Origin of the sequence: Paenibacillus sp. JQZ6Y-1 (assembly GCF_040719145.1) — a bacterium.
GTDB lineage: Bacteria > Bacillota > Bacilli > Paenibacillales > Paenibacillaceae > Saccharibacillus > Saccharibacillus kandeliae.
Genome location: NZ_JBFDUZ010000001.1, coordinates 807,400 through 865,070 on the forward strand (window position 1 = coordinate 807,400; position 57,671 = coordinate 865,070).

At 48.2% G+C, this 57,671-nt stretch carries 46 protein-coding genes (2 of these 46 only partly in view); 38 read left to right on the plus strand and 8 right to left on the minus strand.

All coding sequences use genetic code 11. The features are described from left to right. Both ABXR35_RS03575 and ABXR35_RS03580 read right to left on the minus strand, forming a co-directional pair. On the minus strand, positions 1-426 hold the beginning of the coding sequence (locus ABXR35_RS03575) for an HD-GYP domain-containing protein (protein WP_367055532.1). The gene continues 609 nt to the left of window position 1, outside the view; the window shows 426 of its 1,035 coding nt (coding positions 1-426); it begins with the start codon at positions 424-426; the stop codon falls past the left edge of the window. 83 nt (positions 427-509) lie between these two features. After that, entirely contained in the window at positions 510-1,256 is a 747-nt protein-coding gene (locus ABXR35_RS03580; protein ID WP_367055534.1) for a molybdenum cofactor biosynthesis protein, read from the minus strand. Positions 1,257-1,449: 193 nt separating this feature from the next. Between ABXR35_RS03580 and ABXR35_RS03585 the strand changes: the two genes are divergently transcribed. The 6 genes from ABXR35_RS03585 to ABXR35_RS03610 all read left to right on the plus strand — a co-directional run bounded on the left by ABXR35_RS03585 (position 1,450) and on the right by ABXR35_RS03610 (position 8,477). Continuing rightward, complete coding sequence (locus tag ABXR35_RS03585) at positions 1,450-2,898, plus strand: bifunctional metallophosphatase/5'-nucleotidase (protein ID WP_367055537.1); 1,449 nt, start codon at positions 1,450-1,452, stop codon at positions 2,896-2,898. 100 nt (positions 2,899-2,998) lie between these two features. After that, complete coding sequence (gene yfkAB, locus ABXR35_RS03590) at positions 2,999-4,132, plus strand: radical SAM/CxCxxxxC motif protein YfkAB (RefSeq protein WP_367055540.1); 1,134 nt, start codon at positions 2,999-3,001, stop codon at positions 4,130-4,132. Positions 4,133-4,226: 94 nt separating this feature from the next. After that, a complete protein-coding gene (locus tag ABXR35_RS03595; protein ID WP_367055544.1) occupies positions 4,227-5,594 on the plus strand; it encodes a hemolysin family protein in 1,368 nt (455 codons plus the stop codon). 131 nt (positions 5,595-5,725) lie between these two features. After that, positions 5,726-6,412 carry an HAD family hydrolase gene (locus tag ABXR35_RS03600; protein WP_367055547.1) on the plus strand — a complete coding sequence of 229 codons (687 nt, stop codon included), beginning with the start codon at positions 5,726-5,728 and terminating at the stop codon, positions 6,410-6,412. Between the two features lie 137 nt (positions 6,413-6,549). Then, positions 6,550-6,900: a YlbF/YmcA family competence regulator gene (locus tag ABXR35_RS03605; RefSeq protein WP_367055550.1), complete on the plus strand. Its 351-nt coding sequence runs from the start codon at positions 6,550-6,552 to the stop codon at positions 6,898-6,900. A 236-nt stretch (positions 6,901-7,136) separates the two neighbouring features. After that, on the plus strand, positions 7,137-8,477 hold the full coding sequence (locus ABXR35_RS03610; RefSeq protein WP_367055553.1) for a DRTGG domain-containing protein: 1,341 nt from the start codon (positions 7,137-7,139) through the stop codon (positions 8,475-8,477). 286 nt (positions 8,478-8,763) lie between these two features. On the opposite strand, the gene ABXR35_RS03615 is transcribed toward ABXR35_RS03610, so the two are convergent. Continuing rightward, on the minus strand, positions 8,764-10,716 hold the full coding sequence (locus ABXR35_RS03615; RefSeq protein WP_367055555.1) for a methyl-accepting chemotaxis protein: 1,953 nt from the start codon (positions 10,714-10,716) through the stop codon (positions 8,764-8,766). Between the two features lie 243 nt (positions 10,717-10,959). Here ABXR35_RS03615 and ABXR35_RS03620 point away from each other — a divergent pair, with 243 nt between their 5' ends. From ABXR35_RS03620 to ABXR35_RS03645, 6 genes are all read left to right on the plus strand, one after another. Continuing rightward, positions 10,960-14,613, plus strand: coding sequence for a DNA polymerase III subunit alpha (locus ABXR35_RS03620; protein ID WP_367055557.1), 3,654 nt, complete (start codon positions 10,960-10,962; stop codon positions 14,611-14,613). Positions 14,614-14,887: 274 nt separating this feature from the next. After that, positions 14,888-15,787 carry an acetyl-CoA carboxylase, carboxyltransferase subunit beta gene (gene accD, locus ABXR35_RS03625; RefSeq protein WP_367055560.1) on the plus strand — a complete coding sequence of 300 codons (900 nt, stop codon included), beginning with the start codon at positions 14,888-14,890 and terminating at the stop codon, positions 15,785-15,787. Further along, positions 15,788-16,897, plus strand: a complete 1,110-nt coding sequence (locus ABXR35_RS03630) for an acetyl-CoA carboxylase carboxyltransferase subunit alpha (protein WP_367055563.1) — start codon at positions 15,788-15,790, stop codon at positions 16,895-16,897. A 262-nt stretch (positions 16,898-17,159) separates the two neighbouring features. After that, a complete protein-coding gene (gene pyk, locus ABXR35_RS03635; protein ID WP_367055566.1) occupies positions 17,160-18,581 on the plus strand; it encodes a pyruvate kinase in 1,422 nt (473 codons plus the stop codon). Between the two features lie 101 nt (positions 18,582-18,682). Then, on the plus strand, positions 18,683-19,204 hold the full coding sequence (locus ABXR35_RS03640) for an acyl-CoA thioesterase (RefSeq protein WP_367055569.1): 522 nt from the start codon (positions 18,683-18,685) through the stop codon (positions 19,202-19,204). A 16-nt stretch (positions 19,205-19,220) separates the two neighbouring features. Further along, a complete protein-coding gene (locus ABXR35_RS03645; RefSeq protein WP_367055572.1) occupies positions 19,221-19,613 on the plus strand; it encodes an FxsA family protein in 393 nt (130 codons plus the stop codon). Between the two features lie 196 nt (positions 19,614-19,809). On the opposite strand, the gene ytvI is transcribed toward ABXR35_RS03645, so the two are convergent. Further along, positions 19,810-20,925, minus strand: coding sequence for a sporulation integral membrane protein YtvI (ytvI, locus tag ABXR35_RS03650; RefSeq protein WP_367055575.1), 1,116 nt, complete (start codon positions 20,923-20,925; stop codon positions 19,810-19,812). A 244-nt stretch (positions 20,926-21,169) separates the two neighbouring features. Here ytvI and ABXR35_RS03655 point away from each other — a divergent pair, with 244 nt between their 5' ends. From ABXR35_RS03655 to ABXR35_RS03680, 6 genes are all read left to right on the plus strand, one after another. Next, complete coding sequence (locus ABXR35_RS03655) at positions 21,170-22,219, plus strand: hypothetical protein (RefSeq protein WP_367055578.1); 1,050 nt, start codon at positions 21,170-21,172, stop codon at positions 22,217-22,219. Positions 22,220-22,717: 498 nt separating this feature from the next. Further along, positions 22,718-23,830, plus strand: a complete 1,113-nt coding sequence (locus tag ABXR35_RS03660) for a citrate/2-methylcitrate synthase (protein WP_367055581.1) — start codon at positions 22,718-22,720, stop codon at positions 23,828-23,830. A gap of 408 nt (positions 23,831-24,238) precedes the next feature. Next, positions 24,239-25,534, plus strand: a complete 1,296-nt coding sequence (gene icd, locus ABXR35_RS03665) for an NADP-dependent isocitrate dehydrogenase (RefSeq protein WP_367055584.1) — start codon at positions 24,239-24,241, stop codon at positions 25,532-25,534. A gap of 12 nt (positions 25,535-25,546) precedes the next feature. After that, positions 25,547-26,491, plus strand: a complete 945-nt coding sequence (mdh, locus tag ABXR35_RS03670) for a malate dehydrogenase (RefSeq protein WP_367055587.1) — start codon at positions 25,547-25,549, stop codon at positions 26,489-26,491. A 391-nt stretch (positions 26,492-26,882) separates the two neighbouring features. Continuing rightward, on the plus strand, positions 26,883-27,308 hold the full coding sequence (locus ABXR35_RS03675; RefSeq protein ID WP_367055590.1) for a hypothetical protein: 426 nt from the start codon (positions 26,883-26,885) through the stop codon (positions 27,306-27,308). A gap of 331 nt (positions 27,309-27,639) precedes the next feature. Then, complete coding sequence (locus ABXR35_RS03680; RefSeq protein ID WP_367055593.1) at positions 27,640-28,506, plus strand: SDR family oxidoreductase; 867 nt, start codon at positions 27,640-27,642, stop codon at positions 28,504-28,506. Positions 28,507-28,849: 343 nt separating this feature from the next. Here the strand turns inward: ABXR35_RS03680 and ABXR35_RS03685 are convergent, their stop codons facing one another. Continuing rightward, a complete protein-coding gene (locus tag ABXR35_RS03685; RefSeq protein WP_367055595.1) occupies positions 28,850-29,287 on the minus strand; it encodes a DUF488 family protein, N3 subclade in 438 nt (145 codons plus the stop codon). Positions 29,288-29,407: 120 nt separating this feature from the next. On the opposite strand from ABXR35_RS03685, the gene ABXR35_RS03690 reads away from it, so the two are divergent. The 3 genes from ABXR35_RS03690 to ABXR35_RS03700 are packed head-to-tail and all read left to right on the plus strand — an operon-like array spanning position 29,408 to position 32,507. Then, a complete protein-coding gene (locus ABXR35_RS03690) occupies positions 29,408-29,992 on the plus strand; it encodes a type IV pilus modification PilV family protein (protein ID WP_367055598.1) in 585 nt (194 codons plus the stop codon). Further along, on the plus strand, positions 29,976-30,632 hold the full coding sequence (locus tag ABXR35_RS03695) for a prepilin-type N-terminal cleavage/methylation domain-containing protein (protein ID WP_367055601.1): 657 nt from the start codon (positions 29,976-29,978) through the stop codon (positions 30,630-30,632). The genes ABXR35_RS03690 and ABXR35_RS03695 overlap by 17 nt, the downstream gene beginning before the upstream one ends. Before the next feature lie 48 nt (positions 30,633-30,680). Next, positions 30,681-32,507, plus strand: a complete 1,827-nt coding sequence (locus ABXR35_RS03700) for a pilus assembly PilX family protein (RefSeq protein WP_367055603.1) — start codon at positions 30,681-30,683, stop codon at positions 32,505-32,507. A gap of 230 nt (positions 32,508-32,737) precedes the next feature. On the opposite strand, the gene ABXR35_RS03705 is transcribed toward ABXR35_RS03700, so the two are convergent. Continuing rightward, on the minus strand, positions 32,738-37,381 hold the full coding sequence (locus ABXR35_RS03705; protein WP_367055605.1) for a DUF5057 domain-containing protein: 4,644 nt from the start codon (positions 37,379-37,381) through the stop codon (positions 32,738-32,740). A gap of 347 nt (positions 37,382-37,728) precedes the next feature. Here ABXR35_RS03705 and ABXR35_RS03710 point away from each other — a divergent pair, with 347 nt between their 5' ends. The 10 genes from ABXR35_RS03710 to ABXR35_RS03755 all read left to right on the plus strand — a co-directional run bounded on the left by ABXR35_RS03710 (position 37,729) and on the right by ABXR35_RS03755 (position 49,481). Further along, on the plus strand, positions 37,729-39,393 hold the full coding sequence (locus ABXR35_RS03710; RefSeq protein WP_367055608.1) for a GspE/PulE family protein: 1,665 nt from the start codon (positions 37,729-37,731) through the stop codon (positions 39,391-39,393). 80 nt (positions 39,394-39,473) lie between these two features. After that, a complete protein-coding gene (locus tag ABXR35_RS03715; protein WP_367055611.1) occupies positions 39,474-40,523 on the plus strand; it encodes a type IV pilus twitching motility protein PilT in 1,050 nt (349 codons plus the stop codon). Further along, positions 40,523-41,728 (plus strand): type II secretion system F family protein, encoded by a 1,206-nt coding sequence (locus ABXR35_RS03720; protein ID WP_367055614.1) that lies wholly within the window; start codon positions 40,523-40,525, stop codon positions 41,726-41,728. Before ABXR35_RS03715 ends, ABXR35_RS03720 begins: the two co-directional genes overlap by 1 nt. Before the next feature lie 58 nt (positions 41,729-41,786). Then, positions 41,787-42,254 (plus strand): type II secretion system protein, encoded by a 468-nt coding sequence (locus ABXR35_RS03725; RefSeq protein WP_367055617.1) that lies wholly within the window; start codon positions 41,787-41,789, stop codon positions 42,252-42,254. A 134-nt stretch (positions 42,255-42,388) separates the two neighbouring features. Beyond that, entirely contained in the window at positions 42,389-43,144 is a 756-nt protein-coding gene (locus ABXR35_RS03730) for a prepilin peptidase (RefSeq protein WP_367055620.1), read from the plus strand. A 16-nt stretch (positions 43,145-43,160) separates the two neighbouring features. After that, positions 43,161-44,843, plus strand: coding sequence for a pilus assembly protein PilM (gene pilM, locus ABXR35_RS03735; RefSeq protein ID WP_367055623.1), 1,683 nt, complete (start codon positions 43,161-43,163; stop codon positions 44,841-44,843). Next, the gene (locus ABXR35_RS03740) at positions 44,827-45,393 is read left to right on the plus strand and encodes a type 4a pilus biogenesis protein PilO (protein ID WP_367055626.1); all 567 of its coding nucleotides are present in this window, start codon (positions 44,827-44,829) and stop codon (positions 45,391-45,393) included. The genes pilM and ABXR35_RS03740 overlap by 17 nt, the downstream gene beginning before the upstream one ends. A 328-nt stretch (positions 45,394-45,721) precedes the next feature. Next, entirely contained in the window at positions 45,722-46,717 is a 996-nt protein-coding gene (locus ABXR35_RS03745; RefSeq protein ID WP_367055629.1) for a bile acid:sodium symporter family protein, read from the plus strand. Between the two features lie 9 nt (positions 46,718-46,726). Next, positions 46,727-48,544 carry a two-component system histidine kinase PnpS gene (gene pnpS, locus ABXR35_RS03750; protein WP_367055632.1) on the plus strand — a complete coding sequence of 606 codons (1,818 nt, stop codon included), beginning with the start codon at positions 46,727-46,729 and terminating at the stop codon, positions 48,542-48,544. Between the two features lie 205 nt (positions 48,545-48,749). Then, entirely contained in the window at positions 48,750-49,481 is a 732-nt protein-coding gene (locus ABXR35_RS03755) for a response regulator transcription factor (protein WP_367055635.1), read from the plus strand. A 109-nt stretch (positions 49,482-49,590) separates the two neighbouring features. Here ABXR35_RS03755 and ABXR35_RS03760 read toward each other — a convergent pair whose 3' ends face one another. Both ABXR35_RS03760 and ABXR35_RS03765 read right to left on the minus strand, forming a co-directional pair. Further along, complete coding sequence (locus tag ABXR35_RS03760) at positions 49,591-49,776, minus strand: hypothetical protein (protein ID WP_367055638.1); 186 nt, start codon at positions 49,774-49,776, stop codon at positions 49,591-49,593. A 69-nt stretch (positions 49,777-49,845) separates the two neighbouring features. Then, positions 49,846-50,055: a hypothetical protein gene (locus ABXR35_RS03765; RefSeq protein ID WP_367055641.1), complete on the minus strand. Its 210-nt coding sequence runs from the start codon at positions 50,053-50,055 to the stop codon at positions 49,846-49,848. Between the two features lie 50 nt (positions 50,056-50,105). Here ABXR35_RS03765 and ABXR35_RS03770 point away from each other — a divergent pair, with 50 nt between their 5' ends. The 7 genes from ABXR35_RS03770 to ABXR35_RS03800 form a co-directional block, all read left to right on the plus strand. Continuing rightward, the gene (locus tag ABXR35_RS03770) at positions 50,106-51,158 is read left to right on the plus strand and encodes a methyl-accepting chemotaxis protein (protein ID WP_367055644.1); all 1,053 of its coding nucleotides are present in this window, start codon (positions 50,106-50,108) and stop codon (positions 51,156-51,158) included. A 98-nt stretch (positions 51,159-51,256) separates the two neighbouring features. Next, positions 51,257-52,042, plus strand: coding sequence for a phosphate ABC transporter ATP-binding protein PstB (gene pstB / locus ABXR35_RS03775; RefSeq protein ID WP_367055647.1), 786 nt, complete (start codon positions 51,257-51,259; stop codon positions 52,040-52,042). A gap of 58 nt (positions 52,043-52,100) precedes the next feature. Further along, entirely contained in the window at positions 52,101-52,760 is a 660-nt protein-coding gene (gene phoU / locus ABXR35_RS03780; RefSeq protein ID WP_367055650.1) for a phosphate signaling complex protein PhoU, read from the plus strand. Between the two features lie 302 nt (positions 52,761-53,062). Next, entirely contained in the window at positions 53,063-55,753 is a 2,691-nt protein-coding gene (polA, locus tag ABXR35_RS03785) for a DNA polymerase I (protein ID WP_367055653.1), read from the plus strand. Positions 55,754-55,799: 46 nt separating this feature from the next. Continuing rightward, the gene (gene mutM / locus ABXR35_RS03790; RefSeq protein WP_367055656.1) at positions 55,800-56,645 is read left to right on the plus strand and encodes a DNA-formamidopyrimidine glycosylase; all 846 of its coding nucleotides are present in this window, start codon (positions 55,800-55,802) and stop codon (positions 56,643-56,645) included. A gap of 9 nt (positions 56,646-56,654) precedes the next feature. Next, a complete protein-coding gene (gene coaE, locus ABXR35_RS03795) occupies positions 56,655-57,248 on the plus strand; it encodes a dephospho-CoA kinase (RefSeq protein WP_367055659.1) in 594 nt (197 codons plus the stop codon). Beyond that, positions 57,248-57,671 carry the 5' portion of a lytic transglycosylase domain-containing protein gene (locus tag ABXR35_RS03800; protein ID WP_367061148.1) on the plus strand. The gene runs 152 nt beyond the window's last position, so only the first 424 of its 576 coding nucleotides appear in the window; its start codon is at positions 57,248-57,250; its stop codon lies beyond the right edge, outside the window. Before coaE ends, ABXR35_RS03800 begins: the two co-directional genes overlap by 1 nt.

Here is a 57,671-nt window from a genome sequence, read left to right on the forward strand (position 1 = left end):
ATAGTAGGAGAGCATGCCTACCTGCAACGAATGGGTATACGTGTAATTGTTCGTATCATTCAGCACAAACAGTACAGAGACAACATCCTTCTGTGTATGCAGTTCGTTCATCAACGGCTCTAGCATCTCGTCCACCTGACTGCCGTCAAACTCGCCACGCGATGCCGCACTCAGAAACAGATTCTCAAAGCCTGATAAGGCTGTATCAAAATGCACCTTCGCTGTTTCGAGCGTGTGTGCAGGTTCGGTTGGCAATGGATCAACCGTGTTCTCAATCTCCACGTAATCAACACCGTGCTGTAATAGCTTGCTGATATCATTGGAAAGAAGAGTATGGCCCTTTTGCATAATGTGAATGCCGAATGAGTTGAATGTATCACTTAATAGCATATCTCCCGGCTTTAAATCTGTCACATGCACTCTCAATGCGGGGCACCTCCATAAATGAATGTTAAATTTATCATATCAAGAAAGATTTTTGATAACAATGAAAAAATAGACAGAACGGCTCAGGACTTTGGCTCTACCGGATTCCAAGGCCCCGTTTGTGCACCTTTCCATTCCGAGCCATCCGCCCAGATTTCCTTTTTCCAGATAGGTACGGTTTCTTTCAGACGTTCAATAGCAAAGCGACTCGCCTCGTACGCATCATTACGGTGAGAAGAAGAAACTGCAATAATAACGCTTGTTTCAGCGATGCCGACTGTGCCGGTGCGATGACTGATCGCGCAGCGGGTGCCGGGCCAGCGACTGGCGATTTCGCTACCAATCTTTTGTAGTTGGGTTAATGCCATCGGTACATAAGCTTCATATTCCAAATGAATCGTCTGCATCTCGCCAGTCATCTCACGTGTGGTGCCGATAAAAGCGATCGTTGCACCATGATTGTTATCGCCGACTTTGGCGATGACGTCCTCCGCAGACAGCTTGTTTCCGGTAATGACATACAGGCCATCTGGAGTGTGCGCATCGTTATCAGAGCCTGATCCACCGGATACCGGTGGGATGAGTGCCAGTTCGTCATTTTCCTTAATAGTATTATCGACCGAAGCATACTCCTGATTAACAGCTGCAAAGGCATGGCGAATGGAATTTTCCGCATCGGGGTATAAGGAAGAGAGTGTTTCCTTTAGAAGAGCAACCGTAACAGGTAGTGCCGTGCCATCTGGCACGGTAGGCGGCTCTATATTTATTTGTACCTCGGACTGCCCGATTCGTTCGGCAAGCCCGGCGAATAATTTAATGGTATACTGCATAAAAGTAACGACCTCCAACATGTATTTATCACTTTTGATAGTACCATATTCTGATGTCATATTGGTGGGACAAGAAAAACACATACGGACATCGGCGAGGATGATATAATTAAGGTTTATATTTGCGATAATACCCGAATTTGCGCATGATGATACATCACATATAAGCCATTGGAGCGAAAGGGGTTCCTGTATGAACACATCACAACAACGAGATAACGATATCATTACCATTTTGCACACGAATGATCTGCACAGTCATTTTGAAAATATGGGTATCCTAGCTGCGATTGCAGATGATTACCGACAACGCTACGGCAATGAGCATGTGCTGCTGCTTGATATTGGCGATCATATGGATCGGATGGCTATCGAAACGGAAGGTTCCAGCGGTGGTGCCAATGTCGATATTCTCAATATGACCGGTTACGATGCGATTACAATCGGCAATAATGAAGGATTGACATATACGCCGGAGATTCTGAATCAAACGTATGCCGGTATAGTCAGCCCAGTTATATGCAGTAATGTGCAAGAGCATGAAACGGGTATTCCGCCTGTATGGATGGAGCCGTACCGGATTATGGAAAAGGGTGGCTGGACGATTGGACTGATTGGAGCCACTGCACCATATGGCGACTTTTACGACATTCTCGGCTGGGATGTAGGCGAGCCGCTGGCAAGCCTGCAACCACTCGTTCAGCAGCTGCGTGGACAGGTTGATCTGCTCGTCTTGATGTCGCATCTCGGATTGTCGACGGATCAGAAATTGGCAGAGCAATTGCCGGAGCTGGATGTTATTCTGGGAGGGCATAGTCATCATGTACTGGAACGTCCCTTGCAGATCGGTACAACGGTTGTTGGCGCTGCTGGCAAGTTTGGACATTATATGGGGTATATGAGCTGGCAAAAGGATACTGGCGGTGGTCGTCCGCGTCTGCTGCATAGCGGATTGGTACCGACTTCGCCAGAAATGAAGCGTAATGCCGAGATTGAAGCAGCGATTGTCCTGCATCGGGAGCGAGCGGAAGAACGTATGGGTCATGCCATTGCCATGCTGGAAGAGCCGCTAGAGATTGACTACGAACAGGAATCTCCGCTAGGGAATCTGCTGGCACAGGCGGTACGGCGATATACCGGAGCTGAGCTATCCATTGTGAACAGTGGACAATTGCTCGGTCCATTGCCTGCTGGCGAGATTAGTGAAGCGCTACTGCATCGTCTTTGTCCGTCTCCGATCAATCCGTGTCTAACGCTGATCAAGGGCAGTAGTATTCGGCAGGCGCTGGAACAATCATTGCTGGGTGAGTTTACACATAAGCCGATTATGGGCTTTGGCTTCCGTGGCAAAGTGCTAGGCAATCTGTGTGTAGATGGCATGACGATTACATGTGATCTGTCGCGTCCACCATATGAGCGTATAACGGATATTAAGGTAGGCGAGGACGTGCTGGATAACGAGCGCGAATACAGCGTAGGCTCGCTCGATATGTTTACATTCCGCATTGGGTATGAATCGCTTAGTGAGAGTGCGGGTGTCACCTATATGTTGTCCGAATTTATTCGCGATCTTCTGCGCAGTGAATTGCAAACGCCGGGCGCTGTGTCTAGCTGTGCCGGATCACGCTGGTTTATGTTATGATAAATAGGACCTTGTACCAACAATTGCATAGTGGATGTGCAGAACAACCGTTATGCAGAGTGGCATTCAGGGTTAATACATGAAATAAGGTGAAAAATAAATGACAGTTATACACAGAAGTGAGTGGCCGCTGAAGGAATTATCCCCGAGTTACGATCCGTGGGACCCGCTGCAATCACTTCGCCAGTACGGCAAACATACGCTGACAAGCGTGGAGATGACAGTGACCAATCTGTGCAATATGCGCTGTGAGCATTGTGCAGTTGGTGATTCGCTCGTATTGCGCGAACCGGACATGATCCCGCTGCCGCTGATGCTCAAACGTCTAGACGAGGTCGAGCATTTGCAGACAATCAGCATTACCGGCGGTGAGCCGTCGTTTCGTAAAAAAACAGTGGATGAGGTGATCGTTCCGCTACTGCGTTATGCGCGTGAGCGCGGAATCCGCTCCCAGATCAACTCCAACCTGACGCTGGACATTGGCCGATACGAGCAACTGCTTCCGTATCTGGACGTTATGCATATTTCGTTTAACTATACATCGCCCGATGATTTCCATGAGGTGGGCTTTGCGAATAGCGGTCATCCCGTTCCGCGTGAAGCTGCTGTCCGCATGTATGACAAGATGATCGACAATACGCGTCGTTTGAGCGATGCAGGCATGTTTATTTCTGCTGAATCGATGATCAATTACCGTACCCATCGCAAGCTGCCAGAAATTCATAATCTGATCCGTGAAATGGGCTGCAAACGCCATGAAGTGCATCCGATGTATGCGGCTGACTTTGCCGCTAAGCTGCCGGTGCTGTCGCTGGACGATTTCCGTGCTGCGATTCACGATCTGCTGGATCATCGGGATCAGGATATGTGGATGCTGTTCGGTACGCTGCCGTTTTTCAGCTGCAATCCGAACAAGGAAGATCGCGATATTGTGAGCCGACTTCGCAGTGAACGAAATGTAACGGTACGTAACGATCCAGATGGACGTAATCGAGTAAACGTAAACATGTTTACCGGAGATGTGTTTGTGACCGATTTTGCAGCGATTCCGGCATTCGGCAATATTGCCAACCGCAAACTGGACGATATTTTTGGCGAATGGAGCAACAATCATCCGCTCAATCAGCAGGTGAACTGCCATTGTGATCTAGCTGCGTGCTGTGGCCCGAATCTGCTGGTTGCAGACATGTACTATAAAGACATAGATTTCAAATCACGCAAAGCGATACTGTAAAAGTCGCCTTCATTGTGCGCAGGTACGCCGTGTATGGGTTCTGGCGGCAGTGTGCGGCTGATATACCATATATCCGAGAAAAGGGGCGTTCCGGTTGGAGCATGAGTTTGAGATCGGCAATTTAATACTCAATTTGGCTCTTGTATTTGTACTTGTATTTTTAAACGGATTTTTTGTGGCTGCGGAATTTTCTCTGGTTAAAGTGAGGCATTCGCGGCTGACAGAATTAAAAAGTGAAGGGAATCGTCTAGCTGGTTATGCACTCAAGGTGAACAGCAAGCTGGATGCGTATTTGTCAGCTACCCAGTTCGGGATTACGCTCGCTTCGCTTGGTCTTGGTTGGGTCGGTGAACCGGCGATATCTGAGCTGCTGGTCGAGCCTTTGATGTACAAGCTAGGCTTTACAGATGGTACGTTGATTACAACCATTTCGGTCGTGATTGGGTTTGCAGTCATTACATTTTTGCATATCGTGCTGGGGGAATTGGCTCCCAAATCGCTCGCGATTCAGCGGACAGATGGCGTGTCGCTGGCATTGTCTGCACCGCTGCTGTTCTTTTACCGTGTGTTCTTTCCGTTCATCTGGCTGCTGAATGCGGCGGCAAATGCAGTGCTGCGTCTGGTAGGCATCGAGCCTGCTAGTGAAGCAGAAGGTGCGCACTCAGAGGAAGAGATTCGCATTCTGATGAATCAAAGTGCGAAGAGCGGTGTGATGGACGAAGGCGAGATTGAGCTAGTGAACAATATTTTTGAATTTTCCGATCTGCTTGCCCGTGAGGTGATGCTGCCGCGTACCGATATGAATTGCCTGTATACGAATCTGTCCAAAGACGAGAATCTGGCGATTATTCAGGAGACGAAGCATTCGCGTTATCCAGTAGCGGTGGAGGACAAGGATCGAATTATCGGCTTTGTACATATTACCGATGTACTGTTGTCGCCGGTGAATCAGCCGTACGATCTGGCTGCACTGGCACGTCCTATTCTCAATGTGCCGGAGTCGATGGAGATCAGTCATGTGCTGCAATTGATGCAGAAAAATCATGCTCAGATGACGCTGGTTGTCGATGAATACGGCGGAACTGCTGGTTTGTTGACGGCTGAGGAGATTCTGGAGGAGATCGTCGGCGAGCTGTACGATGAGTTTGAGGATGAGCGACCAGATGTGGAACGAATTGGTGATGTCATTTCGGTAGACGGTCGTATGCTGATCGAGGATGTTAATGAACTTGCTGGTGTGGAAATTGATGATGATGAAGTTGATTCCATCGGCGGTTGGATGTTCAAGGAGCTAGAGGGCGTACCGGAAAATGGCAAAACTGTCGAGGTGGATGGTGTTGTATTCGAGGTTGCCGAATCTGAGCGTCTGCGTATTATGCGTGTGCATGTACATCCATTACCGGAACCCGAGGATGAGGAAGAAGAGAATGACAAACGTGACGAGCGTTCAAATGACGACTAACATGGTAGTAGGTCATGACGCAAATGGGTAATATACAGGCGGTATGGATATGCTCCATACCGCCTGTATCCTGTTTGTCTACATATTCATCTTGATTCTTACAAATTTACTGTCGAAAAGGAGTTTCATGTATGAGCGATTTCCCCGTATTACGCAAGCCGCAAGCGATGATGTTTGATATGGATGGCACGTTATTTGAAACGGAAACGGTACTTCTTCCTGCCTATTATGCTACTTTTGAACAATTGCGCAAGGAAGGGCTGTATGAAGGTGGGACACCGCCGGAAGAGATTATTCTTAGCTCGCTAGGCATGCTGCTAGAGGATATTTGGGCGCGTGTGATGCCGGGTGCAGGGGAGCGTACGATTGCGCGTGCCAATGAGCTGCTGGAGCAGTTGCAAATTGATCGTATGAAGGCGGGCGATTCCCGTTTATATCCACAGGTGGAAGAGACGCTACGGGAGCTGCATCGTCGTGGAGTAAAGCTATTTATCGCTAGTAATGGACTGGAAGGTTATGTGAAAGGCATTGTGGATGTACATGGTTTAGGCGATATTCTGGATGGCGTATATAGTGCAGGCGAGTATCAGACGGCAAGCAAGGTTGATCTGGTGAAGCTGCTGCTGGAACAGCATCAGATTGACCGTGCATGGATGGTGGGAGACCGCTCGTCCGATGTAGAGGCGGGAATTCAGAATCATCAGACAGTGATTGGATGCCGCTATGCGGATTTTGGTGATCATCATGAGCTGGATGGTTCGGACGTGATTATTACGTCGTTTGAACAACTGCTGGATGTGTTTAATAAAGCGGAGTAGAGGTACAGTTTTACTTTGACTTGCAAATCAGTTACCCTGTAAAGGATATGTTTTGGCCTGCCGCGGCTGGAGCTGTGGGCAGGCTGTTAGCATGTATAAAACAACGATGATCCATTCATCGGAAAGTGGGGCTTTTTATGACAAACATTTACGACAAGGCCAACGAACTGTCTCAATCGATTCGCGATAGCAAAGAAGTGGCTGATATTACCGCAGCGATGCAGCTGATCGAAAGTGATCCAGAAAGCAAACGCATGCTGGATGATTTCCGCGCACGTCAGATCGAAGTACAACAGCGCATGATGTCCGGCGATATGCCAAACCCGGAAGAAATGGAACAAATGGAAAAGCTGTTCGAGGTACTGAACTTGAACCTCAACATCCGTCGTCTGTTCGATGCTGAGCAGCGTCTGAGCACCATCATCGAGGATATTAACAAAATCATCACAGACAGTCTGAGCCACCTGTATGGCGGTTCCGCTCAATAATCTGTCACAATGCAACATTGCAATAAAAGTATAACAGTACGATTTCATACCATTGTGATGACGGCAGGAACAGTTAACGCTTCCAGTTGTTGCTAATCATTGATGATGTCTTCGAGTGATCCTTTCGCTCGGAGCAAGGAAGGAGCGCGGCTTGTCCCAAATTGGGAGGAGACGCGCTTCTTTTTTGTGCTATAATACAAACATAGTGATACAGATACGGGAAGGTGGTGCTACAGTTGCAGGAACATGATGATTCGATTACAAAGCATGAGCAGCTTTTGCAGCATATTGAAAAGCTCAAGGTCGGCTCCAAAATCTCAGTGCGTAAGTTGGCGCGGCAGATGGGTGTGAGTGAAGGAACTGCTTATCGCGCGGTTAAGGAAGCGGAGAATATGGGTATCGTTGTGACACGCGAGCGGATCGGAACGGTACGAATTGAGAAGCGTCCGCGCGGTGTATCGGATCAACTGACATTTGCCGACGTAGCGGACATTGTAGAGGGTAAGGTGCTAGGGGGCAGTAGCGGTCTGGATAAGACGCTTGTCAAATACGCGATTGGTGCGATGAAACTGGATGCGATGATGCGTTATGTGGAAGCTGGCAGCCTGCTAATTGTCGGTAACCGTGAGGACGCCCACCATCTGGCATTGGAGCATGGCGCTGCTGTATTGATTACCGGTGGTTTCAGTACTAGCCCAGAAGTTAAATCGCTTGCCGATACGCGCGGGCTACCGATTATTTTGTCACGCCATGATACCTTTACCGTTGCTTCGATGATCAACCGTGCCTTGTTCGACCGGATGATCAAAAAGAAAATTATGCTCGTTGAGGATATTATCGCTGGTCGACCGAAGCCGGGCGTGTTGAAGGCATCCAGCACAGCGGATGATTTTCATGAAACCGCGGAAAAGACCGGGTATCAGCGTCTTGCTGTCGTTGACGAATGGAATCGGATTATCGGCATCGTCGGACGCAAGGAAATTCAGCAGCTACCACCGGATCAACCGATTGAAAAGGTGCTAGTGCGTCGCCCGATTACGGCTACTTTGCAAACCTCACTCGCTTCTGCTGCGCAGACGATGATGTGGGAAAGCATCGATTTTCTGCCGATTGTGGATCGCAACCGTAAGCTGATCGGAACAGTAACGCGGCGCGAGGTGCTGCAAGCAATGCGTGATGCCCAGCATGAACCGAATGCGGGCAATATGGAAACATTCGATTACCTGATCTGGAACGGATTCGCTGAGGAGCGAGATGAAGAGGGCGGTGTGATGTTCCACGGTTTCATCACGCCGCAGATGGCGACTGAGCTAGGTAATATTTCGGAAGGCATCCTAATCTCAGTTATGATTCAGGCAGCGATCCGCACTGCACGATTGTTTACAGGGCATGATTATGTATTAGATAATATGTCGACGTACTTCCTGCGCCCCGTTCAGATCGAGGACGCCATTATGATTCGTCCCACTGTGCTGGAAGCAAGCCGCCGTACGTATAAAGTGGAGATCGAAATTCTCTACGAAAATGCACCGGTATCCAAATCAATGCTCACCCTACAATCCATTGATCATGGCTAACGCCATATTGTAAGGTGGAAGCGATAAAATAAAGTAAACACAGATTTGGAGCGATGGAGAAACGTCGAAGCTGGATCGCAACATGAAATGGAGACCGTCTGACGGACATATCTATGGTAACCAGACAACCAGACGTTCAATGACAAACGCTCTCCTATGTATGATGTCAAATGCTCCAACACGCATCCCATCCAACCCAAAGAGGCTGTCCCTATCAAGCGGGCAGCCTCTTTGTTATATATGACCCTACACGAATACGCAATAAAAACGGATGTGCGAGTACAGATTACACTTTAAATCGGTCGACCATGCCTTTCAATTCCTGCGCTACACTGGACAGAACGGCTGCGGACGAAGAAATCTCTTCCATTGTCGCCAGTTGTTCTTCTGTCGCAGCGGACACGGATTCGATCTCGCCCACTGCCTGACTGCTAATACCAGACATTTCATTGACCGATTCAATCACTCGACTTGTGCCATGAGACAGGGTGGAGGAAGCATCGGATACACTTTGAATACTGTCGACCACTTGATTCACATAACTGCGAATCTGACCGAACGAGTCGCCTGCGGTCTGCACAGCGCTGATGCTCTGTTTCACTTCATTAGCGCCAGCATTCGTTTTACCGACAACGGACTGGATTTCGGTCTGAATGCTTTGGATTAAGCCGCCGATTTGATTGGCAGAGGAGGACGCTTCATCTGCCAGATTGCGGATTTCTTTGGCAACGACGCTGAAGCCTTTGCCATGCTCACCCGCACGCGCGGCTTCGATGCCTGCATTGAGCGACAACAGATTGGTTTGCTTGGCAATTTGGGCAATGGCGGTTACAATCTCGCCGATCGTTTGAGAATGCTGGCTAAGATTGCCGACAGAGCCGGACAATTCATTGAAAATGGATTGCAGCTTGCCAATCTCATCATTGGCGGAGCGCAGCGCATCATCGCCTTCGGTTACCTTGTTAGCGGTTAGAGCAGCAGTGGCAGCAACCTGCTGGGCGCTACCAGCAATATGCTGGATACCGTCAGCCATTTGATAGACTGTGCCGGACGTGTGGTTTACTTGTTCTGCTTGTCGTTCTGAGCCGGAAGCCATATGCTGGATCGATTCGGCGATATGCTGGGACGCATGGGTTGTTTCAGTAGAACTGGCATTTAATTGCTCGGAAGAAGATGCCAGATGCAGCGACGTGTCTTTCACATGGGCAACGATCTCACGTAGGCTAGATGTCATCTCGGCAAGCGATTGCGAGAGTGCCGCCACTTCATGCTTGGCACGAATATTCCATGTTGTTGTCAGATCGCCCTTGGCAACCGAATCGGTCGCTTGAACAAGCTGCATGATCGGTCGTGTCAATCGTCCAGCGAAAATATAACCAGCGACAATAGCGGCAATCAGTGAGACGACGAGAATAATAATACTGCTGTATAGCAAAGTGAAATACTCCTGCATAATCAGGCTGTACGATTTTTCGCTAAATACCGTCCAGCCTGTAATCGAATCCTTCATATAGGAAACGACCTTTTTGGCGTCTCCGTTTCCATAGATGAGCGTGCCGTTCGTGCCTGTCGAGCCTTGTTGAAATGCAGCTGTAGTATGAATATCCATATCCAGCTGTGTGGCATCGGGGTGAGCAAGGATTACGCCAGCGCGGTCAGCAATATAAGCAGTCTGCCCATTTGTAGAAAATTCCTTCGCATAGGTACTCATTGCATCCAGCGGTAGTGAACACTGCACAAAGCCAGTCAATGTATTGTTGTCGCCGAACACGGGATAAACGATATTGATGATTTTTTTGCCAGAGGATTTACTGACCAAAACATCGGAGATGACTGGCTTTTGTGTAGCAATCAGCTGTTTATAATAATCGCGGTCACTCACATTATCCAGATCAGCATCGGTATTTTTGGCAATTTGCTGCCCATCTTGATCGCTGAATACAAGCGTTTGCAATTCGGGATGCAGACCAGCTACTTGAACGAGCAGATTTTTCGTTTCTGCCAGTTGATCAGGCGTGTACTGCTTGAATTCCGGGTTCGCTGCCAGCTGCTGTAGCATGGACAGCTCGCTATTTACGAGTGTTTGTGATTTTTGCAGCACCAGATCGACATTCTGCTCATTCATAGCATACGCGTCTTTCTGAATTTTCTGTGTGGTGCTGATCAGACTGAATGCCCCGAACACCAATAAAGGTAAAATTGTGATAATTGACACAACAAGTATTAGTTGTCTTTTCATGAACCGTCCCCGCTCTCTGCCTTATGAAGTGTAAACTTGCATACAATATTCTTTTTATCGGTGGGATATAGTAAAACATTAGAAGGTAATGTCATTATTTGTCGTTGGGAAGGATAAAGTTTTTGTGAGACATACAGTTCATTGGGTCATGTATGGTAAAATAATAAAGCTGAGTATGCCCGCAACATGGCGGGTAATGGCTGTATAGAATCTCAGGAATACCACAAGAAAGCAGGGAAGCGTATGACCCCATTCGTACATTTGCACGTGCATAGTGAATACAGTCTGCTCGACGGGGCTGCGCGTATCCAGGATCTGGTGAGCCGTGCAGCGGAGAATGGCATGACATCGCTGGCGCTGACCGATCATGGCGTGATGTATGGAGCCATCCCGTTTTACAAAGCTTGTTTACAGCACGGCATTAAGCCGATTATTGGCTGTGAAGTTTACTATACCGCCGGTTCGCGCCGTGAAAAGGCAGCGCGTAAGGATCAGCCGATTCATCATCTGCTGCTGCTGGCAAAGAATGAAATTGGCTATCGGAATCTAATGAAGCTGTGCTCCATTGGGCACCTCGAAGGCTTTCACTATAAGCCCCGCATTGACGGGGAAGTGCTGCGTGAATATCACGAAGGTATTATTTGCCTAAGCGCCTGTCTGGGCGGCGAGATTCCACAGCATCTGCTGAACAATGAACCGGAAAAGGCAAAACAAGCTGCCCAGCGGTATCTGGATATTTTCGGTGAGGATTTCTATATCGAATTGCAGGATCACGGTTTGGCGGAGCAAAAGAAGGTCAATCCACATTTAATCCAACTAGCACGAGAATTGAACATTCCGCTTGTTGCAACGAACGATGTGCATTATTTGACCGAAGATGATGCCAAAACGCAGGATGTACTAATTTGTATCGGTACAGGCAAAACAGTGGACGACGAAAGCCGTTTGCGCATTCCGACCAACCAGTTGTATCTGAAAACGGGTGAGCAGATGAGCACGCTGTTCCCACATGTACCGGAAGCGACAGCTAACACCGTCGTCATTGCCGACAAATGTCAGCTGACCATTCCGCTCGGTCAATCGCTGTTGCCGTCGTATCACCCATTGCCAGAAGGGATGGATGCTGCTCGTTATTTGGAGCAGCTATGCCGCGAAGGATTGGAACAGCGTTATCGTGATAGCGAGCTGTGGAATGCACCGGAACAACGTGCCGAGCTGGAGCAACGCCTACAATATGAGCTGTCCGTCATCTGGAATATGGGCTTTGCTGATTATTTTCTGATTGTATGGGACTTTATGAAGTTTGCCCATGAAACAGGGATTGTGACTGGACCGGGCAGGGGATCGTCCGCAGGCAGCCTTGTCGCGTATGTATTGCGGATCACCAATGTTGATCCGATTCGCTACAAACTGTTGTTTGAGCGCTTCCTTAATCCAGATCGCGTTTCTATGCCGGATATTGATATCGACTTTAGCGATCTACGACGGGATGAGATGATCGATTATGTGGTAGGCAAATATGGACGTGACCGAGTCGCTCAGATCATCACCTTCGGAACATTGGCTGCGCGCGCCGCCGTACGCGATGTTGGACGTGCGCTCAATGTGCCATACTCCGATACAGACCGTGCTGCCAAGCTAATTCCCGCACAGATTGGTGTAACGATTCAGCGTGCGCTGGATCAGGTATCTGAGCTGCGCGAACGTGCTGATAAATCGCCAGCAGTGAAGGAATTGATAGAGACCGCGCTCAAGGTGGAGGGCATGCCGCGTCACGCCTCCACCCATGCCGCAGGCGTCGTCATTTCCAGCGGTCCACTGACCGATGTGGTGCCATTGCAGGAAGGAAGCGAGCATGCGGTGCTGACTCAGTATGCGATGGAGAATTTGGAAGCCATTGGTATGCTGAAAATGGACTTTCTCGGACTACGCACCTTGTCCATCATCGAGCGCTGTCTGGATTGGATCAAGGAACAGACAGGGGAAGTGATCGACTTTGATCAGATTCCGATGGATGATCCCCTTACTTACAAAATGCTCAGTCAGGGCGACACGATGGGCGTCTTCCAGCTAGAGTCGCCGGGCATTCGCCGGGTGCTGCGCGATATGAAGCCGAGTGAGTTTGAAGATATTGTCTCGGTCAATGCACTGTATCGTCCGGGTCCTATGGACTTTATTCCGCGCTATATCGAGGGCAAGCATGGCAATATCACAGTAGAGTATCCGCATCCTGATTTACAGCCGATTTTGGAAGATACGTATGGAATTATCGTGTATCAGGAGCAGATTATGCAGATTGCTTCCTTGATGGCAGGATTCTCGTTAGGGGAAGCCGATCTGCTGCGCCGTGCCGTTTCCAAAAAGAAACGCGAGGTGCTGGATCAGGAGCGTGCTCACTTCGTGGAAGGCAGTCTCAAGCAAAATTACAGCGAGCAGGATGCCAATGTAGTGTACGATATGATCGTTCGCTTTGCCGATTACGGTTTCCCGCGTGCCCATGCGACCGCTTATGGCGTACTGGCGTTCCAAACTGCCTATCTCAAGGCTCATTATCCGGTACAATTTATCGCCTCCATGCTGACCGCCGTGATGGGCGTGCATCGTAGAGTCGCGGAATTTGTACTGGAATGTCAGCGTATGGGAGTCGAGGTGCTGCCACCTGACATCAATCAGAGCGGTGTAACCTTCACTCCGGTGCCAGATGAGTCCAAGTCGAGCGGTGGGCATATCCGTTTCGGTCTCGGTGCAGTGAAGAATGTCGGTACACAGGCGATTAGCAGCATGATCAAGGAACGCGAAGAACGTCCGTTTGACAGTCTGGTCGACTTTTGCCGACGGGTCGATCCGAAGGCGTGCAACAAGCGCGTCATCGAGTCGCTCATTCAGGCAGGAGCCTTTGACAATCTGCCGGGACACCGCGCTCAGCTGCTGCAAATGCTAGATGAAGTGATCAAGGAAGCAGCCAAATGGCGCAAGGAGCGCGAGGAGCTACAGATCGAGATGTTCGATTTCGATCTGGGTGAGAAGCCAAACTGGGAAGTATCGTACCCGGATGTGCCGCCATTTAGCGCAGCGGAACAGCTAGAGTTTGAGCGCGAGCTGCTCGGATTGTATCTGTCAGGTCATCCGCTCGACGATTATGAACAGCCGATTGAACAATCTGGTCTGTCCCGCTTGATGAATCTGCATGAAGCCGAGGACGAAAGTCTAGTCGCGGTTGCGGGCATGGTCGTTTCGCTCAAGGCGATTACAACCAAGCAGGGCAAAGCGATGGCATTTATGGAAATGGAAGACCAGATCGAAAAATGCGAGGTCGTCATGTTTCCCGAAACGTGGCGCAAATGCCGCGATCTCGTCGATAAAGGCGTGCTGCTAATTGTACGCGGTCGTCTGCAACAGGAAGACGAAGGCTTCAAGCTGCTGGCAGAGGAAGTCATGCCACTAACCCCAGATAATACAGTGGAAATGGCGGAAAAGGTCAAACAACGTATCCAATCCGCTCGCAGTAAAAAGACAGCGTCATCCAGCAGTACAACCGGCAATCGCTCGTCTACGGCTGCGGCACGTTCCATCGCCCGCACCTCTACAGCGGACGGCGGAACTGCATCCTCACGCAATACGGCATCGTCTACCGCTGAGCGTAGTGCAGCCGCAGTAGTGGACGCGTCGAAGCAGCATGTATATATCAAAATTACGAGCGAAGCGCAGCGTGCTGGCAAGCTAGAGCAGCTCAAGCAATTGTTCGCCGATCATCCGGGTCAGCTCGGTACGATCCTCTTTTATGAAGAATCGCAAAAGCTGTTTGATCTGAGCGGCAGCTACCGCATCAAGCCATCTCCCGATCTGTTTAAGAAAATGGAGCAGATGTTAGGCGACGGCACAGTGCGTGTAAAATAAAAAAGTAAGTTCTTTCGCAATCCCGTTTGAGTATAAAAACACCAGTAGAATCCCTGCTGTGTCGGCAACACTCCCAATCGATCCACCGCTCTCCTATGAACGGTGGATCGATTTCTCATCATGTCTCTTTGTTGCGGCAAAAAAGTGTGGTATGGTATCATTATCCCATTATGTGGGCTTCGGCCCGTCCGTTTGACTATGGTTCATGTCATTTACTAAAAACAAAGCACATTCATAAACTGGGGAATAAGTATACGTCTGAAGAGGTGTAGTTGTGTTTAGAGATTTATTCCAGAAGAAAAAAAAATATGCGACCATTCCTTCACAACGCTGGAGTAATGAGCCCGCATCAGATGAGCAGCCACAGGAACGCCCGAAACGTGAAATTCCCGAAGGCCTAATGAACAAGTGCAGCAAATGCGGCACCATTCATTACAGCAAGGAACTGGAAAAGAACCTGAAGGTATGCAGCAACTGCGGTTATCATATGCGTCTGAACGCGATTGAGCGTATCGTTATGACCGTAGACGAAGGTAAGTTTACCGAGTTCGACGCGGGTATGGAATCTGTCGATCCGCTGAACTTTCCCGGCTATGCAAAAAAGCTAGAGCAGCAGAAGATGAATTCCGGTCTGCGCGATGCAGTGATTACAGGTCAAGGTGAGATTGATGGTCATCCGGTCATTTTGGCTGTGATGAGTTTTGACTTTTTCAGTGGCAGTATGGGTTCGGTTGTCGGCGAGAAGATCACCCGTGCCATTGAGGCGGCGGATGAGCGCAATTTGCCATTGATCATGTTCTCGACCTCCGGTGGAGCGCGTATGCAGGAGAGCATTATCAGTCTCATGCAGATGGCGAAGACGAGCGCGGCATTGGCGCGTTTTCAGGAAAACGGTGGACTGTACATATCCGTCATCACCGATCCAACTATGGGCGGTGTGTCCGCCAGCTTTGCGATGCTTGGCGATGTGATTATTGCTGAGCCAGGTGCATTGTTCGGTTTTGCCGGTCGTATCGTTATCGAGCAGACGATCCGCCAGAAGCTGCCTGACAATTTCCAGACAGCCGAGTTCAATCTGGAGCACGGACAACTCGATATGGTCATCAACCGTAAAGATATGAAGTCCATGCTGGGCGATTTGCTGGACTATCATACATGGAAAGGGGGATTTTGAGTGGCAGGAGAGATGCCTTTTGAAATGCCTCTCGTTGAATTGCGCAAAAAGATCGACGAGCTGAAACAATTTGGTCAGGAAAAAGAAATCGATTTTACCGATGAAATCAACCGTCTGGAAGAGCGCTATCGCCAGATGGAGGGTGAAATCTATACAAATATTAGTCCCGCTCAGAAAATGCATCTAGCGCGCAATCAGCAGCGTCCAACGACGCTGGATCTGATCCCGCTGATCTTTACTGATTTTATCGAATTGCATGGTGACCGTATGTTTGGCGATGATCTAGCGATTGTCGGCGGACTGGCGCGTCTGGACGGCAAACCTGTGACCATTATCGGTCAGCAGCGCGGTAAGGACACCAAGGACAATATTGCCCGTTTCTTCGGCAGCCCGCATCCAGAAGGGTTCCGTAAATCGACCCGTCTGATGAAGCAAGCGGAGAAATTTGGACGTCCAATTATTACATTTATTGATACCAAAGGTGCGTATCCGGGTAATACAGCAGAGGAGCGCGGCCAGTCGGAAGCAATCGCCCGCAGTTTGTGGGAGATGGCGAAACTGCGTGTGCCTGTCATCTGCGTCGTTATCGGCGAAGGCGGCAGCGGCGGCGCACTGGCAATCGGCGTGGGTAACCGCGTCCTGATGCTGGAGCACGCTATTTACTCGGCAATCTCGCCAAACGGCGCTGCTTCGATTCTGTGGAAAGACGCTTCCAAAGCCGATCAGGCAGCAGAAGCGATGAAGATTACGGCAAACGATCTGCTGGAGATGGAGATCATCGAAGCGATTATACCGGAACCACAGGGCGGAGCACACAAGGACTATGAAGCAACTGGTACAGCGATTCGTAGTGAGCTGCTGAACCAGCTGCATCAGCTATCCGGCATGGATGCTGAATGCCTTGTCGAAGACCGTTACCAGAAATTCCGCAAGATCGGCGAATTTGTCGAGAACCAGGTAATGACTAGCTTTGGTACGACCAATCAACAAGAGCAGCAAAAGGAACAAGCCACCGATTCCGTATCGGCGGCGGGGGAAGACGATCAGAAGCTGTCCCCAGTGACCACTGCCTTTCATAACGACGATTCGACCGATGCACTGCCTCACTAAGCATCGGTTCATCGCCACGTAATCAAGCATGCCGTCCATGCCTCCCGGCAGGGAAGGTGATGGGCGGTTTTCTGTTGTGCAGCTGCACACGCTCCGCTCCAAAGGCAGATTCAGGGCACGGCGGGATAAATAATGTCCATCCCCTGTATACAAAACGGAGAATTTGTAGTACATTTAGTTGTTGGGGCCTGTTGTCTGTCCGATAACAGGTTATGTTGGAAAACAAACAATAGAGAGACCTTGAAAACGGAGGAAACACATTATGCGCAAAACTAAGATTGTATGTACGATTGGACCGGCAAGTGAGTCCCTAGAGAACACGAAAAAGCTGATCATGGCAGGCATGAACGTTGCCCGTCTGAACTTCTCCCACGGTGACTTTGAAGAGCACGGCAACCGTATCAAAAACATCAAACAAGCCAGCCAGGAACTGGGTAAAACCGTAGCTGTCCTGCTGGATACCAAAGGTCCGGAAATCCGCATCGGCAAACTGAAGGAAGAACCGATTGACCTGGTTCAGGATGAATACATCACGCTGACTACCGAAGAGATTCTGGGTGACCAGCATCGTCTGACTGTATCGTACAAAGACCTGCCGGGCGACGTTGAAGTCGGCTCTACGATCCTGATCGACGACGGTCTGATCGGTCTGAACGTTGTACAGGTACAAGGCACTGAGATCAAATGCCGTATCGTCAACGGTGGACAAATCAAAGGCCGTAAAGGCGTGAACGTACCAGGCGTGAACATTTCCCTGCCGGGCATCACGGAAAAAGATGCAAACGACATTATTTTCGGTATTGAGCAAGGTGTAGACTTTATCGCTGCTTCCTTCGTTCGTAAAGCAAGCGATGTACTGGAAATCCGTGAACTGCTGGAACAAAAAGGCGCAAAACATGTACAAATCATCTCCAAAATCGAAAACCAACAAGGTGTCGACAACCTGGACGAAATTCTGGAAGTGTCTGACGGCCTGATGGTTGCTCGTGGTGACCTCGGCGTAGAAATCCCAGCTGAGCAAGTACCTTTGGTACAAAAACAAATGATCGAAAAATGTAACCGTGCTGGTAAACCGGTTATCACGGCTACACAAATGCTGGATTCCATGCAACGCAACCCGCGCCCAACGCGTGCAGAAGCAAGTGACGTGGCGAACGCAATCTTCGACGGTACCGATGCAATCATGCTGTCCGGCGAAACGGCTGCTGGTAAATACCCAGTAGAATCCGTACTGACAATGGCTCGCATCGCTGAAAAAGCAGAATCCGCGCTGAACTATCGCGAGATTTTCCTGAAACAAAGCCATGCACAACAAACAACAGTAACAGAAGCAATCAGCCAATCCGTAGCTAGCTGCGCAATGGATCTGAATGCAACTGCGATCATCTCTTCTACAGAGTCCGGTCATACCGCTCGCGTTGTTGCGAAATACCGTCCACAATCCCCAATCATCGCTGTAACAACAAACGACCAAACGATGCGTCGTCTGTCTCTGGCATGGGGCGTACACCCGGTTAAAGGTACACAGGCTCATTCTACAGATGAACTGTTCCAAGTAGCACTGCAAGGTGGTAAAGATTCCGGTTTCCTCAAAGAAGGCGACCTGGTCGTGATCACAGCAGGTATTCCACTGGGTAAATCCGGTTCTACGAACCTGATCAAAGTCGCACAAATCGAAGCGTAACATCTTCATTGTGCATATAGCATAAGCAAAAAAGCAGTGGAGCTTATCCATTGCTTTTTTTGCTGATTGTCCGTACCATCGTCAGGCAAGGAGGAAGAATCATGGCGAAATTACAATTGAATCTGCCCAGTGCATGGCATGGCATCGCCTTCCGTGTACGCTATCAGGAGAACGATCCGATGGGCGTTGTATACCATACGAATTATTTGAATTGGTTTGAGCTGGGACGTACGGAGATGATCCGTGATCTTGGCTTTCGCTACCGCGATATGGAGCAGGCGGGCGTACTGCTGCCGCTGGTGGATGCGTCCTTATCGTATGGACATCCGGCGCGGTATGACGATCGGGTAGCGGTGTACACACGTATCGTGAACTTTTCGCGGCTGCGCATTGATTACGAATATCGCATTCATTTGCTAGATGAGCAGGACGAGCAGTCGGTAGGTGATGCGTCGTCCTCACGTCAGCGTCCTGTCTTTGCAGACGATGCTAAGCTGCCCGGCAAGCATCTGACCAGCGGAAGTACCCGGCATGTGTGGGTTAGCCGCGAATTTGTACCTGTGCGGCTTGATAAAGTATTGCCAGAGCTGTATGATGCACTTGTAAGGTCTTTGCAAGTGTAGAGAGGAGAGGTACCACTTGAAGAAATGGATTGCTGCACTAATCATCATTGTGCCACTCCTAGAATGGTACGTTTTTCTGCAAATGATTCAATGGATCGGCGGCTGGAATACGCTGATTCTCCTTATACTGACATCGCTGATTGGTGTCGTCATGATGCGGTTTGAAGGTCGCAAAGTGCTAGAGGATACAAAGGCATTGATCAATGCCCATCAGCCACCGGGTCGTAAAATGCTGGATGGATTATGTGTATTCATTGGTGGGATCATGCTTGTACTGCCGGGCTTTGTACTTGATGTGATCGGCTTTACGATTGTATTTCCACTAACCCGTCCGCTGTACCGCAATCTGCTGATGAAATGGATTGAGAAGCGAATGAAGAACGGTTCCATCACCATTTACCGTCCGTAACACGGCGAAGAATTGCAATACAATAAGCCTATCCTGATACGCGGAGTAGAATCCGCTGAGCATCAGGATAGGCTTTTCTTTTACATAGAAATCGTTAGAGAGAATGAACTTGGGAATATGAATATAGTCCATTCATAGACTAAAATAGTCCAGTCATACGTCTAATCATGCCTCGCTAAACGGTAGCTACAGCCAATCAGCTCACTCGACCATTTACAATATAATTGCGTAGATCGCGGAAGACATTGGCGCGGTTGAGCGCTGCAACGAATACGAGGGTAACCGGACCGATGATCAAGCCAAGCGCACCGAATAATTTGAGCCCGACAAACATACTGATTAGCGTTGCTAATGGATCAAGACCAACATTGCTCGCGAGAATCTTCGGCTCCATAATCTGGCGTACAATCAGCACCACAATATAAAGTATGCTCAACCCGATCCCCAGTCCCACATCATCACTCATCAAGCTGTAGATCGCCCAAGGCACCATCACAATACCGACACCAAGATACGGTAGCAGATCGACCAGTCCAATGAGTAGACCGATCAACAGCGCGGATTGTACATTGAGGATAAACAGACCGATAATCACGATTATGCCAGTGATGGAGATCAGAATAAACTGGGCTTTGACATAACCGAATAGTGCTTTTTGCAGATCGTTCCAGATAGCGATGGATGGCTGACGAATCGCAGCCGGGAACCAGCCAGACACGATGCGGGTATGACGCTCCCAGCTATTACTGATAAAGAATGCCGATAGCACCACGACTACGATAATCCATGCAAAATTCGGTAGTGCCGTGAGGAAGGATAGTAGGTAATTCAAAATGCTGGTGACGATGCCACTGACCATACTGGTCAAGCTTTGCGTCGTCTGGTGCAGATTGTCATTAATCGCACCCTGCGCTGGTGTTTGCTTCAAGAAGCCGCTAATTTGGTCAATGATGGACTGAATGCGGTCATTTTGCGTCCAACCGACGAATAGCTCACGCCAATTGTCGATATGCTCATTGAACGTTTCCATTAAGGTAATCGTTTCCTGCACCAAGCGTGTGACGAGCAGTGATAGCAGAGCAAGCAGACCGCCTACATAAATAAGCAGCGAAATGGAAACCGCTAGCCAGCGAGGGAACCGTAGCCGCTTTTGGAACAGCCGCACGAGCGGATTCATCGCGTAAGCAAACAGCCAGGCAAGCAACAGCGGATATAGCAGTGGAAACAGATAGCGCACCGCAATACACGTCAACACGATCGCTACCAGCACCCACAGCCCCCGTAAAATCCGGTTGCGGATGATTGTATTCAAATGGCTCGCTCTCCTTACTGTTCATATCACCGTTATGTAACCGGGTTCATATTATGAGTTAAACGATACCATAGAGATTTGAAACGAAGAGGAGATTTAGGCATGAAATCTTTTCCTTATTTTATGTCGTTATTTCATAAAAAAGAAATAATATTCATTTTATGGATTATTTTCCGATATAAGAAAGTGGTAGCTTGCTAGCTATAGCTCCTACATTCCAAATACGGAAAGGAAATGAATGTTAATGAGTACACAACGTTTGAAAATGATGACAGGTTTTGCAATGGTATTGGTACTTCTGTTTAGCTGGATAATGCCGTCTTCGGTACACGCGGCAGATACTACTACAGCGGTGAAGCGAATGGTGTTTTCTATACCTGCCAATACATTTTGTGATCAATCGCATCTGGTAGAGTTATCGCTCAATGTCACCAACCTCGGAATGAATGAGCAAAAAGTGAAATTGGATTTTCTAAAGGCAGATGGCACAGCTTTTCAAACAGCAGGAACTACATATAATGGAATGACATCTGAACTGGTTCCGGGCTCCAGTGTAGCTGTAGCAGCAGGGCATGCTTCGACATATCATTTTACATTTGGAGGTCAAACGAATAATTGTGGGGATCGTCCATTTACTGGTATATTCACGACCAGTGGTTCAAGCAATGCAGAGCTAATCGCCTCTGGGTTCGTAAACAGCTCGTTGTACAGTGTACCGATCATTGTGAATGGTGGAATGGAATGGTTGTCTGCTCCACAGAGTTCCACTACAGAACCTACTACACCAACGCCTACACCCACTCCAATCAATCAACCGATTGATCAGTGCAGCATCAAGCCTGTCAACTCGCTCATCCATGCGATGACTACGAATCAAGATGTATATGGAAAAGCCAGCTCTAGCAGCTATGACACATTTTGGGATACACAAGCTTATCGCGCATTTGATAACAGTTGTTCACCATTCTCAACCAAAAATGGCGAAGTGAAGGGCTGGTTAAGTTATGAATTTAACGATGCCAAAACGGTAACATCGTATTCTATGCAAATGAAACAAAACGATAGTCAATATGGATTTGCTCAATCGCCAAACTCTTGGATATTTGAAGCATATGACGGTAAAGCATGGGTGACGCTAGACAGCCAGACGGGAATCAAAAGCTGGACAATTGATAAAGCAAATGTATATAACATTTCGAATACCGTTTCCTACAAGCAATATCGCATTCGCTTTTTAGAAAATAATGGTGGCAATCTGGTTTGCATCAGTGAACTAGGCATGATGGGTTATTGAAATAAAATTCAATTTTATGTATTTTTATGAATTATATTATTTTTCTACAGATGTAGTAAAAGTAAGTTATATATGGAAAAATAGCCGTATTATCGCTCTTTGGAGCAACATGTAATATTTTGTTTGGGAAAGACCGATCTGCATAAAAAGGATCGGTCTTTTTATTTTTGATAGATTGGTATACAATAGAGTATCGGCGAATTTGTGAATAAAAGCGGGCAGATAATCTTGTAAAGGCTTACAAAAAATAATTTATCAAAAGGATAAAACATTTTGATATACTACTGATCTTCACTTTTGTTCACAAGTCCGTCAAAATAAAGTATGATGATATAAGGTTCTTGGAAGGTTAATGACAGGTGTAAGGTCCGGCAACCTCTGAATACCCTCATTCCTGTATACTATTATCTTCATAATTTTAACATTTTTAAAAATGTAAATGTTTTCATTAACAAATTGGACAAACTTCAAGAGTCGTTTTGCAAAGGAGAGAATCACATGACAGCTACCAAAGGTTTGGAAGGCGTTGTTGCAGCAAGCTCATCCATTAGCTCCATTGTTGATGGAGTTCTAACGTACCGCGGGTACGATATTGATGATTTGGCTGTAAACGCTAGCTTTGAGGAAGTCGCCTATTTGCTCTGGTTTGGTAAGCTGCCAAATCAGAACGAGCTTGACCAGTTGCAAAAAGATCTGGATAAATATGCAGTACTGCCGGATGCGCTTATTCAGCAAATCAAACTGTACCCATCCGATATGAACCGTATGGCAGCACTTCGCAGTGCGATCTCGGCGCTGGCTCTGTATGATGAGCAAGCGGACGATATGAGCACCGAAGCCAACCATCAAAAAGTCATCAAATTGCAAGCACAGCTGCCAGCAATCGTTGCTGCCATTGGACGCATTGCCGAAGGCAAAGAGCCAGTTGCGCCACTGAAGGGCGTATCTATCGCGCATAACTTCCTGTACATGCTGAACGGCACTGAGCCAGAAGCAACAGCGATCAAAGCGCTAGATCAAGCACTTGTGCTGCATGCTGATCATGAATTGAATGCTTCGACTTTTGCTGCGCGTGTTACTGTGGCAACGCTGTCGGACATCTATTCTGGTATTACATCCGCGATTGGCGCGCTGAAGGGTCCACTGCATGGTGGTGCCAATGAAGCGGTTATGAAAATGCTGGAAGAGATCGGTTCGCCCGATAAACTCGAAAGCTATATTCAACAAAAGCTGGATAACAAGGACAAAATCATGGGCTTCGGTCACCGTGTCTACAAAAACGGCGATCCGCGTGCGAAGCATCTGCAACAGATGTCGCGTGAGCTGGGTGAGAAGAACAATGATCTGACCCTGTACGAGATGAGCGTGCGCATTGAAGAATTGATCAATGAGCGCAAAGGATTGAAGCCGAACGTAGACTTCTATTCTGCATCCATGTACACCATGCTGGGCATTCCGCGCAATCTGTTTACACCGATCTTCGCGATTAGTCGTGTATCTGGATGGGCTGCTCATATTCTGGAGCAATATGAAAACAACCGGATCATTCGTCCGCGTGCTGAATATGTAGGTCCTACAGATCAACACTACAGCCCAGTGGAGTCCCGCTAAGGAAGCAGCGTTTGCTATACGTTTTCATAGCAAACACGCTCTGTATGAATTCCGACTTTTCATTATCTTTCAGTGTCTGCTAAAATAAATACAACCGTTATTTGGAGCGCATGTCAGTGATATCCTTCATAGCATATGTCTTTGGACGTATGCACGCAGGAACAGGCAGAGTTTACACGATACGATGTGATCATTGGGCGAAGCAGGAATCATTCCGTTACCCCGTATGATCACACCGCAGTGAGACGGGAGGTTGTCAGGCACAGGCCGACAGCCCCTGTGGAATGCGCTGCTGCCGACATGTATCCCCAACTAGACGGAATTGGTCAATACCCCGGTCATACTGCCGCAAGGCACAATCCGGACATATGACGTATCACCAAATAGAACCGAGGAGGAACTTACATTATGCCGAACTTCGAAAAGTACGAACTGCCAACTTCCGGTGAGCAAATCACCATTCAGGATGGAAATCTGCAGGTGCCAAACAACCCAATTATCCCTTTCATCGAGGGTGACGGTACAGGCCGCGATATCTGGAAAGCTTCCGTACGCGTACTGGATGCAGCAGTAGACAAAGCATACAACGGTTCCAAAAAGATTGCTTGGTACGAAGTATTCGCCGGTGAGAAAGCGTTTAATACATACGGCGAATGGCTGCCTGCGGATACGCTGGAAGCAATCCGCGAATATATCGTAGCGATCAAAGGTCCACTGACTACGCCAATCGGCGGTGGTATTCGTTCTCTGAACGTAGCACTGCGTCAAGAGCTGGATCTGTACGTGTGCCTGCGTCCTGTACGCTACTTTGACGGCGTACCTTCTCCGGTTAAACGTCCTGAGCTGGTAGACATGGTTATCTTCCGTGAAAACACAGAGGACATCTATGCAGGTATCGAGTACCAAGAAGGCACAGAAGAAGTGAAAAAAGTGCTGGAATTCCTGAAAAACGAAATGGGCGTTAACAAAATCCGTTTCCCAGAAACATCCGGTATCGGTATCAAACCAGTATCCGAAGAAGGCTCCAAACGTCTGGTTCGCGCGGCTGTACAATACGCAATCGACCACGAACGTAAGAGCGTTACACTGGTACACAAAGGTAACATCATGAAATTTACAGAAGGCGCGTTCAAAAACTGGGGCTACGAAGTCGCTGAAGCTGAATTTGGCGATAAAGTATTCACATGGGCGCAATACGATAAAATTAAAGACGAGCAAGGTACAGATGCTGCGAACGCTGCTCAAAAAGAAGCGGAAGATGCAGGCAAAATCATCGTGAAGGATGCGATTGCTGATATCGCGCTGCAACAAGTACTGACTCGTCCAGCTGAATTCGATGTCATCGCAACGCTGAACCTGAACGGTGACTATCTGTCTGATGCACTGGCTGCACAAGTTGGCGGTATCGGTATCGCACCGGGCGCAAACATCAACTACGTAACTGGTCACGCGATCTTCGAAGCAACGCACGGTACTGCACCGAAGTATGCGGACAAAGACGTAGTAAACCCGGGCTCCGTTATCCTGTCCGGCGTTATGCTGCTTGAGCACTTGGGCTGGCAAGAAGCTGCGGACCTGATCTACAAAGGTCTGGAAACATCGATTAACAACAAAACGGTTACTTATGACTTCGCTCGTCTGATGGATCAAGCGACAGAAGTAAAATGCTCCGAGTTTGCTGACAAAGTAATCGAAAACATGTAGGAGGATGACTCCATGACAGCGATTAAGCGCAAAAAAATCACGATTGTGGGCGCCGGATTTACCGGCGCAACCACTGCTTTGATGATTGCCCAGAAAGAGCTTGGCGACGTGGTGCTGGTCGATATTCCGCAACTCGAAAACCCAACCAAAGGCAAAGCGCTTGATATGCTGGAAGCGAGTCCGGTGCAGGGGTTTGACAGTAGGATTACAGGCACTGCCGATTATGCAGAGACGGCACATTCTGATGTAGTGATTCTGACAGCAGGCATCGCCCGCAAGCCGGGTATGAGCCGCGACGATCTGGTGAATACAAACGCCGGCATTGTACGTTCCGTATGTGAACAGATCAAGCAGCATTCCCCAGAATCGACTGTGATTATTTTGAGTAATCCGGTGGATGCCATGACCTATGTTGCTTACCAGACCCTTGGCTTTCCGAAAAATCGTGTCATTGGACAATCCGGCGTACTGGATACAGCGCGGTACTGCACATTTATTGCCGAGGAATTGAATGTCTCGGTAGAGGATGTACGCGGCTTCGTGCTGGGTGGTCATGGGGACGATATGGTTCCTTTGGTCCGTTATTCCAGCGTAGGTGGGATTCCGATCGATACGTTGATTTCGAAAGAACGATTGGACGAGATTGTACAGCGTACCCGTGTGGGTGGCGGCGAGATCGTCAATCTGCTTGGTAACGGTAGCGCTTATTATGCTCCGGCAGCAGCACTGACGCAGATGACTGAGGCAGTGCTGAAGGACAAGAAGCGCATCCTGCCCGTTATTGCGTATCTGGAAGGCGAGTACGGCTATGATCATCTGTTCCTCGGTGTTCCTGCTATTTTGGGTGGGAACGGCATTGAACGCATTTTCGAGCTGGAACTGACTGAGGATGAACAATCCCAGTTGGATAAATCCGCCGATTCCGTACGTGATGTCATTCAAATTGTATCATCCTAAATGTAGCAGCCTTTTCTTGTATGTCCGTATGTGCGGATCATACGGGAAAAGGCTGTTTTCTTGTACATAGCACAGTACGAGTGTTTTTGCCTTTGTTACGATCTTAATAGATAGCATTTGTTATGGAATATGTACTTTGTAATGTACGATTGTAGGATTGGATGATGTTTACTATAGGATGTGATAGGTAGTTGGTGAAGACGAATCTGGATTTTTGGTAGTAATGCTATATTTTTCACATTGGATTGGGTAAAATAGGGATGAAGCCTGATTATACAGTCTCATGCGTCGGACAGTCGAATTACATACGGTGTTCATCATCGACTTGTGGCGGTATGGGGTTGATAGGAACAGGTTATTTGAATTTCATACAGATGGGGGAGAAGAATCAGTGATTGATTTTCTCGTATTTTTGCACATTCTAGGTGCATTATCGACAGGATTTTATTTGCTATTGCCGTTTATTGCTGGTAAATTGGCAAGCTGGGATGGATCATCGCAGTCCGGTGCGATCCATATCATCCGTGTTCTGAATCGTATTGCCCAGTTTGGTCTGGTTGTACAACTGCTGACTGGTGGCTACCTGATGACCAAAGGCGATTATTCGATTGCTTGGATGACGATTGTTGTTGTTCTGCTGCTGGCGATTGCCGCATTGGGCGGCATCATGGGCAAGCCGCTACGCTTGGCGCTGGTGGATATTCAGCAGAGCAAGGATATTGCCGCACATACTGGCAAAATTCGCTCGCTCGGTCTTGGACTGGCGGTATGTTTGTTGTTGATGAGCTTTTTCATGGTTTACCGTCATTTGATCTGATGCTTCATGGATCTGGTCTGTAGACAACAGCCTGTGGACAACAGATGGAATACCAAACCACGAATGATGAAAGATCAAACAATGAATATTGGAAGATCGAACATCGAATGTTGGAAGAACGAACAATGAATACGAAAAACCGCTTCTGTATATGGAGAGCGGTTTTTTGTATTTTGTTTTACATAAATGAAAGAAAGAGGAAGAAAAAAAGCAGCAACTTGTTTGAACACAGATTAGGGGTGGTAATAAAGCACCGTACCATCGTATGAGAACGTGATGATCATACGATATTGTCAGCATAGAGCTGAATCATTCGAGATGAGAGGGGAATATGAACATGTCCAACAGACCAGAACAATTACCTCCGCAGCATCAGGAAAAGCAACCCGGAATTGAAAAGGAAATGACACCGCGTCCGCAATTTAAGGCGCCGGAATATAAAGCCGCAGGCAAATTGGAAGGCAAAGCTGCCATTATTACAGGCGGCGATAGTGGGATTGGTCGCGCTGTGGCAGTGTATTTTGCCAAAGAAGGCGCTGACGTAGCCATCCTGTACAAAGATGAACACGAGGATGCAGAAGAAACCAAGGCACATGTGGAAAAAGAAGGTCGCAAATGTATTACCATTGCTGGTGACATTGGCGACGAAGCATTTGCCAAGCAAGCGGTTGATCAAGCGGTAGCTGAGCTTGGACAACTGGATATTCTAGTAAACAACGCCGCTGAGCAGCATGTTCAGAAGTCAATTGAAGACATCTCTGCTGAGCAACTGGAGCGCACGTTCCGCACGAATATTTTCGGAATGTTCTTTATTACAAAAGCAGCGATGCCTTACCTGAAAGAAGGCGCATCCATTATCAATTCCACTTCGGTCACTGCCTATCGCGGTCAACCGACGCTGATTGATTACTCGTCAACCAAAGGTGCGATTCTATCCTTTACACGCGCGTTGTCGATGAATGTGGCAGAAAAAGGCATTCGCGTCAATGGTGTAGCACCGGGTCCAATCTGGACACCACTGATTCCAGCTTCATTTGATGAAGAGGAAGTCGAGAAGTTTGGTCAATCTCAGCCGATGAAGCGCCCCGGACAACCGGAAGAACTGGCGCCAGCCTATGTGTATCTCGCTAGCACGGATTCGTCATATGTGAGTGGTCAGGTGATTCATGTAAACGGCGGCGAGGTTGTTAACGGTTAATGTTGGTAGGCTGAATGGATAAGCATAGTTTTGCAACATGAATACAAATCTTCTTTTAAAATAGAAGAAGCAAAAAAGAAAATCAAAGCAGCAATATTCAATACAAACAACCAATACAAGCTACGTTGAATAACACAAAAAGCCTGCACAGGATGCAGGCTTTTTGTGTTAGTGACCGTTTTGGAGTTGGGACTATTATTGTAGTCAGGAATATTTTTATTGTACGCGTAAGTGTAATCAGAGTGCGATACAAGTCTGTTGCTAGAAGCTAGCGTAGGCTTTGTTATATAAGTGATTTTACAAGATGTGATTAAGAGATTAATGAGAAGTTAGTAAAACGTTATTAAAACAGTTCCAGCTGCTCTACCGTGATTGGATTCAATTCTTCTGCTTCTACGCCATATTGTGCGAAAAATTGCCCGACCAGTCGGCGATGGCAATATCGGTGATCTTTGCAAAAGCAGATCAATACGACGTTCTGTCCGCGTAGCAGCCGTTTATATACATCTCGCAAAGCATGCAATTTCTCCTCACTGGTTAATTCTTGCTTGAATCGCCGTTCATACTCTGGCCACCAGCTATTGTCAGTAAGCTCTTTACGTTTATTCCATATAGTATGAAACAGGTCTGCTGAAGGAGATAAGGCGCGAACAACTTCAACATTGCTAATCTCCGCACCTGCCCGCGTAATAAGCAATCGATCAGCATCCGTGTTTAGCTTTTTCAATCCCGGCAAATTGGACGTGTACAGCTTACCCATTGGTTGGCGTGATGCGCCCATATAATTCCCTCCTTTTTACATATCAAACACGATTACCCACTTTTCCATCTACTCTAAAGATATGTTCCATTTTGGTCGAAAAAGATAAAGAGACCTATTTTCCGATAAGGATGGGAAATAATGAGATTATTAAAACAAATACTTACGCATCAGCTTCATAAAGGACAGCAGCAACTTCGCAAGGAAGATGGATTTTCACTGATCGAGGTGATGGCAGCGATCGTGATTTTGTCGGTCATTATTATGATGGGAATGACGTACTTTAGCAACTCGCTCTCCTATAATAAAACCAATGAAAATAAAACGGTAATGGTGAATTTGGCACGCAACGCGCTGGTTTATGCGGAGAAGCAGGATTTTGCTTCTTGGAAAAAATATTTGATTACCGACAACAAGGGTTCGATTACAGGTACATCCTGCACAAATAGCAGCGCATGCAGTCAGTACAGCTTTTTGGTGTCTAATTCCAGTCTGGATGTACTGGCACGCGTATTGAATCCGAATGTGAATGGTGTGCAGTACACCGTTACGATTCGCTATCAGCCTACATCTACGGTGGTGACAAGCACATCAACAGCGGCAACAGATATTCGCAATAATACGAGTTATTTGCTGCCGATTCAAGTCAGTGTGCAGGCAACGGGACGAAGCAATATCACCGGAACGAGTGTGGAGGGATATATTACCAATGAGACAATTCGTTGACCGGCTGCGTAGTCAGGATGGATTTTCGTTAGTGGAAGTGCTGGCTGCGCTTATCATTACTGGCATTATGGCGGGAGTCATTTACGGAGTAGCATTATTTGGATTTCGGAGTTATTACCAGATCAATACGGACAATCTACTTCGCTCCAACGGGGATATTTTGACCACTTCGATCATTACACAGATGTATAGCTTTGCGCCGGAGCGTGTACGTCAGATTACGAGTGGCGGTAATCCGGTCGGTATTCGGTTAGAGCGTGCTAGCCAAGCGTCCACAGCACAGCTGGGCGATATGGAGATGTCGGATATCTATATGTATGGCGGTGTGCTGTATATCGGTAATGTACAGCAGGTTGCCGCGGTAAACAAGGCGCTGTTATCGACCAATCTGGATCTACCAGCGACCAGTACACCGGGAGCGCTACTGCATGATGCGAATCGGGACGGCATTGATGATCTGGCAAGAGCGGTCGCGCTGCAAGGTCGCATTGTGTTGAACAACAGCTCTACCATTGCGATTCAATCGCCGGATGGCAGTACCTTTTATACGACTGGCATTATCAATGTATTGCTCAAGCTGTCTAGCGACAATCAAGGACAGAGCAAAGGCATTTCGCTGCAAAGCAGCTTTGGTTTCTAAGGCGTATCTAGCATATAGGAGAGGTTGGCTTCCACAATGGGGAGAAAGATGGCAAAACAACATCAACCGACAGATCAGCAACATCAGCAGGTTCCAGTCAGCCGCAGTATACTGAACAACTGGCGCAGCGAGCGTGGATCGGCACTGGTCATGGTCATGTTCGTGCTGCTGATTATGACCGTGCTCGGTCTGGCAGTGATGCGGGCGACGCTGACGGACGCGTTTATGACGGAGACACGCGAAAGTGATGTACAGAGTCTGCATCTGGCGCAAAAATCGCTTGATGAAGCGGTAGCGCTGATTGGCTCTCAGCTGAATCTAAGCGGCGATATTGATCCGGTAGCACTTGCTCAGAAGGTCAGTACCGTAAACAGCAATCTGCAAAATCTGGTAGTCGCCAACGCATCGGTGCCTGTGCCAAAGAACGGACAGAACTTTTCCCGACTAATCAGCGCTAACATAAAACAAGAGACTACCACCCGCTTCGTGTTCACCTTAACCGCCGAAGCAACCGTGAACAAAATTTCGCGCAAGCTTCAGCAAAAGGTAACAATCGACAGCTATCCAGAATTCCTAAGCTATGCGTTCGGGTCGGAAAATAACCTGATTCTGAACGGTGCGCCTAGTATTGTTGGCAACATCTATGCAGGCGGACTTCTGACGACAGATAACGTCGCTAATTATGAATATAAAGGGAAGCAGCTCACGACATCGACGACGTATCCACTGCTCAATGGCAACGCTTATGTACAATCGCTCGGCTCCATTATTCAGTCAGGTAGTCCCATTACCCAGCAGCCGCAAAATACCGAAAGTGCATTGCAAACTGCACTGAATATTCCCGTCGAAAATATAGTCATCAAAAATCGGCAAAAATTCGTACAGGTGAATTTGGATGATACATTTGTTGATAAGCTGGCGCAGGCAACTGGTATTGCCCGTGATACACTCAAAACGAAGTATGCTCAGACTGCTACCGATTCCACGGGTACCAAAAATGCAGGTACACTTATTGCATCAATCTTGAGCGATTCCGCGTACAGCAGCAGCACTACCTTTGACCGCCTAGATCTCAAACCAGTGGCTCTACCTGCCAATCCGACGGACGATCAGATTGCCGCAGCGCAAAAAGCGGAAGCGGAAAAGCAAACGAAAGTACAAGCAAGTCTGCCGCAGCTAACCAAATCGACCATCTTTGACGGTGATCTAACGCTGGATGGACAGACGCTGAATGCCGTCGTTTATCCAGAAAAAAGCAGCACAGTAACTGGTAGCGATGGCGTATCCACCTTTAACAAATGGTTTATCGTCAATGGCAATCTGAACATTATCAATACCGGCGATACTCCCATCAAAATTCAAGCTAATATGATCAGCACCGGGACTGTAACAATCAAAGGCAAAGTGACGATGGATTCCTCTTTATATGTAATGAAATCAGCAGCTTCCGGTTCGTATGCTACCGTCTTGGAAGATGCGATCATTACCGGCTTGAATGGCAAGGAAGTCGTGGTCATGTCCAAGGGCTCAATCTTATTAAACCGGTTTGACTCCTTCAACAATACACAGCCTGCACAGCTGACAGGTTTCTTTTATACCGATGCGCAGGCGACATTGTACGGTGTCGGTTCTAAATTTGCGCTCAATGGTGGTTTCTTTGCTAAAGGGGATCTGACTGTAAATGCAGTCAATGGAGCAGCATCGGCGGGCGAATCGACGATTTCCTTGTCCTCTCCATTTAATCGCAACGATAGTCGCTTTAAGGTGACATATAACGATAAGGTATACGCGCATCAAGGGCTAGGATTACCGCGTGTCAATCAGATTACCGTCAATGTCGGCAAGCTGCAATTGCTGCCACAGAGCGCGTCCTGAGATTGAGATACAATAAGATTAGAAATGCTTTAGCTTTAGGCAATGCAAAATAGTATACGATAAAAATAAAAGCCCGAAACGCTGTGAACTAGGCGTTTCGGGCTTTTTGTTCTAGGCAACTTTTAACTTTTACAAAGGCAACTCGAAGCAAGCAAAAGCCGGTACGCTTTGTGATACACGTACCGGCTTTCGTTTGGATTTGCCTGTTGATCTGTTGACATACCATTGGATCAGTAGCGATTACCGTCTTGGCTTGGACCGCTGCTATCACTCGTGTCGGTAATCGTAACGGTTGTGGACGCGCTGATGCTTGGATAACTGCTATAGGTTGCTGTAATGGTAGCTGTTCCTTTTTTGCGCGGTGTCAGTTGACCGGTACTTGTATTGAGCGTAATCAGATCCTTATTGCTGGTGCTGAACACGACATTTTTCCAAATATCCGCAGCTAGCTGTGCGTCGGGATCTTGACTGAACACAAGGTCTTGCTTGAGATTGTAGGCGGTCAGATTGCCGACCTTCAGGTTGTTGCGCGCGGTTTGTCCGCTAGCGAGAAAGTTTAGATTAACGGGATCAATCGTGATTGTCTTTTTGAGGACAGTGGTACCGTCGGTCACCGAAATGACGGATTGACCCGGTACAAGCGCACCCAAGACTAGCTGTGGTGAGCTAGTATCGGAAAGTAATTTCAAGGAGCCAGTTCCTTGATTTTGTACTGTCCATGTGACTTTGGCTGCATTGCTGGAAGCCATAGATGCCGACAGTGTAAGCACCTGTCCCATCGGGATGTTTGAAGCGCCATCCAGATTCAATTTGTCTGTAATTAGTACGGTATAGGTAGCTGTTTTGCCACCGCCCTGCACAGTGACTACTACGGTACCCGGCTTGTTTGGAGTCAATTGAATTGTGCTGCCAGTACCTGTAGACAGTGTTGCTGCTCCGCTTGGCGCACTGGATGTGATCGACCAGCGGTATTCGCTTGGTGCCATATTTGCCGGAGCGGCAGTGACATTTAGATTAATAGGAGCACTTCCTACTTGCGCTGTTGTTGGACCGCTAATCGTCAATAGAAGCGGATTGATAATCTCAATCGGGCGTTCTGCGGTATAAGTGCGTCCATTAAGCGTTGTAACCGTCGCTACCAGTGTCACCGTACCCGGCGAAGTGCCACGTACGATCACATTCCAAGGATTGGTAGTATCCGCCGTAAGGGTAGCTTTACTTTCATTCGGATCTTTAAATGACCATTTGACAGTAGCGGTATTGTTCAGCGGAGTCAGAACGGCGGTATACGTGCTCTGTTCGTTCATATTCATTGAAACAGGACCGTTCACCAGCAGCCCGGGCTGAATAACTGTAATCGTTGCGGTATAGGTAGCATTGCTGCCGTCGGTTGCTGTTACCGTAACACGAGCCGTTCCCGCACTGACAGCAGTGGCTGTTGCAGTTTCGCCGCTAGCACTTACCGTTAGAACTGCGGTATTGTCTGAGCTCCATTTCATGACTTTATTATTGGCATCTACTGGCAGCACGACTGGGAGTAGCGTCTTCTGATCGCCCACCAGCATAATATCATTCGGCAATGTGACCGAAGATACTTTGACAATCGATTGGAAGACGATATCTGGGAAGACAATGGTTGTCTTGGTGCCTGTATTGGAATCCGGCAGTGTAACATTGCCATTAAACAATGGAAGCCTTGCACCGCTTCCAGAACCGTTCATTGATGCGGCGATGAGCGTACCATCTATACTTCCGCCAAAGCTGACCGCAGCCTGCGGTGCTAGAATGGAGCCTTTGATACCAATATTATTCATATTCAGTGTAATTGCCTGCTTGAAGTTGAACAGCACCTGACTCGGATTGAGCGCATTGCCGTCGGTATCCTTGATATTCAATCCGCCGCTCATGGAAGGACTGAGTCCAGTGACATTGACGATAACGGTGGATGTTTTGGGTACTTGGATAGTCAAGGAATTGGTTAAACTAAGCGGAAGACTGGACACATTGAATACATTCAATGAGGCATCAGAGCCAGTCAATGTAATCCCACCCCATGTTTCCACTTTGGTAATACCATTGGGAGTCAATGCCGCTAATTGGGTAGATACCGTATTCAGCTTGGTAAATGCCGTATCAAAGTTGATCGGCTTTGCCTGTGTGGCTGTATAGTTTTTGTATTGTGGAGCAGTAAGGGTGCCGCCGTATACCGCAATCCCGTTTTGTACCGAACCGCCGCTGTCTACGTTCAAATTGCCGCCAGCGATCAGAACAGGCGTATTGCTCAGCGTATTGGTCAGCTTGCTGCCTACATTGAAGCCACCGCTCAGCGTTACATTACCGCCACCTGCCATTTTTCCTTCGCTAGAGAAGCCGGAGGCGTTCATACTGATATTCCCTTTAATGAAGAAATTGTACTCACCTGCGGCACCCAGCACATTGGTACCGTGAATATCATAGTATTGCAGTTTGGCATTCAGTAGACTGTAAGCCCCTTTGGTCGTTGGCGTGACCACCAATTGGAATTTGACCGGATCTACCTTATCTGGGGTATAGGCTTGAACGCCATTCGTTGTAGTCAAGCTATAAGCGATATCGTTATACGGCATCGTGAGTGTATACCCAGTCGCAAGCGTGCCAGTCACTACCATACCAGTTGGAAGCGAGGATCGGTCGATTTCCAGATTGGCAGGCAATGTCTCAGTGTATTGGATGCCGGATACCGCCATATGTGCGAAGCCTTGTTCTTCGCTGCTAACAGAGCTATAAGGAATAGTCTGTGGAGTGACGGAATATTGTAAGGTGACAGGTTTACCGCTTTCAGCAGTGTTGGTTGTAGTATCAACACCAGAAATGATTTTGCGTTCGGTTAGCAAATTCGCTTTGGCTGGGTCGATCGTCAGGTTGACCGTTTTGGTCGTGATCGCTCCTTGTTTGTCGCGCACAGTGATTTCAATTTGCAGTGCGCCGCCTTGAGGTAGCGGATTGGTAAACGTCTGGCTGATCGTTTGACCAGTGACGACCGTTTTTTCGGGAATTTCTAGATCAGGCAAATACGCGCCATTGGATTTGAATTTGACGCTAGTGTAGAGCGTACGGTCTTTCAAATCCCAGTCGTTCGGCGTATAGCTCAAAACGAGATCACGCAAATAGGATGGTTTACTACTGCTATCCAGTGGTGCTACGACACTAATATCCGGCGCATGGTTGGAGCCGATAAAGGCGCGGTACATCGTATTGACGAACAGCTTTTGCTCCCATTCTGGGAACTGACTGTTCGTATGACCAGTACCGGAATAGGTGACATTGCCATTGGAATACGTATAGTAATGATTCCAGCTATCCTGAGCATCTCGGCTACTGCCCGTAATGTTGTACCACGATACAATATTCTGATCTTCCAGATTGAGTGTGAAATACTGGTCATGCGTTGTATTGATCTGACCGACACTGCCGACCGACGGCTTGGCAGTTAGGTCGAATGGATACGTAGTCAGCAAACCTGTATTAACGACCTGTGTGGAGGTGGAAGGATTGACCGCATTCAGACCGATATTTGTTTTGGGAGCGATTTGACCAGACAGCTGCTGAAACGCATCGATCCACGGTTTTGTTTTGGCACTTTGGTATGTCGATTCATAGATGGTATCATGCGTGAACATAACCGCTTGACCAGAAGCGATAAAGTTCTTGATTGCTTTGGTCGAATCGTCGGTGAGTGTGGCATACAAATTGTATTCATCACGAAAACCGAAGATCAGCATATCGTAGCTACCGTTCAGATTTTTATAGGTGGTGGTTGCAAACTCCGGCATCTGCACGGTCGTAATATTTAGCTGATAATCAGTTCCAGCAAGATACGTCTGTACCATATTGGTCGATTTCAGTAGACTGCTGTTGGTATTGTCTGACGGCATGACCTGTAATACACGAACGACGGTTTTCTCATCCTGATAACGGATCACGCCAGTAGTATACGTGGATAATGCACTACCAGACTGTGCGTTAACAATTTCCAATTTCCAATATAGCAAACCGGAATATGCCTTAGGCAGCGCATAGCTAAGCGTACCGGCGGAATCGGTCAGAACCGTACTGGCAACAAGATTATCACTATCCGTCTGAAGCACCTTGTCGACACTGAGGTACAGATTGGCGTGTACATTGCCCGAGCTGTAATTAGAAATATTGTCAGTTGTAAAGGCGAATTTCAATTGATCGCCAAGCTTGTAGATATTCGTTTTGGTTGTATTGTAGTCAATCGGCGAGCTAATCATCGTCGTCTGTGGACGCTGTGTTAATAGCTTGTACAGACTGGAGCTGGTGCTCTTGATCTGTGTAACGACCGCTGGCAGCGTCGTATCATTGACAAACGTTACATTGCTTACTTTGCCTGCCGTGGTGCTGTATTTGGCAAATGTGGTGTACAGAATACGCTGGTCAGCGGCAGCTTTGCTCGTATTGGCAGTCTGACTCAGAATGGACTCATGCAAAATGACCGGCAGCCCTTTGCCGATATAGTTATTCACAATATCGTCCGCTTTTAGATGTGTAATATCATTCATAACAGCGGCGGTATTATGATCCTGTCCGCTTACACCGGCGGTGCTGTATGTTCCTTTACCAATATAGATTGCATCATACTTGCCGCTCAAATCCTCGCGGAGTGCAACAAATTGCTTCATTCGCATCGTGGTAACGGTCACGTTGGATGTTCCTTGTAGCTGCGTGCTCAGCGCAAAATCCCCATTATCGTTAATCTCCAAAATCTTAATGGCATAAGGAGTGGATGCTCCTGCCATTAGTTGAAATAAGGGGATACTAACTACGCATAACAGGGCGGCAATCAGCATAAATCTTACTTTTTTGAACGTCATGGGTGGGCGCCTCCAGCACTTTTACTTCGTATAGGATCATTGGTGATCGTCTTCTAATATATACAGTAGATACGTAATGAATATATCGGCGGAAAGAGCTGGATAATGAACGATTTATACATATTATTTCCCAATTATTATATGACGAAAAAAGCGTCTAATCTCATATATGGCGCTGAATATTCCGATATGAAAAACATATTAACTTATAATGCTTCTTACAGTTAGCAAGCTCGGAAAAGATTGTATAAAACTTTTAAATAAGCTATAAACTACCATCCTGTTTTGCCGATAATGTTACTATAATATCCTGATTCTTCCATTTTATTCTGGAGATGAATAACAACATGAAGATTATGAAAAAGAAGCTGGGGGACCTGCTGTACGAAAATGGTCTGATCTCTCAGGAGCAATTGAATCAGGCATTGGAAGAACAGCGAAGTTCTAAGCGTAAGCTAGGCGATGTGCTGCTGGCACAGGGCTACATTACCGAGCAGCAGCTAATCGAGGTACTGGAATTTCAGTTAGGTATTCCGCATGTGAATCTATTCAAATATCAGATTGATTCAGCGGTCACACAGATTATTCCAGAAAGTATGGCGAAGCGTTATCAAGTGCTGCCCTTTATGAAGGAAGGCAGCAAGCTGTTCGTAGCGATGGCTGATCCACTGGACTATTTTGCGATTGAAGATTTGCGCATGAGTACGGGGTTCCGCATTGAACCGGCGATTTCGAGTCGGGATGAGCTACAGCGGGCAATTGCTCATTATTATGGACTGCGCGATTCAATGAGTCAGATGATGGGGGAACTGCCGACAACTGAGGAGATTGAGGAAACGGAAATTACCGATGAATCCTCACCAGTGGTACGGCTGGTCAATCAGATGATTCAGCAAGCAGCGCATCTGCGTGCTTCCGATATTCACATTGATCCGAATGAAAATGATGTTGTGATTCGCTATCGGATTGACGGACAGCTACGCACCGAACGTCATCTGCCAAAGCAGATGCAGGGCTTTATTACCGCCCGTTTAAAAATTATGGCGAAGCTGAATATCGCGGAACGCCGGTTGCCTCAGGATGGACGGATCAAATTGCAGGTCGATCTGAAAATGATTGATATTCGTGTTTCGTCCCTACCGACGATGCACGGTGAGAAGATCGTTATGCGTCTACTCGATCTGAGTACCGGGGTGAAGCCGATTGATCAGCTTGGCTTCAATACTCACAATGCAGACGCATTTCGCGAAATGATTCAGCAGCCGTATGGCATTTTGCTGATTACCGGTCCGACCGGTAGCGGAAAGACGACCACGCTGTACTCGGCACTGAATGTGCTGAATGTGGAGACGTCCAATATCATTACCGTCGAAGATCCGGTGGAGTACCAGTTGGAGGGAGTCAATCAGGTACAGGTCAATCCGGGGATTGGTTTAACTTTTGCATCTGGCTTACGTTCGATTTTGCGTCAGGACCCGAACATCATCATGGTGGGGGAAATTCGGGATAACGAAACGGCGGAAATCGCCATTCGTGCCTCATTGACTGGTCACCTTGTCTTATCCACACTGCATACGAATGATGCGGTGAGTACCGTGATGCGTTTGCAGGACATGGGCGTGGAATCGTATCTGATCGCCTCGTCGTTGCTTGGGATTGTGTCTCAGCGTCTCGTTCGCCGCGTATGCCCTGATTGTCGTCAGCATTACGAGCCGACGGAACAGGAAGCGGTCTTGCTGCAAAGCCGAGGCATTCCAACCGATCGATTACAACGTGGTAAAGGCTGCGGGAACTGTAACCATACCGGTTATCGCGGTCGGGTGGCGATTCATGAAGTACTGAAGATTGATCAGCATATGCGTGAAATTATTTCTCAAGAAGCATCGCTGGAAACGATTCGTAACGCTGCCGCTGAACAGCAGATGATTACGTTGATGGAAGACGGCTTACGCAAAGTAGGCGAAGGCGTAACGACCCTACAGGAAGTGATGCGTGAAACAGTCTCCTATTAATTGCAAGAAAATCTCTATCATGGCGAATACTCTAGGCAATACCATGTTTGAAGCCGGCAAGAGACAGGGGGAATGAAGTAATGAACGATACACACCCGGATATCCGGCAGATGCTGACCGATATGGTACGATTGGAAGCTTCCGATCTGCATCTGTCCGCCGGTTCTCCGCCGGTGATGCGTGTGAACGGGAAGCTGGATGCCCGCTCCAAAGAACCGCTAACCGGTGAACAGATTGGGCAGATGGCGCTGCAACTGCTTGGCGATGACCGATACGCTCATTTTCAACAAACGGGCGATATGGACTTTTCATATGCCGTAGAGAACAGCGCACGCTACCGAATCAATATATTCCGGCAAAAGGGAGCGGTCAGCATCGCCGCTCGCCGCATTACCAATGAAATTCCGACGCTAGAGCAGCTTGGATTGCCGCCGCTGTTAAAAGGTCTGACCGAGCGTCATCAAGGCTTAATTCTCGTAACAGGTCCGACTGGTAGTGGTAAATCCTCCACTCTTGCCGCGATGATCGGTTCTATCAATAACCGTCAATCCAGACACATCGTAACACTGGAAGATCCGATTGAGTATGTGCATACGCATAAGCGTTCACTGATCAATCAGCGGGAGGTGGGGAGTGATACCGCGAGCTTTGCCAGTGGAATCCGTTCTGCGCTTCGGCAGGACCCGGATGTGCTGCTCGTCGGTGAGATGCGCGACTTGGAAACAATCGCCGCCGCCGTAACTGCTGCTGAAACGGGGCATCTGGTGCTGGCAACGCTGCATACGAGTGATGCTCCGCAGACTGTGGATCGGATCATTGATGTGTTCCCTGCCCATCAGCAAGGACAGATTCGGATTCAACTGGCAGCGGTACTCACCGCGATTATCTCGCAGCGGCTGTTGCCGACGCTGGATGGCATGGGACGGGCGTGTGCGACCGAGATTCTGGTTAACACACCGGCGATTGCCAATCTAATCCGTACCGAGAAGACGCACCAGATTCGCAGCATGATGCAAACCGGCAAGCAGCAGGGTATGCACACGCTGGAGATGAGTATTCGTGATCTGATGCAATACGGCAAGATTGATCCGGCAATCGGTCGTCTATACGTGCCGGAGGTGAGCGTCTGATGAAGCAGTTTCAATATCAGGTTCGCACCGTCAATGGTAAGGAATTAAAAGGCACGCTGAGCGCTTCCGACAAAACGGCAGCGCTGGAGGAATTACGGCGCCGTGGCTTGACCGTATTTTCACTAGAAGAGAAGCGCATTACGCTGCTCACCAAGGACATTTATATTGGTAATCCGGTCAAAACGCTCGACTTTATCGTCTATTGTCGCCAGTTTGCCACCTTGATCAAAGCGGGCGTGACAATTCTGGATGCGACCCGTATTCTAGCGGAGCAGACGGAGAGCAAGGTGCTACGCAAAGCGTTGCAGGATGTACACTCAAGGCTAATGCGCGGGGTGTCGCTATCGCAAGCAATTCAGGATCAGCAAAAGATTTTTCCACGTCTCTTTATCAGCATGATCCGCGCGGGCGAAGAGTCCGGCGATCTGGAACATACGCTGGAGCGACTAGCCGTTTATTTTGAAAAGCGACATGTCACCAAAGAGAAGATCAAATCCGCACTCGCTTATCCGGTGACCGTCGGTATTCTAGCGGTAGTAGTTACAATCTATCTGTTGTGGGCGATTGTGCCACAGTTTGTCGATATGTTCGCTTCCATGAATGCCAAGCTGCCGACGATTACCGTCGTCGTGTTGGCACTCAGTAAAAGTATTCAGCATCAATGGTACATCTGGGCACTTGTTCTACTATTGTTGATTATCGGCTTTGTGCTGATGAAGCGTTCGGACAAAGGTGCTTACTGGATCGATTATGCCAAACTGAAAATGCCAGTCTTCGGCATGCTAAATCAGAAAGGCTCGATCGCTCAGTTTGCCCGTACCTTCTCGTCCCTCTATGCCAGCTCAGTTCCCGTATTGCAATCGCTATCGATTGTGACGGAGGTAGCAGGGAATCGCGTGATTGAGCGGTATTTGAACGAAGCCAGTGAATCGCTGCGCAAAGGACAACCGCTGTCCGATCCGCTTAAAAAGGCATGGGTATTCCCGCCGATGGTCACACAAATGATCGCTATCGGCGAAGAAACCGGTGCACTGGATCAGATGCTTGCCAAAGTCGCTGACTTTTACGAGATGGATGTGGAAAATACCGTTGACCGTCTCAAATCACTGATTGAACCGTTGTTGATTGTCTTTCTGGCAGCCGTCGTAGGCATTATCGTTGCAGCCATTATGCTGCCGATGTTTAGCCTTTATAACTCGCTATAATCGTCAAACGATGATATAGATGCATTACCATTCAAATTCATTCATTGGGGGAAATACAATGTTGAGCACAAACTTGAAAGCATTTGGTAAAAAAGGATTCAAAGCACTGGGTAAAGACGAAAAAGGATTCACACTGATTGAGCTTTTGGCAGTTATCGTTATCCTCGGCATTATCGCAGTTATCGCCGTACCGTTGATTGGTAATATCATCAATAAATCAAGAACAGATGCTGACGTAAACACCGCTTCTCAAGTGTATGGTGCCGCTCGTATGTATGTTATCAATCAAAACAATGGTGATTTCACTAGTCAAACTGTAACTGTTGCTCAAATGCAAACAGGTAACTTCTTGGATGCTACACTGGTATTGCCAAGTACTAAGAAAGCAATTGATGCGACGAACTCTAAAGTTACTTTTGATGCCAATGGTAAATTGGCTAGTGTTGTTCTAGTAGATGCAAGCTCGCCAGTAGTAACAAAAACGTATACCGCTGCGGAAGTACTTGCTGTCACTAAATCTTCTTAACTGAAATCAACAGGTATGTAATTTCACAGGTTGAGCTATTCATTATCGAACCAAAGCGAAAGCTACCACAGGAACCGGAACACGACTCCGGTTCCTGTTTAAATTCTGCAATAGGAAAGTGAACGTGAACCGCAATGACAATACTGATCGGAATCTATATGCTCATTCTTGGTATGGTACTGGGGTCTTTTTATAATGTCGTCGCTCTGCGTGTTCCAGCAGGGGAGTCGGTCATTCATCCGCCTTCGCGCTGTCCGCACTGCGGTACACGACTGACGGCTGCCGATATGGTGCCTGTATTCAGCTACATTTGGAGCAGGGGGCGCTGTCGTCACTGTGAGGCACCGGTATCGATGCTATATCCGGCAGGCGAAGCTATCACTGGACTGCTATTTCTGTGGATGTATCTGGAATATGGCTGGAGTATGGATACACTGACTGGACTGGTGCTGATCAGTTTATCAGTCATTATTACTATAGCCGATATACATGTCATGAAGATTCCGAACTGGATTTTGCTGTTCTTTTTGCCGATTCTGGTAGTACTGGTATTGCTGTTCCCGTTCACCTCATTATGGAGCCACCTCGCAGGCGGGATTGGCGGTGGACTGATTTTGCTCATTGCGGCGCTAGCTAGTCGCGGCGGTATGGGTATGGGAGACATCAAATTATTTGCGTTATATGGTTGGGTGCTAGGCTTGTCTAGTATGCTGGTCGCGCTTTTTACAGGTTGTCTGCTGGGCTTGATCGCCGGGCTCATTCTACGCTCCATTGGCAAAAATGGCAAACAGCAGCCGATTCCATTCGGTCCCTTTCTAGCTGCTGGTACACTGATCGCCTACGTATACGGACCATCCATTATCAGCGGGTATCTCTCGCTGTTCGCATAGGAGGAAAGCATCGCATATGCTGCAATTCAAATCATCGACACATGCAGGTCTATCGATCGAACAAACCGGTATCCGCTATGTTTCCCTAAAAAAGAAAAAGCAGTGGGAGTTAGAGCAGAAACGGTTTCTCCCGCTGCCCGCTGGTGTTATCGTCGAAAACCAAATCGAAGATGAAGAAACACTACGTCAGCTGCTGCGCGGCTGGATTGCAAAGGAAGGGCTAAAGGGCAAATCAGTATCCTTATCCATTCCGCCGTCTCGCATTCTCGTGCGCACGATGAGCATTCCAGTTTCATCTGTCAAACAAGCGGCACAGCTCGTTCAGCTTGAAGTGGAAACAGGCATGCACCTTCCCTTTGAAGACCCAGTATATGATTATATTGTGACGGGTACGGATGCAGACGAAGCGCATTTGCTCGTATTTGCTGCGCCCAGTCAGATGGTTAAGAGCTATGTACAGCTATTGGAACAAGCTGGTATGCGCGTTGCGTCCGTAGAGATGGCGACCACCTCATTGGCACGCGCTGTCATGATGGAGCAGAATTTGCAGTTTGCGGAAACGATGCTGCTGCAAATTAATGGTCGTGTACTGGATATGTACATGTTCCGCTCCGGTCATCCGGTATTTATGCGGACGATTACATTGGCACTGCCAGAAAATGATTATTACAGCGAAGAGGAACATCGCCATTTAACCGAGGAAAGTCTCGGCGATATTACAGCCGAGATTTTGCGCATGCTGAACTTTTATCAGTATAGTCTGCATGACGGATCGGTGCGGATTGAGAATATTGTCGTTACTGGCTCCGACCGTGAGCGTGCATTGCTGGAAATGGGCTTGAATGATGCGCTAACCGATCTGCAATTGTCGAATGTGGACTTTCAATCGGGCAATGGTGCCTTTCGTAGAGACGCCGAACTAAACGATTATCGGATGGCAGTGGGTGCCGCCCTGAGCCGTGAAGGACAGCAAACGATCAATCTGCTGCCACGTACAGAGCGGAGCAAGCAGCAAAGCTCCTATGTATTGATTGGCGCAGCGGCAATCTGGGTGTTGCTGATGGGATTGACGCTGTTTGGTTATTTTGATTATCATGCGCGAATCAATGCTCAAGAGCAGCAAATTCAGCAATTAACAGATGAAAATACGACGGCACAACTTGAACTGAACAAGCTAAGCGGTAATGGCGGAAGCGGCGGTTCCAGTGCACAAGCGATCATGAATGCTGTGATCCAGTACAAAATGGACGTTGTGAACGTGCTTGGTCAGCTGCGCAGTGCCTTGCCCGCAGGCGGTGCGATGCGCAATATTGCTTTTGATCGCAGTAGCAATATTCAGTTGACAGTCAATGTGCGTACATTGGCTGACGCTTCGGCATATTTGCTCAAACTGCGCGGCATGTCTTTTGCGAATGGCGTAGATATTAATACAGCATCCCGCGACAATACCGCAGCAGCGAACTCCACCAGTGTCGTGCCGCTGCAACTGTATTCTGTCGTCTATACGATCCATTTACAATCTCCTGCCACGGCGCAGAATGGTACTGCCAATCCAACAGGCACGACCACATCGGATACATCCGCAACATCGCCAACATCAAGCACAACACCAGCGTCAAGCACATCGTCAACATCCCAGCAGGGAACAACAGGTACAACGATAACTGGAACGGAGGGCTCTAATGGAACAGCTAACTAAATCACGTCCTGCTCTGCTGCTCGGTCTGTCCCTGCTGTTTCTGATTCTGCTAGCTGTGTACATGCTTGGTGTGCGTCCACTGAGCGAACGATCTGTACAATACGATCAGAATATTGCTCAGATGCAGGAAGAAACAGCCCTGTTACAGCAAAAGGTCATTGAACTGAAAAGCAACTCCGCTAGTCAAGACACCGTCGAGCAAGCCGTTCCGTCTACGGACCAAAGTGAGCAATTGCTATTGTCCTTGCAGCAGGTTGCACAAAAAAGCAACGCCCGCCTGACGAACATTGCGTTTGCGACCAAAAATGCAGCAACCGAGACGACCACATCGCCTGATGCTCAATCGCTGCAAATTCCAGGTGGTCAGCTTCAAATGAGCGCGCAAATCGAAGGCGGCTACACCGAGATCAAAAACTGGCTGCGTGAACTGCAAAAACTCCCACGGCTGATTACGGTCGATTCCTTCAGCTTTGACGAACCATACAAAGCATCCAAAGCGACTCCGTTCATCACAGCCAAAGTCGTCTTTACCGCCTATTACACGCAATAAAAAGAAACACCACACTTCTAATTTCACAACTCCATCAAGCCCAGCGGATCAACTTCCGAAGGGCTTTTTTGTTGCTGCGATCTGCGGAGGTATAATCCTACCAAATATGCCATTGCAAAAGGTTCGTGCCGTTGTAAGGAAGCATATTCGCTTGGTCTCTTTTTGAAGTGATTTTGCCTCCTATGAACATTGCTGCCATACTCCAACATTCTTTTTATACTAAAATGCACACGTTAACCTTTTTTGCCCTATATACCTTTTCCTCCAAAAACATGTGGTATCATAATAATCATCGTAGCCCAAACACACACTCTGGAGATGAAACTAGATGAGAGAATGGACCGGACATTTTACTGCCCTCTTTGAAAAATATATGTTTGCTATTATTCCGTGCACCTTGGTGCTCGGTTTTCTGTTGTCCCATCAGCTAAAAGATTATGTGGGCTGGATTCCGTATTTATTTGCGTATGTTACTTTTGTGATGGGAATCGGTTGCGGTCGTCAGCATGTGCAAGGGGTATTACGTCGACCGGCACCGGTATTCGTCACGTTGCTTGTCACACATTTGGTGGCTCCATTGCTAGCATACGAGCTTGGTCAATTGATGTTTGGACCTGATTCCCCCTATACGATTGGACTCGTTCTGTTTACCGCGATTCCGCTAGGCGTATCGTCTGTGCTCTGGGTTAGCATGTCATCTGGGAATGTGGCACTTGCGTTGGCGATGGTGATCGTCGATTCCGCCATCAGTCCCTTTGTCGTACCGGTGCTGATTAAGCTCTTTTTCGGAGCGGACGTTCATTTTGATACATGGGGTATGATTAGCGATCTCATGCTGATTATCGTGCTACCTACGCTGTTGGGCATGGTCGTATACGAGTTATCCGGTGGTCGGTTCAAGCAGTGGTCGGCACCAGTTACTTTACCGCTATCCAAGCTTTGTTTTGCTGGTGTGGTGCTGCTCAATGCCGCTGCGATTGCGCCGCAACTAAGTGCGCTGAAGAACGATTTACTATTGGTTGTGCCTGCAGTATTGATCATCGTAACGCTTTGCTATGGACTCGGTTACGTTTGTTCTGGTATACTTCGCGCAAAAGGCCTTGAGTTGCCCGCGACGCTTGCTTACGCTTCTGGTATGCGCAATATTTCGGTCGGTATGGTCATTGCGATGAGCTATTTTACACCGCAAGCGGCTGTACCGGTAGTGCTTGGCATTATGCTGCAACAGCCGATGGCAACGCTACAATATTCGATCTTTGTGCGTATCGCTGCCTACCGTAGCAAACAGCGGCTCAAGGAAGCCCATTCTATTAAAGGAGATTGAATCTTCCGCATGAAACCGTTCCGCATTCGCCTCACGCTGATCATTATGCTGCTGCTCGCTGTTCTCGGTTTGGCAGCTGCTTTTACGATGGCGCATATTTACAAAAGCTCGCATGAGAAAACATTGGAAGACAATATGCTGCGCGAAATTCGGCTGCTGGAAACGACCTTTGCTTTTCAAGCCGTCGGTACGGTCGGGCAACCCGCTAACAGCATATTGGACTATTACACACAGCAAGCGCAAGAGCTTGGTAAACTGACTGATTCTAGAGTGACCTTTATCGAGCTGGACGGTACAGTTATCGGCGATTCGGAAAGTGATCCGCGCGGTATGAACAACCATAGTACCCGCGAAGAGATTGTTGCCGCTCAGAAACAAGGTGTCGGTAGTGCCATTCGTTACAGCAGTACATTGAAGGAAAATATGCTGTATGTCGCTGCACCCGTTAGTAAAGGCGATACATTCAACGGCTATATTCGCCTATCGATGAGCTTGACCGCAGTGGAGGACGGCGTGCGAAGCGCATGGACCATTATGGGCATCAGCTTGCTAGTGCTGTTTATTGTGGCGGCGCTAGTCAGTTATTATGTCGCTGCCAGTCTCACACGTCCGCTGGAACATATTACTCGCGTTGCCAATCGAATCTCGCGGCTGGATTATGGAGCGCGTGTGAAGCTGGAACGTCAGGATGAGATCGGCGAGCTGGGGAAAGCAATCGACAATATGGCGGACAGCTTGGAAATGCAGCTCAAGGTGATTCGTGATAATGAAGACCTGCTGCAAAGCGTGCTTGCCAACATGACCGGCGGTATGGTCATGGTTGACGATGGCGGCAAAATTGCATTGGTCAACCGTTTTGCCGAAGAGATGCTCAGCATCAATTCGCGGCGTATGATCGGCAGACCGTATCATGATTTGAAGCAGCATTATGAACTGAGCCGTTTGTTGGGCGAAGGGCTGCGGCGCAAGGAGCGCATTCATGATGAGCAGACGCTGTATAATCCAGAGCCACGCTTGATTGAAATCGACGGGGTACCGATGTTCGAGGATGATGATGCGTATCGCGGCATGTTGTTCCTGATTCAGGACGTATCCAATATTCGTCGTCTAGAACGAATGCGCAGCGAATTCGTCGCTAACGTCTCGCATGAGTTGAAGACGCCGATTGCAGCGGTCAAAGGTTTTGCTGAGACCTTGCTCAGTGGCGGCGTGAATGATGAGCAAACGGCACGCTCGTTTTTGCAGATCATTTATGACGAGAGTGAGCGGCTGAATCGGTTGATCGGCGATATTCTGGAATTGTCCAAAATCGAATCCAAGCGCTCGCCGCTCGAATTTTCCCCGATTCATCTACAATCGTTTTTCGAGACGATTCGCGAGATGCTCAATTCATCGGCGGCGAAGAAGAAGATTACGCTGGAAATGAATGTACCAGAGGAATTGTTTATGGAGGCGGATGAAGATCGGCTACGGCAGATATTCGTCAATCTGATCTCCAATGCGATTAACTATACGCAGGATGGCGGTATGGTGAAGCTAGCGGTACGTGAAACGCTCTCTGAGCGAGGCGAGGAACGGATTGTATTCGATGTGACCGATACAGGCATGGGCATTCCGCGTAAGGATTTACCACGTATTTTTGAACGCTTTTATCGAGTGGACAAGGCGCGTTCGCGCAGTTCAGGCGGCACCGGGCTGGGCTTGTCGATCGTCAAGCATCTCGTGGAGCTGCATCATGGAGTCGTGACGGTAGAGAGTGAGGTTCATATCGGCTCTACCTTTACCGTCAATCTGCCGCTGCTGCAAGGAGACGAATACGATTTGTAATCTGGGGCAGACAATGTTTTCTAGAAATTGTAAAATGAATGTATGCTGCTGTGTTGTTTCATGCAGTAGCATACTGGTTTTGCCACATCCATGTTGATGAATATCGAATGGTACGCGAATCAAATTATTTTATTTTACACTCTGTTAACAAAATAGTGATATGCTGGTCACGGTGAATGAAATGTAAACCCGAGTGGAGGTTACCATGACGAAACGATTGCTGGTCATTGAAGATGAATCAACGTTGTCCCGGCTGTTATCCTACAACCTGACACAAGAAGGATATGAAGTGACGGTAGAGGATCATGGCAGTGCTGGTCTGGAAAGAGCGCAGAACGAATCCTTTGAGCTGATTTTGCTCGATTTGATGCTGCCTGGCATGTCGGGATTGGATATTTTACGCAAGCTGAGAAGCTCCGGCATTCGTACGCCGGTTGTTATTTTAACAGCCAAAAACGCGGAGGAAGAAGTCGTGGAAGGGCTGAAAGCCGGAGCCGATGACTATATCACCAAGCCATTTGGCGTATCCGAGCTGCTTGCCCGTGTAGCTGCTGTATTACGGCGCGCAACGGGACGTGAGGATCAGCCAGTGGACGAAGATGTACAAGAAAGTCGCATCGAGCTAGGTGATCTGATGATCTACCCGGATAAATACGAAGTGGCGCTAGGTACGCAACAGATTACGCTACGTCCCAAAGAGTTTGAAGTATTGCTATACCTTGCACGCAAGCCCGGCGTCGTTATGACACGTGATGATCTGATGAATGCAGTCTGGGGCTTTGACTATATCGGTGGACAGCGTACGGTTGATGTTCACGTCAGCTCTCTGCGCAAAAAGCTAGAACTGGACCCGGATTCGGTACATATCGATTCCATTCGCGGTGTCGGCTATAAATTGGTCGTTCGCAAAAAAACAGGTGCTCCTCATTCCGGTTAACGGAGTGACGAGCATCTTTTTTTGTAACGTCTTACATAATCATGCGTCAAGTATAGCTTTCATTTTACAATAATCCTTTAGTCTTATAGGTAAGAGTGCTACTAAAGAACTAAGGAGTGTATGACCTTGACCAGCCCTGCTCTGAAAGAACGACAAAGCCAACCGATCCTTTCATCGTCCCAGACGGATGACCATACAGCAGCAGCCCTTGATTCGCAGCAACCATTACAATCTGCAATCCATCATCCACAGCCATCTCCACACATCCAAAAAACGTCGATACCGCATCAGCCAATCGCCGAAATTGCTCCTATATCATCTACCATGAAGCACGTTACACCTACTGACAAGAGAGCATCGTCTGCTAGCTCTGAGCACCAATCGCTGTCTGAAAATCGAAACGATCATTCAGCTTCATTTTCAGCAAAACAGTCTCTGGCAACTCATGACAAGCAAGTCCATATAACGAAGCAAACGGAGCAAAGCAAGCAGTTGAATCAAAGGAAGCAGTGGAATCCATCAAATCCAGCGTCTGCTCCAACGGACGCTGTCTCCCAATCGGTTCCATCCCCATCAACACTACCACATACGCATTCCATTCCGCCGGAAGGGGAGCGCCCAGAATTGCAGCTGCGGCATTATTTGCTGACCGTACCCGGTATCCCAGAAACGGAAAACTGTGGCGATACGCTGCAACGCTTCCGTAATGATCAGCAGATGCCCTGTGTCGCCATCTGCAATGAGCAGAATATCCCGCAGGCACTTGTGATGCGAGAGCAATTTTACCGACGGATGGCGAGTCGGTTTGCTAGCGAACTGTATTATACGCGTCCCACGAGCCGTTTTAGTCAGCCAGAGCCGCTCATTATGCAGATTAGCAATGATCCGTCTGTTGTTGTTGATGCGGCATTGGCACGTCAAGGCGAAGCTTTTTATGAATGTGTGATGTTGACAGAGCAAGGGAAGCTCGTCGGTGTGATTACGATTCGTGATCTGATGGAGCTGGCACGTCATTTGCAGGCGCGCTCAGAGCAACAGCGGGTGTTATCGCTGCGGCAATCTGGCGATTTCATGCACCAGATTGCGGAAGCAGTTGGCACCGTTAGCAATGCTGCCCGCCAGACATCGCAGCAATTGCTGTATATCAAGGAACGGACCGTCAGTGGTCATCAGCAGTTGAATGAAGCGACGCACAGCTTTCAACAAGCGCAGCGGCTGGTCAATCATCAGCGTGTACAGGCGGAGCAGATGCTAGAGCAGACAGTTCAAGCGCGCAAAGTAGTCGATGATGTGGCGCAGCTCGCTGGGCAGAGCAGTATGCTGGCGCTCAATGCCTCCATCGAAGCAGCACGCGCTATGCAGGCAGGACGCGGCTTTGCGGTTGTTGCCTCTGAGATGAGACTACTATCGGAGAGAATTACGGTCATGTCGTCGGATATTGGACGACTGCTTGGTAATCTAAACGGCATGATCGGTCAATCTGCCGAATCCAGCCAGACGGCGGAGCGGACGATGGATGACAGCATGATTCGTATTCAGCAGGCGGATCAGTTGTTTGCCGAAATGGCTTCTTCGGCAGACGAGGCAACAGAGCAGGCAGCGCAACTGCTGAACACGGCAGGCGAAGCAAGTCGATTGACAACTCTTGTGCGGCAGGAGTTGGAACGACAGGCGTAATCGTAATTTTTACACTGCCTTTACAATTCGGAAGTTCTCGGTTTACAAATATCCCGTATGATTTATAGATGCTGGCATCCATAGGGATGTCGATAGGTATGAATAGAGAATCAGGGGAGTGTGACCTTGTGTCAGACATTATTCGCATCGAACAATTGAACTTGTACTATGAGAAGCATCATGCTCTTAAAAATATTGCATTAAATATTGAGGAAAAAGCGGTCACTGCCTTTATTGGACCATCCGGCTGCGGCAAATCAACATTATTGCGCACCTTGAACCGGATGAACGATATGATTCCAGGCACACGCATCGAAGGCAAAGTGGAAATTGCTGGCTCCGACATTTATGGAGACGATGTGGAAGTGGAAAGTCTGCGTCAGCAGGTCGGTATGGTATTCCAGCAGCCGAATCCATTTCCGAAATCGATCTATGAGAATGTTGCCTACGGTCCACGTCTGCACGGTGTAAAATCCAAAGCCGAGCTGGACAATATTGTGGAACGCAGTCTGCGCCAATCCGCGCTGTGGGAAGAAGTGAAGGATTATCTCAAGAAATCTGCTTTCAGCTTGTCCGGCGGTCAGCAGCAGCGTCTTTGTATCGCCCGTGCGATTGCGGGTCAGCCGGATATTTTGCTGATGGATGAAGCGACATCTGCGCTGGACCCGATTTCCACGCTTAAAATTGAGGAACTGACGCAGGATTTGAAAAAGGATTATACGATTGTCATGGTAACGCACAATATGCACCAAGCAGCACGGATTTCCGATCAGACCGCCTTTTTCCTGAACGGTGAAGTGGTGGAGTCAACCGATACGACCGAAATGTTCTCCAATCCGACAGATTCACGTACAGAGGATTACATTTCTGGACGTTTTGGCTGATATTTGCCACTCGGCAATTGCCCGTGGACATTTGAACAAGTTAATAGGAGGATCATGTATGCCCAACCGGAAAGAATTTGACGAAAGTCTATACGAACTGCGCGATCTGCTCACAGCGATGGGAGATCATGTTGTAGACGCATTGCAAGAAGCGGTACAATCGCTTCAAAACAAAAATATCAATCAGGCAAAGCAGGTCGTGGACAACGACTATCGTCTGAATGAACTCGAAGAAAAAGTAATGGACATCGGCTCTCGTCTGATCGTCACGCAGCAGCCAGTCGCCAAGGACTTGCGTCGCATCATCGTAGCATTCAAAATCTCCAGCGATCTGGAGCGTATGGGCGATCTGGCGCTTGATGTTGCTAAGGTTACACTGCGACTGCAAGGCGCCGAATTGATCAAGCCGCTCAAGGACATTCCACAAATGTCGGAGATTGTGGTACAGATGACGCAGGATTCCATTCGCTCGTATTTGGATGAAAATACCGATCTGGCGCATAAAGTTGGCGTCGATGACGATCAGGTCGATCATCTGTACAGCGGCATGATCCGCGAGCTACACGAGCATATGAAGGAAAACGGAACAGATGGTCCACAGGTGATGCTGCTCAATCTGACCGGACGGTATATCGAGCGTATCGCCGACCATGCTACCAATATTGCCGAAAGCGTCGTTTATCTGGTGACCGGCAAACGTCCCGATCTGAACAGCTGATCATAGAATCACTGTAGATTTCATCGTCAACCCTCGAAGATATTGAAGTCCAAGAAGAATGCCGATGGCATCTATACTATGTACATGTACAAACACGTTTTTTCGAGCGTTCCGCGCAACCTCGCAATTCATCGTAATCGTCAATTTCATATCAACCTGTTTTCTCTGCAAGCACCGGACAAGTTTCCGGTGCTTTTGTTTTGGAAGTGATGCCCTTGTGGTATCATAGAAGAGAGAGATTCTTTGGGACTTTTCAGTTATGGAATACCATTCCGGTGTACGTGTCGACTACAGGAGGAACTATGGAAAAATTCATGTTAATAGATGGAAATAGTATCATTTATCGCGCCTTTTTTGCGATGCAGCAGCCGATGACAACCTCATCCGGTATGCACACAAACGCGGTCTACGGCTTTACCAATATGCTGCTTCGTCTGCTGGAAGAAGAGCAGCCGACCCACGTGATGGTCGCCTTTGACGCTGGTAAAATCACCTTCCGTCACAGCAGCTACGAAGATTATAAAGGCGGACGCCAAAAAACACCGCCAGAGCTGTCCGAGCAGTTTCCTTTACTTAAGGATTTGCTGACTGCCTTCGGCATTTCACATTATCAATTGGAGGGCTACGAAGCCGACGATATTATCGGTACACTATCCCTTCAAGCCGAGCAAAAGGGCTGTGATGTGCTGATCATCAGCGGGGACAAGGACATGCTACAGCTTGCATCCGATCATGTAAAGATCGCATTGACTCGCAAAGGTGTCAGTGACATCGAGCCTTACGGACCTGCCGAGGTGCAGGAGCGCTACGGCTTAACTCCGTCACAGATTATTGATCTCAAAGGTCTGATGGGCGATGCGTCCGATAATATTCCGGGTATCCCTGGTGTTGGTGAGAAAACCGCACTCAAGCTGCTGCACCAATTCGGTACGGTTGAGGAAGTATTAAACAATACCGATCAACTCAAAGGCAAAATGAAGGAAAAGGTCGAAACCCACGCTGACGACGCGCGTCTGAGCAAGGAGCTAGCGACGATTTTCCGTGAAGTGCCATTTGAAGCGGGCTGGGATAGTATGAAATATGACGGTATTCAGGCAGCAACCGCCGTCTCTGCCTTACAAAAGCTGGAATTCAAATCGATTCTGCAACGCTTGAATCTGAACGATGTAGCTGCTCATCCTGATGCGACACTGGACGATCTCGATCTGGATAGTATGGAGATCATTCAGGCGCCGGAATTAAATGTAGTTATCATTGATGAGAACAACCTATCTACATTAGAGCAGGCACTGGCTACAGTGGATGTTGTGCATGTGGAGAGTCATGGAGATAATCCGCATCATGCGGAGCTAGTAGGCATTTTGTTTGCGACGCCAGAGGATTATTATTTCCTGACCCCGGATACACTGAAAAGTGAGGCTGCTGCGGCAATCCGCACATGGCTTGCCGACAGCTCCATTTCCAAAAATGGTCATGATCTGCATCGCGCCGATCTGGTGCTATATTGGGACGATATTGCTTTTGCCGGAGCTGCATTCGATATTCAGATTGCCGCTTACCTGCTGGACCCGACCGAATCTGGTCAAAGTCTGAGCGCCTTGGCGGGCAAATATGGTCTACCGCTGCTAGCGGACGACGAGCATGTATTTGGCAAGGGCGCCAAATACAAAGTGCCGGAGCAGGATGTGCTGAGTAACCATATGGCGCTCAAGGCGCATACGATCCGTCAACTCGTACCGCTTCAGCGTGAACAGCTGGAACAGAATGAGATGACTCCGCTGTTCAATGATCTGGAGATGCCGCTGTCCCGTATTCTCGCGGATATGGAAAAGCAGGGCGTTGCTGTCAACACAGATGAGCTGCGTGCGCTGGGCAAGGAATTTGAACAGAAGATTAGCCAGCTTGTCTCACAAATCTATGAGCTGGCAGGCACGGAGTTCAATCTGAATTCACCGAAACAGCTGGGCGAGATTCTGTTTGATCGTCTCGGTCTACCTGTGAAAAAGAAAACCAAAACCGGCTATTCCACCAGTGCAGACGTGCTAGAGGAACTGGCGCCGTATCATGATATTGTGCAGTACATCTTGATTTACCGTCAGATTGCCAAGCTGCAATCAACGTATGTGGAAGGTCTGCTCAAAGAGATTCATCCCAAGTCTGGGAAAGTGCATACCTACTTCCGTCAGACGATTACAGCAACCGGACGGTTGTCCAGTCAGTATCCAAACCTGCAAAATATTCCGATTCGCCTAGAAGAAGGGCGCAAGCTGCGTAAAGTATTCGTGCCTTCGCAGCAAGGCTGGTCCATTCTAGCGGCGGACTATTCGCAGATTGAGCTGCGCGTACTCGCAGACATTTCCAATGATCCAGGCTTGAAGGATGCGTTTGTCCACGATATGGATATTCATACGAAGACCGCGATGGATGTATTCGGTGTGAGCGAAGATCAGGTGGACAGCAATATGCGTCGTTCTGCCAAAGCGGTTAACTTCGGCATCGTATACGGCATCAGCGATTACGGATTATCACAGAACTTGGGCATTACGCGTAAAGAAGCGAGTGATTTTATCAATCAATACTTTGATGTATTTGGCGGGGTTCGCCAGTATATGGACGATATTGTTGATGAAGCGAAGAAGAGCGGCTATGTGAAAACGATGCTGGAACGCCGTCGGTATCTGCCGGAGATTCGCTCATCCAACTTCAATCTGCGCTCCTTTGCCGAGCGTACAGCGATGAATACACCGATTCAAGGAACTGCCGCTGATATTATCAAGCTGGCGATGGTGCATATGGACCGCGCCTTAACCGAGCAAGGGCTGAAAAGCCGTATGCTACTACAGGTGCATGATGAGTTGGTATTTGAAGTGCCTGCCGATGAACTAGAGCAAATGAAAACCCTTGTACCGCAGGTTATGAAAGATGCGCTGAAGCTGAGCGTGCCGCTCAAAGCCGATGTAAGCTACGGTGCAAACTGGTATGAAGCCAAATAAAAACATTCCTATGTAGAATATAGCGATAAAGGAAAGGTGAACACTTATGCCGGAATTGCCGGAAGTAGAAACTGTCAGACGCACACTAAACACACTGATCCCCGGCAAACAGATTGAACGGGTAACCGTCTCCTTGCCACGCATTGTACAGCGACCGGATGATCCGCAGCAATTTGCACTGGAATTGCAGGGACACACGATTGAAACGGTCGAACGCCGTGGTAAATTTTTACGCATCATCATGGACGGGCTGGTTATGGTTTCTCATCTGCGGATGGAGGGACGTTATGGTGTATACCGTCAGGATGAGCCAGTGGAAAAGCATACCCATGTCATTTTTCACTTTACCGACGGTACAGAGCTACGTTACAAGGATGTACGCCAATTTGGCACGATGCACCTGTTTAAAACTGGTGAAGATATGGAATCCAAGCCGCTAATGCAGCTAGGCAAGGAGCCGCTGGATCCAACGTTTACAACAGAGCAATTTATCCAGATCATTGGCAAACGCAAAACGATGATCAAGCCTGTATTGCTCAATCAAGCATACGTTGTCGGCATCGGCAACATCTATGTGGATGAGGCGCTGTTCCGCGCCGGTATTCATCCCGAGACGATTGCTGGCAACTTGAATGAGGAGCAGTTGATTCGACTGCATGAAGCCATTGTATCGACATTAAACGATGCCGTTGCCGCAGGCGGATCATCGATTAAATCCTATGTGAACGGACAAGGTGAAATGGGCATGTTCCAGCACAGTCTGCGCATCTATGGACGCAAAGCGCAGCCATGCCATGAATGCGGAACATTGATCGAAAAAACCGTTGTTGGTGGCAGGGGTACTCATTATTGCCCGGTATGCCAGCCTTTGCCGACACGTGTGAATAGTTGAGGTGACGCCATGAATATAGGATTAACCGGAGGAATCGCCACGGGCAAAAGCTCAGTGGCGTCATGGCTTGTACAGCAGGGAGCGGCGCTGGTTGATGCGGACCAGATTGCCCGCGAAGTGATGATGCCCGGACATCCGGTGCTACAGCAGGTCAGTGAACGTTTTGGCGCAGAGATGTTACTGGCTGATGGTACGCTGGATCGCAAGCGTCTGGGAGCACATATTTTTGCACATCCTGAGGAACGGAAGGCACTGGAAGGCATTACCCATCCGGCGATTCGTGAGCTGATCTACAGTCGGGTAGCTCAGCTGGAAGCTGAGAATCCGCAGCGTCTGGTGATTGCGGACATCCCACTGCTGTATGAATCCAAGGGAGCATATACATTTGAGGAAATTATGGTCGTCTATGTACCGCGAGAGGTGCAATTGCAGCGTCTGATGCAGCGGGATTCGCTGGATCAGGAGCAAGCGGCACTGCGACTGGCAGCACAAATGGATATTGAACAGAAAAGGCAGCTCGCCGACATCGTTATCGACAATAGCGGTACATGGGAGCAGACACAGGCACAGTTGCAGCAGTTCTGGAATGGCAAGGGATTATGATGAGCAAGCTCAAATCCACGCTGATCCGCAAGCGTGTACTGTTGCCCTTGTTCATCATCGTATTATTGCTTGTTCTGTTCAATGCACGCTGGATGGGACTTGTGTATCCGATCCAGTATAAAGATGAGATTCGCGCACATGCCGAGGCATATCAGGTTGATCCGTTTCTGATCGCCTCGATCATTCGAGTCGAGACCAATTACCAACCCAGCATGGAATCGAAAAAGGGCGCACTCGGTCTCATGCAGCTGATGCCTGATACTGCCAAATGGGCAATGGAAAAGGCACATTTGAGTGATGTGACTTTGGATTCGGTCAAGCATGATATTGATCCTAATATTGAGTTAGGCACATGGTATATCAACAATCTGATGCAGCAGTTTGGCGGCAACAAGGTAGCGGTCATCGCTGCCTACAACGCTG

Bases quoted from the DNA above. Each gene is read 5' to 3' on its own strand.
- ABXR35_RS03765 (WP_367055641.1), bottom strand. From the start codon at position 50,055: ATGGGGATGGAACCGATTGGGAGACAGCGTCCGTTGGAGCAGACGCTG.
- pilM (WP_367055623.1), top strand. From the start codon at position 43,161: ATGCTGCAATTCAAATCATCGACACATGCAGGTCTATCGATCGAACAA.
- yfkAB (WP_367055540.1), top strand. From the start codon at position 2,999: ATGACAGTTATACACAGAAGTGAGTGGCCGCTGAAGGAATTATCCCCG.
- ABXR35_RS03640 (WP_367055569.1), top strand. From the start codon at position 18,683: ATGGCGAAATTACAATTGAATCTGCCCAGTGCATGGCATGGCATCGCC.
- ABXR35_RS03705 (WP_367055605.1), bottom strand. From the start codon at position 37,381: ATGACGTTCAAAAAAGTAAGATTTATGCTGATTGCCGCCCTGTTATGC.
- ABXR35_RS03700 (WP_367055603.1), top strand. From the start codon at position 30,681: ATGGCAAAACAACATCAACCGACAGATCAGCAACATCAGCAGGTTCCA.
- mdh (WP_367055587.1), top strand. From the start codon at position 25,547: ATGACAGCGATTAAGCGCAAAAAAATCACGATTGTGGGCGCCGGATTT.
- ABXR35_RS03620 (WP_367055557.1), top strand. From the start codon at position 10,960: ATGACCCCATTCGTACATTTGCACGTGCATAGTGAATACAGTCTGCTC.
- mutM (WP_367055656.1), top strand. From the start codon at position 55,800: ATGCCGGAATTGCCGGAAGTAGAAACTGTCAGACGCACACTAAACACA.
- phoU (WP_367055650.1), top strand. From the start codon at position 52,101: ATGCCCAACCGGAAAGAATTTGACGAAAGTCTATACGAACTGCGCGAT.
- ABXR35_RS03755 (WP_367055635.1), top strand. From the start codon at position 48,750: ATGACGAAACGATTGCTGGTCATTGAAGATGAATCAACGTTGTCCCGG.
- ABXR35_RS03615 (WP_367055555.1), bottom strand. From the start codon at position 10,716: ATGAAAAGACAACTAATACTTGTTGTGTCAATTATCACAATTTTACCT.
- ABXR35_RS03655 (WP_367055578.1), top strand. From the start codon at position 21,170: ATGAGTACACAACGTTTGAAAATGATGACAGGTTTTGCAATGGTATTG.
- coaE (WP_367055659.1), top strand. From the start codon at position 56,655: ATGAATATAGGATTAACCGGAGGAATCGCCACGGGCAAAAGCTCAGTG.
- ABXR35_RS03730 (WP_367055620.1), top strand. From the start codon at position 42,389: ATGACAATACTGATCGGAATCTATATGCTCATTCTTGGTATGGTACTG.
- ABXR35_RS03660 (WP_367055581.1), top strand. From the start codon at position 22,718: ATGACAGCTACCAAAGGTTTGGAAGGCGTTGTTGCAGCAAGCTCATCC.
- icd (WP_367055584.1), top strand. From the start codon at position 24,239: ATGCCGAACTTCGAAAAGTACGAACTGCCAACTTCCGGTGAGCAAATC.
- ABXR35_RS03680 (WP_367055593.1), top strand. From the start codon at position 27,640: ATGAACATGTCCAACAGACCAGAACAATTACCTCCGCAGCATCAGGAA.
- ABXR35_RS03695 (WP_367055601.1), top strand. From the start codon at position 29,976: ATGAGACAATTCGTTGACCGGCTGCGTAGTCAGGATGGATTTTCGTTA.
- ABXR35_RS03605 (WP_367055550.1), top strand. From the start codon at position 6,550: ATGACAAACATTTACGACAAGGCCAACGAACTGTCTCAATCGATTCGC.
- ABXR35_RS03710 (WP_367055608.1), top strand. From the start codon at position 37,729: ATGAAGATTATGAAAAAGAAGCTGGGGGACCTGCTGTACGAAAATGGT.
- ABXR35_RS03690 (WP_367055598.1), top strand. From the start codon at position 29,408: ATGAGATTATTAAAACAAATACTTACGCATCAGCTTCATAAAGGACAG.
- ABXR35_RS03725 (WP_367055617.1), top strand. From the start codon at position 41,787: ATGTTGAGCACAAACTTGAAAGCATTTGGTAAAAAAGGATTCAAAGCA.
- ABXR35_RS03600 (WP_367055547.1), top strand. From the start codon at position 5,726: ATGAGCGATTTCCCCGTATTACGCAAGCCGCAAGCGATGATGTTTGAT.
- ABXR35_RS03715 (WP_367055611.1), top strand. From the start codon at position 39,474: ATGAACGATACACACCCGGATATCCGGCAGATGCTGACCGATATGGTA.
- ABXR35_RS03585 (WP_367055537.1), top strand. From the start codon at position 1,450: ATGAACACATCACAACAACGAGATAACGATATCATTACCATTTTGCAC.
- ABXR35_RS03685 (WP_367055595.1), bottom strand. From the start codon at position 29,287: ATGGGCGCATCACGCCAACCAATGGGTAAGCTGTACACGTCCAATTTG.
- polA (WP_367055653.1), top strand. From the start codon at position 53,063: ATGGAAAAATTCATGTTAATAGATGGAAATAGTATCATTTATCGCGCC.
- pstB (WP_367055647.1), top strand. From the start codon at position 51,257: ATGAATAGAGAATCAGGGGAGTGTGACCTTGTGTCAGACATTATTCGC.
- ABXR35_RS03745 (WP_367055629.1), top strand. From the start codon at position 45,722: ATGAGAGAATGGACCGGACATTTTACTGCCCTCTTTGAAAAATATATG.
- pyk (WP_367055566.1), top strand. From the start codon at position 17,160: ATGCGCAAAACTAAGATTGTATGTACGATTGGACCGGCAAGTGAGTCC.
- ABXR35_RS03580 (WP_367055534.1), bottom strand. From the start codon at position 1,256: ATGCAGTATACCATTAAATTATTCGCCGGGCTTGCCGAACGAATCGGG.
- ABXR35_RS03720 (WP_367055614.1), top strand. From the start codon at position 40,523: ATGAAGCAGTTTCAATATCAGGTTCGCACCGTCAATGGTAAGGAATTA.
- ABXR35_RS03740 (WP_367055626.1), top strand. From the start codon at position 44,827: ATGGAACAGCTAACTAAATCACGTCCTGCTCTGCTGCTCGGTCTGTCC.
- pnpS (WP_367055632.1), top strand. From the start codon at position 46,727: ATGAAACCGTTCCGCATTCGCCTCACGCTGATCATTATGCTGCTGCTC.